The sequence below is a fragment of the Flavobacterium sp. genome (assembly GCF_027484945.1).
Classification (GTDB): domain Bacteria; phylum Bacteroidota; class Bacteroidia; order Flavobacteriales; family Flavobacteriaceae; genus Flavobacterium.
Genome location: NZ_JAIXRZ010000025.1, coordinates 1 through 57,671, shown reverse-complemented (window position 1 = coordinate 57,671; position 57,671 = coordinate 1). Strand labels below are relative to the sequence as shown.

The 57,671-nt window shown below is 34.8% G+C and carries 48 protein-coding genes and 1 pseudogene (1 of these 49 running past the window's edge); 29 read left to right on the top strand and 20 right to left on the bottom strand.

The genetic code is table 11. From position 1 onward, the window contains the following. Window positions 1-550 carry the 5' portion of a DUF3108 domain-containing protein gene (locus Q0039_RS03920; protein WP_297509363.1) on the bottom strand. 212 nt of this gene lie to the left of the window's left edge, so only the first 550 of its 762 coding nucleotides appear in the window; the start codon lies at window positions 548-550; its stop codon lies beyond the left edge, outside the window. 119 nt (window positions 551-669) lie between these two features. On the opposite strand from Q0039_RS03920, the gene Q0039_RS03915 reads away from it, so the two are divergent. Continuing rightward, the gene (locus tag Q0039_RS03915; RefSeq protein WP_297509360.1) at window positions 670-1,056 is read left to right on the top strand and encodes a DUF423 domain-containing protein; all 387 of its coding nucleotides are present in this window, start codon (window positions 670-672) and stop codon (window positions 1,054-1,056) included. A gap of 81 nt (window positions 1,057-1,137) precedes the next feature. Further along, the gene (pckA, locus tag Q0039_RS03910) at window positions 1,138-2,763 is read left to right on the top strand and encodes a phosphoenolpyruvate carboxykinase (ATP) (protein WP_297509358.1); all 1,626 of its coding nucleotides are present in this window, start codon (window positions 1,138-1,140) and stop codon (window positions 2,761-2,763) included. Window positions 2,764-2,905: 142 nt separating this feature from the next. On the opposite strand, the gene Q0039_RS03905 is transcribed toward pckA, so the two are convergent. Next, window positions 2,906-3,664: a uroporphyrinogen-III synthase gene (locus tag Q0039_RS03905; protein WP_297509356.1), complete on the bottom strand. Its 759-nt coding sequence runs from the start codon at window positions 3,662-3,664 to the stop codon at window positions 2,906-2,908. Window positions 3,665-3,672: 8 nt separating this feature from the next. Beyond that, a complete protein-coding gene (locus Q0039_RS03900; RefSeq protein WP_297509383.1) occupies window positions 3,673-4,338 on the bottom strand; it encodes a DUF4271 domain-containing protein in 666 nt (221 codons plus the stop codon). 99 nt (window positions 4,339-4,437) lie between these two features. Here Q0039_RS03900 and Q0039_RS03895 point away from each other — a divergent pair, with 99 nt between their 5' ends. Genes Q0039_RS03895 through Q0039_RS03885 form a run of 3 tightly spaced genes read left to right on the top strand, consistent with a single transcriptional unit; the run spans window position 4,438 to window position 6,892 of the window. Next, window positions 4,438-5,160, top strand: a complete 723-nt coding sequence (locus Q0039_RS03895) for a polyprenol monophosphomannose synthase (RefSeq protein ID WP_297509354.1) — start codon at window positions 4,438-4,440, stop codon at window positions 5,158-5,160. A gap of 1 nt (window position 5,161) precedes the next feature. Further along, window positions 5,162-6,502 carry a dihydroorotase gene (locus tag Q0039_RS03890; RefSeq protein ID WP_297509352.1) on the top strand — a complete coding sequence of 447 codons (1,341 nt, stop codon included), beginning with the start codon at window positions 5,162-5,164 and terminating at the stop codon, window positions 6,500-6,502. A gap of 3 nt (window positions 6,503-6,505) precedes the next feature. Then, window positions 6,506-6,892, top strand: a complete 387-nt coding sequence (locus Q0039_RS03885; protein WP_297509349.1) for a DUF4296 domain-containing protein — start codon at window positions 6,506-6,508, stop codon at window positions 6,890-6,892. Between the two features lies 1 nt (window position 6,893). Here Q0039_RS03885 and Q0039_RS03880 read toward each other — a convergent pair whose 3' ends face one another. From Q0039_RS03880 to Q0039_RS03870, 3 genes are all read right to left on the bottom strand, one after another. Next, window positions 6,894-7,901, bottom strand: a complete 1,008-nt coding sequence (locus tag Q0039_RS03880; RefSeq protein WP_297509348.1) for an NAD-dependent epimerase/dehydratase family protein — start codon at window positions 7,899-7,901, stop codon at window positions 6,894-6,896. A 222-nt stretch (window positions 7,902-8,123) separates the two neighbouring features. After that, window positions 8,124-8,546, bottom strand: coding sequence for a hypothetical protein (locus Q0039_RS03875; RefSeq protein ID WP_297509347.1), 423 nt, complete (start codon window positions 8,544-8,546; stop codon window positions 8,124-8,126). 4 nt (window positions 8,547-8,550) lie between these two features. Further along, window positions 8,551-10,095 (bottom strand): hypothetical protein, encoded by a 1,545-nt coding sequence (locus Q0039_RS03870; RefSeq protein ID WP_297509346.1) that lies wholly within the window; start codon window positions 10,093-10,095, stop codon window positions 8,551-8,553. A 358-nt stretch (window positions 10,096-10,453) separates the two neighbouring features. On the opposite strand from Q0039_RS03870, the gene tyrS reads away from it, so the two are divergent. Beyond that, window positions 10,454-11,749, top strand: a complete 1,296-nt coding sequence (gene tyrS, locus Q0039_RS03865) for a tyrosine--tRNA ligase (protein WP_297509345.1) — start codon at window positions 10,454-10,456, stop codon at window positions 11,747-11,749. A gap of 71 nt (window positions 11,750-11,820) precedes the next feature. Here tyrS and Q0039_RS03860 read toward each other — a convergent pair whose 3' ends face one another. From Q0039_RS03860 to Q0039_RS03850, 3 genes are read right to left on the bottom strand one after another with little or no spacing between them, the layout of a single operon-like run. Continuing rightward, window positions 11,821-13,089 (bottom strand): nucleotide sugar dehydrogenase, encoded by a 1,269-nt coding sequence (locus Q0039_RS03860; protein WP_297509344.1) that lies wholly within the window; start codon window positions 13,087-13,089, stop codon window positions 11,821-11,823. A 5-nt stretch (window positions 13,090-13,094) separates the two neighbouring features. Further along, the gene (locus Q0039_RS03855; RefSeq protein ID WP_297509343.1) at window positions 13,095-14,387 is read right to left on the bottom strand and encodes a glycosyltransferase family 4 protein; all 1,293 of its coding nucleotides are present in this window, start codon (window positions 14,385-14,387) and stop codon (window positions 13,095-13,097) included. 12 nt (window positions 14,388-14,399) lie between these two features. Continuing rightward, window positions 14,400-15,752, bottom strand: a complete 1,353-nt coding sequence (locus Q0039_RS03850) for an OmpA family protein (RefSeq protein ID WP_297509340.1) — start codon at window positions 15,750-15,752, stop codon at window positions 14,400-14,402. A 253-nt stretch (window positions 15,753-16,005) separates the two neighbouring features. On the opposite strand from Q0039_RS03850, the gene Q0039_RS03845 reads away from it, so the two are divergent. From Q0039_RS03845 to Q0039_RS03785, 13 genes are all read left to right on the top strand, one after another. Then, the gene (locus Q0039_RS03845) at window positions 16,006-18,906 is read left to right on the top strand and encodes a TonB-dependent receptor (protein ID WP_297509337.1); all 2,901 of its coding nucleotides are present in this window, start codon (window positions 16,006-16,008) and stop codon (window positions 18,904-18,906) included. Between the two features lie 169 nt (window positions 18,907-19,075). Further along, complete coding sequence (locus Q0039_RS03840; protein ID WP_297509334.1) at window positions 19,076-22,972, top strand: T9SS type A sorting domain-containing protein; 3,897 nt, start codon at window positions 19,076-19,078, stop codon at window positions 22,970-22,972. 110 nt (window positions 22,973-23,082) lie between these two features. After that, the gene (locus tag Q0039_RS03835; protein WP_297509331.1) at window positions 23,083-24,318 is read left to right on the top strand and encodes a hypothetical protein; all 1,236 of its coding nucleotides are present in this window, start codon (window positions 23,083-23,085) and stop codon (window positions 24,316-24,318) included. Beyond that, a complete protein-coding gene (locus Q0039_RS03830) occupies window positions 24,315-25,772 on the top strand; it encodes an MOP flippase family protein (protein ID WP_297509328.1) in 1,458 nt (485 codons plus the stop codon). The genes Q0039_RS03835 and Q0039_RS03830 overlap by 4 nt, the downstream gene beginning before the upstream one ends. Next, complete coding sequence (locus Q0039_RS03825) at window positions 25,759-26,817, top strand: glycosyltransferase (RefSeq protein ID WP_297509326.1); 1,059 nt, start codon at window positions 25,759-25,761, stop codon at window positions 26,815-26,817. The genes Q0039_RS03830 and Q0039_RS03825 overlap by 14 nt, the downstream gene beginning before the upstream one ends. Continuing rightward, on the top strand, window positions 26,808-27,935 hold the full coding sequence (locus Q0039_RS03820) for a glycosyltransferase (protein WP_297509322.1): 1,128 nt from the start codon (window positions 26,808-26,810) through the stop codon (window positions 27,933-27,935). The genes Q0039_RS03825 and Q0039_RS03820 overlap by 10 nt, the downstream gene beginning before the upstream one ends. Before the next feature lie 65 nt (window positions 27,936-28,000). After that, window positions 28,001-28,687, top strand: a complete 687-nt coding sequence (locus Q0039_RS03815) for a class I SAM-dependent methyltransferase (protein WP_297509320.1) — start codon at window positions 28,001-28,003, stop codon at window positions 28,685-28,687. A gap of 3 nt (window positions 28,688-28,690) precedes the next feature. Continuing rightward, a complete protein-coding gene (locus Q0039_RS03810) occupies window positions 28,691-29,794 on the top strand; it encodes an acyltransferase (protein WP_297509318.1) in 1,104 nt (367 codons plus the stop codon). Between the two features lie 6 nt (window positions 29,795-29,800). Then, window positions 29,801-30,991 carry a glycosyltransferase gene (locus Q0039_RS03805; protein WP_297509315.1) on the top strand — a complete coding sequence of 397 codons (1,191 nt, stop codon included), beginning with the start codon at window positions 29,801-29,803 and terminating at the stop codon, window positions 30,989-30,991. After that, window positions 30,988-32,073 (top strand): glycosyltransferase family 4 protein, encoded by a 1,086-nt coding sequence (locus Q0039_RS03800; protein ID WP_297509313.1) that lies wholly within the window; start codon window positions 30,988-30,990, stop codon window positions 32,071-32,073. Before Q0039_RS03805 ends, Q0039_RS03800 begins: the two co-directional genes overlap by 4 nt. Further along, window positions 32,060-33,079 (top strand): acyltransferase, encoded by a 1,020-nt coding sequence (locus tag Q0039_RS03795; RefSeq protein WP_297509309.1) that lies wholly within the window; start codon window positions 32,060-32,062, stop codon window positions 33,077-33,079. The genes Q0039_RS03800 and Q0039_RS03795 overlap by 14 nt, the downstream gene beginning before the upstream one ends. Then, on the top strand, window positions 33,067-34,221 hold the full coding sequence (locus Q0039_RS03790; RefSeq protein ID WP_297509306.1) for a hypothetical protein: 1,155 nt from the start codon (window positions 33,067-33,069) through the stop codon (window positions 34,219-34,221). The genes Q0039_RS03795 and Q0039_RS03790 overlap by 13 nt, the downstream gene beginning before the upstream one ends. Further along, on the top strand, window positions 34,218-36,755 hold the full coding sequence (locus tag Q0039_RS03785; RefSeq protein ID WP_297509303.1) for a T9SS type A sorting domain-containing protein: 2,538 nt from the start codon (window positions 34,218-34,220) through the stop codon (window positions 36,753-36,755). Before Q0039_RS03790 ends, Q0039_RS03785 begins: the two co-directional genes overlap by 4 nt. Before the next feature lie 4 nt (window positions 36,756-36,759). Here Q0039_RS03785 and Q0039_RS03780 read toward each other — a convergent pair whose 3' ends face one another. From Q0039_RS03780 to Q0039_RS03760, 6 genes and pseudogenes are all read right to left on the bottom strand, one after another. Then, the gene (locus Q0039_RS03780) at window positions 36,760-38,844 is read right to left on the bottom strand and encodes a tyrosine-protein kinase family protein (protein WP_297509300.1); all 2,085 of its coding nucleotides are present in this window, start codon (window positions 38,842-38,844) and stop codon (window positions 36,760-36,762) included. A 15-nt stretch (window positions 38,845-38,859) separates the two neighbouring features. After that, a pseudogene (locus Q0039_RS10275) lies at window positions 38,860-39,144 on the bottom strand (Wzz/FepE/Etk N-terminal domain-containing protein); the annotation flags it as partial. Beyond that, the gene (locus tag Q0039_RS03775) at window positions 39,145-39,882 is read right to left on the bottom strand and encodes a polysaccharide biosynthesis/export family protein (protein ID WP_297509297.1); all 738 of its coding nucleotides are present in this window, start codon (window positions 39,880-39,882) and stop codon (window positions 39,145-39,147) included. A gap of 139 nt (window positions 39,883-40,021) precedes the next feature. Then, on the bottom strand, window positions 40,022-40,999 hold the full coding sequence (locus Q0039_RS03770) for an acyl transferase (protein ID WP_297509294.1): 978 nt from the start codon (window positions 40,997-40,999) through the stop codon (window positions 40,022-40,024). 67 nt (window positions 41,000-41,066) lie between these two features. Continuing rightward, window positions 41,067-42,797, bottom strand: a complete 1,731-nt coding sequence (locus Q0039_RS03765) for a T9SS type A sorting domain-containing protein (protein ID WP_297509291.1) — start codon at window positions 42,795-42,797, stop codon at window positions 41,067-41,069. 93 nt (window positions 42,798-42,890) lie between these two features. Then, entirely contained in the window at window positions 42,891-43,223 is a 333-nt protein-coding gene (locus Q0039_RS03760; RefSeq protein ID WP_297509288.1) for a T9SS type A sorting domain-containing protein, read from the bottom strand. Window positions 43,224-43,537: 314 nt separating this feature from the next. On the opposite strand from Q0039_RS03760, the gene Q0039_RS03755 reads away from it, so the two are divergent. After that, the gene (locus tag Q0039_RS03755; RefSeq protein WP_297509285.1) at window positions 43,538-44,221 is read left to right on the top strand and encodes a response regulator transcription factor; all 684 of its coding nucleotides are present in this window, start codon (window positions 43,538-43,540) and stop codon (window positions 44,219-44,221) included. 36 nt (window positions 44,222-44,257) lie between these two features. Further along, window positions 44,258-45,298, top strand: a complete 1,041-nt coding sequence (locus Q0039_RS03750) for an ATP-binding protein (RefSeq protein WP_297509282.1) — start codon at window positions 44,258-44,260, stop codon at window positions 45,296-45,298. Here Q0039_RS03750 and Q0039_RS03745 read toward each other — a convergent pair. Beyond that, window positions 45,272-46,330: a glycosyltransferase gene (locus tag Q0039_RS03745; protein ID WP_297509279.1), complete on the bottom strand. Its 1,059-nt coding sequence runs from the start codon at window positions 46,328-46,330 to the stop codon at window positions 45,272-45,274. The genes Q0039_RS03750 and Q0039_RS03745 overlap by 27 nt on opposite strands. A 68-nt stretch (window positions 46,331-46,398) precedes the next feature. Between Q0039_RS03745 and trmB the strand changes: the two genes are divergently transcribed. From trmB to Q0039_RS03730, 3 genes are read left to right on the top strand one after another with little or no spacing between them, the layout of a single operon-like run. Continuing rightward, entirely contained in the window at window positions 46,399-47,082 is a 684-nt protein-coding gene (gene trmB, locus Q0039_RS03740; protein WP_297509276.1) for a tRNA (guanosine(46)-N7)-methyltransferase TrmB, read from the top strand. A gap of 9 nt (window positions 47,083-47,091) precedes the next feature. Next, a complete protein-coding gene (locus Q0039_RS03735; protein WP_297509272.1) occupies window positions 47,092-47,724 on the top strand; it encodes a LysE family transporter in 633 nt (210 codons plus the stop codon). Beyond that, the gene (locus Q0039_RS03730) at window positions 47,717-48,058 is read left to right on the top strand and encodes an MGMT family protein (RefSeq protein WP_297509269.1); all 342 of its coding nucleotides are present in this window, start codon (window positions 47,717-47,719) and stop codon (window positions 48,056-48,058) included. The genes Q0039_RS03735 and Q0039_RS03730 overlap by 8 nt, the downstream gene beginning before the upstream one ends. Here Q0039_RS03730 and Q0039_RS03725 read toward each other — a convergent pair. After that, window positions 48,045-48,875, bottom strand: a complete 831-nt coding sequence (locus Q0039_RS03725; protein WP_297509266.1) for a UDP-2,3-diacylglucosamine diphosphatase — start codon at window positions 48,873-48,875, stop codon at window positions 48,045-48,047. The genes Q0039_RS03730 and Q0039_RS03725 overlap by 14 nt on opposite strands. Window positions 48,876-49,206: 331 nt before the next feature. Between Q0039_RS03725 and Q0039_RS03720 the strand changes: the two genes are divergently transcribed. From Q0039_RS03720 to Q0039_RS03705, 4 genes are all read left to right on the top strand, one after another. Beyond that, window positions 49,207-50,337 carry an Mrp/NBP35 family ATP-binding protein gene (locus Q0039_RS03720; RefSeq protein ID WP_297509263.1) on the top strand — a complete coding sequence of 377 codons (1,131 nt, stop codon included), beginning with the start codon at window positions 49,207-49,209 and terminating at the stop codon, window positions 50,335-50,337. A 57-nt stretch (window positions 50,338-50,394) separates the two neighbouring features. Next, window positions 50,395-50,634, top strand: coding sequence for a NifU family protein (locus Q0039_RS03715; protein ID WP_297509260.1), 240 nt, complete (start codon window positions 50,395-50,397; stop codon window positions 50,632-50,634). A gap of 210 nt (window positions 50,635-50,844) precedes the next feature. Further along, window positions 50,845-51,897 (top strand): NAD(P)/FAD-dependent oxidoreductase, encoded by a 1,053-nt coding sequence (locus Q0039_RS03710; RefSeq protein ID WP_297509257.1) that lies wholly within the window; start codon window positions 50,845-50,847, stop codon window positions 51,895-51,897. A gap of 3 nt (window positions 51,898-51,900) precedes the next feature. Continuing rightward, window positions 51,901-52,233 carry a 2Fe-2S iron-sulfur cluster-binding protein gene (locus Q0039_RS03705; protein WP_297509254.1) on the top strand — a complete coding sequence of 111 codons (333 nt, stop codon included), beginning with the start codon at window positions 51,901-51,903 and terminating at the stop codon, window positions 52,231-52,233. A 2-nt stretch (window positions 52,234-52,235) separates the two neighbouring features. On the opposite strand, the gene Q0039_RS03700 is transcribed toward Q0039_RS03705, so the two are convergent. Both Q0039_RS03700 and Q0039_RS03695 read right to left on the bottom strand, forming a co-directional pair. Next, window positions 52,236-52,940: an SGNH/GDSL hydrolase family protein gene (locus Q0039_RS03700; protein WP_297509251.1), complete on the bottom strand. Its 705-nt coding sequence runs from the start codon at window positions 52,938-52,940 to the stop codon at window positions 52,236-52,238. Window positions 52,941-53,059: 119 nt separating this feature from the next. Then, entirely contained in the window at window positions 53,060-53,842 is a 783-nt protein-coding gene (locus Q0039_RS03695) for a DUF3050 domain-containing protein (RefSeq protein WP_297509248.1), read from the bottom strand. 236 nt (window positions 53,843-54,078) lie between these two features. Here Q0039_RS03695 and Q0039_RS03690 point away from each other — a divergent pair, with 236 nt between their 5' ends. Further along, complete coding sequence (locus Q0039_RS03690) at window positions 54,079-56,604, top strand: zinc-dependent metalloprotease (protein WP_297509246.1); 2,526 nt, start codon at window positions 54,079-54,081, stop codon at window positions 56,602-56,604. Window positions 56,605-56,675: 71 nt separating this feature from the next. On the opposite strand, the gene Q0039_RS03685 is transcribed toward Q0039_RS03690, so the two are convergent. Continuing rightward, window positions 56,676-57,671: acyl-CoA dehydrogenase family protein (locus Q0039_RS03685; RefSeq protein ID WP_297509243.1), on the bottom strand; the 996-nt coding region annotated here is incomplete at its 5' end.

Below are 57,671 nucleotides of genomic sequence, written 5' to 3'. Positions count from 1 at the left end.
TTAATGAAACCGGAATTTGTTTTTCGTCAAATACAATTGTAAATGCTTTGGTTTGTCCCGTTTTCATTTGTGATAAATCCAACTGCCGTACTTTGTATAAAAGCGTTATGGCATCAACCGTATTTGCCCCAATAGTAAATGTACGCACCGTTTCGGGTTTGTTGCGTTTTTTGGCGGTACTTGTAACCGAAGTGCCTTTGAAAACATACTTTTCTTTTTTAGTATACCCGCCTTCATCAATACTCCTTTTGTATAAATTGGGTTTTAAAGAGCCTGGAGTAACATAGGTTTCATACAAGTCACGGATTTTAAAAAATTTATCCCATTTGCTAAAGGTGGTTAATTCACAACTTAAATGCAAATATTGATTTTTGGAAGTACTAACATTTTCTGTACTCATGGTAACTTGAGCCAAATGGGTCATCAATCCACTCATGTTGTAAGAACCCGCGTATACCAATTTTTCACCAGCTGGGATGGGTTTACTACTACCTCGATTAAAGGAACAAAGAATAAGGACAATGCCTAGAAAAATAAAAATCTTTTTCATGACTAAAATTTGATTGCAAATATAAAAATTTAAAAAACACGATTCCCGAGAAAGAAATATCAAAATGACTTGGGAATTCCAGTTAATAACCGATAAATTTGTGAATTATTGTTGATATTATGGATAAAAAAATACTATCTACTGCTGGTTTTCTTGGTATGACTGCAATTCTATTAGGCGCTTTTGGAGCCCATGCGTTAAAAGAAGTACTCGATACCGAGGCTTTAGCAACCTTTGAAACAGGAGTGAAATACCAAATGTATCATGCGTTGTTGCTTTTGTTTTTAGGAAGTAATACCTCAATTTCTTTCCAATTGAAAATATGGGTTTATCGATTGGTCCTGATTGGTGTGGTTTTGTTTTCGGGTTCGATTTACCTTCTGGCTACCAAGAGTTTAAGTGGTATGGAGGCAAAGTTTGTTGGGCCACTTACTCCTGTAGGCGGGAGTTTGTTAATTGGAGCGTGGGGCATTTTAATGGTTCATTTTTTAAAGAAAAAAGCATAAAATTTGGGCCAACTACAACGATGTAATAATTAATTTTTACCTTTGTATCAAATTTTAATAAACACAACAAACGAATATTCTATGGATAACCATACCCCATTTACGAAAACGATTTCGTTAGAAAAGTACGGAATAACAAATGTAGCGGAAATCGTTTACAATCCTTCTTATGAGCAGTTGTATAATGAAGCGTTGAATTCGGAACTGTCGGGCTATGAAAAAGGACAATTATCGGAGTTGGGTGCCGTCAACGTAATGACTGGTGAATTTACCGGGCGTTCCCCAAAAGATAAATATATTGTAAAAGATAGTGTAACCGAAAACACCATTTGGTGGAATTCTGATAAAGCGGCCAATGATAATAAGCCGATTTCTACGACCACTTGGAATGCGTTGAAAGAAACAACAGTACGTCAATTATCGGGTAAGCGACTTTTTGTAGTTGATGCTTTTTGCGGCGCTAATGAAAATACCCGATTAAAAGTGCGCTTTATTATGGAAGTTGCTTGGCAAGCGCATTTTGTAAAAAACATGTTTATTCGCCCTACGGATGCAGAATTGGAGCAATTCGGAGAACCCGATTTTATTGTTATGAATGGTTCCAAAACATCGTTTAAAGATTATGCAGCCCACGGCTTAAATTCAGAGGTTTATATCGCCTTTAATTTAACCGAGAAAATGCAATTGATTGGCGGTACTTGGTATGGTGGTGAAATGAAAAAGGGAATGTTTGCAATGATGAACTACTATTTGCCTTTACAAGGAATGGCCTCAATGCATTGTTCTGCCAATAAAGGAAAAGATGGTGATGTTGCCGTTTTCTTTGGTTTGTCTGGAACTGGAAAAACTACCTTGTCTACTGATCCTAAACGCGAATTGATTGGTGATGACGAACACGGTTGGGATAACGACGGTGTGTTTAATTTTGAAGGTGGTTGTTATGCAAAAACAATCGATTTGAGTAAAGAAAATGAACCGGATATTTATGCGGCAATCAAGCGTGATGCTTTATTGGAAAATGTAACCTTAGATGCAGCTGGGAAAATTGATTTTTCAGATGGTTCTGTAACCCAAAACACGCGGGTGTCCTATCCGATTTATCATATCCATAATATTGTAAAGCCGGTTTCAAAAGCTGGACATGCAACCAAAGTAATCTTTTTAACTGCTGATGCATTTGGTGTAATGCCTCCAGTATCAAAATTGACACCCGAACAAACCAAATACTATTTCTTATCAGGATTTACCGCAAAATTAGCAGGAACTGAACGCGGTGTAACGCAACCAGAACCAACATTTTCGGCCTGTTTTGGAAAGGCGTTTTTAACGTTACATCCTACCAAATATGGTGAAGAGTTGGTGAAAAAAATGGAAGCACACAACGCAACAGCCTATATGGTGAATACCGGTTGGAACGGTACTGGGAAACGTATTTCTATTAAAGACACACGTGCGATTATTGATGCGATTTTAGACGGTTCGATTGAACATGCCGCTACCAAATCAATCCCAGTGTTTAATTTTACAGTGCCAACGGCATTACCCAATGTAAATCCTGCAATTTTAGATCCACGAGCTACGTACGAAAATGCAGCCGACTGGGAAGCGAAAGCTACAGATTTGGCCGGGCGATTTATTAAAAACTTTGTACAGTATACCGACAATGAAGAGGGGCAACGCCTTGTAAATGCCGGTCCGCAATTATAAAACAAACCAAATTATAATAACTAACCCAATCCAGGAGTCCGACAGCAATGTCGGGCTTTTTTATATGAAAAAGCCCGAACATTAAGTTCAGGCTATACTACTATTAATTTTAGATTGCAAATTGTAAATCACGGTTCACCGCTTATTTTCCTTTATTAGCCTCTGTAACATATTTTTCCAAGGCCATTGTCATGGAAGGTGTTTCGGGTGTAGGCGCTAAAATGTCAATGCGCAACCCGTGTTCCATAGCTTCTTTTTGGGTTGTACTTCCAAAAACAGCAATACGGGTATTGTTTTGCTTGAAATCGGGGAAATTTTTGAACAAGGATTTAATTCCGGTCGGACTGAAAAAAGCCAGAATATCGTAATATACATCGGCTAAATCAGATAAGTCACTCATCACCGTTTTGTAAAACGTTCCGGCTGTCCATTGCAATTTCAAATTGTTTAGCGTTTGCGGGATGTCGGCATTCAATTGATCTGAAGAAGGAAGTAAGAACTTCTCTTCTTTGAATTTTTTGAACAATGAGGCCATATCAGCAAAATCTTTTTGACCTACATAAATTTTTCTTTTGCGGTAAACCACATATTTTTGAAGGTAAAAGGCAATAGCTTCCGATTGACAAAAGTAGCGCAAATCTTCAGGGACTTTATACCGCATTTCTTCCGCCACTCTAAAAAAATGGTCGATTGCATTTTTGCTCGTTAGAATAATTGCAGTAAAGTTGTTAAGATCGATTTTTTGAGCTCTGACATCTTTTGCACTTACTCCTTCCACGTGAATAAAAGGGCGAAAATCAACCTTCAATTTATGCTTATGCATCAAATCGTGATACGGTGAATTTTCTACTTTTGGTTCGGGTTGGGACACCAAAATGGTTCTCACTTTTAAACTAGACATCGTTTACTCTAATTTTTTGTAATCAAATAATAGATGAAATAATAGGGCGTTATTTCGAGTGCGCAAAGATACAAAATAAAATAAAACAACTTGGAAATTACTAAATTTTGATGATTACTCAAGGAAATTAAATAAGTTAGCAAGTTTATCAGCAATAAAATAGAAATAATCACAATAATAAGCAAATTTGTTGCATAATTGCTATAATACATTAGTGCTGAAATAGGGAATAATAGGACTCCAATGTAGGTTCTAAAGTTAACTTTTTGTAAATTAAACTCATCGATAAGTTCTTCAATACCAAAAGTTACCGCGATTATTTTTTCAATTAGAAATTTAGAAAGAATAAATACCATGAGTCCGGTAAAGATTCGCGTAAACAACATCCAATCGTTTTTAGATCCGTGTTGGAAATGAGCTAGTAGCATTTGAATAAAAAATGATAATGCAACAAGGTTTACGAGAAATACTAAAATGTTGAATCCGCTCCATAAATGGGAACTATCGCGGTAAATTTTTGTGTATTTATCAGAAACCAGTAGTCGGATATAATCGTTAAAACGCGTTTCAAAAACCGTGCGTGCAATCACTAGTAAAGTGAGTGCCACAACAAAAATGATGGTGGCCCAATCTTTACTTTCTATGATTCTCGGATTGAATTCAATTAGTAACATCTTCTGCAAAAATACTAATTTTTATTTCCTACTGTATTATGAAATTATTAGGAAGAACGCATTTAATTTTGACTATTTTTGCAAAAATGTATTTTCCTCATGAATTGCGGTATTGTCATCATTCCGACGTATAATGAAATAGAGAATATCGAACCGATTATTCGAGCAGTTTTTTCATTAGAAAAACCTTTTCACTTACTTATTGTAGATGATAACTCACCTGATAAAACCGCAGATAAAGTTCGTGAATTACAGCAGGAATATGCGGGGCGGTTATTTTTAGAAGTTCGCACTAAAAAAGCGGGATTAGGTACGGCTTATGTGCATGGGTTTAAGTGGGCATTACAACAGCATTACGACTATATTTTTGAAATGGATGCCGATTTTTCTCATAATCCCAATGATTTGATCCGTTTGCACGATGCCATTTTAAAAGGTGCCGATTTGACTATTGGTTCTCGTTATGTTACGGGGGTTAATGTGGTCAATTGGCCGTTAAGTCGCGTTTTGCTTTCGTATTTTGCCTCGGTCTATGTTCGCTTGATTACCGGAATGAAAATCATGGACACAACAGCAGGTTATGTGTGTTACCGTCGTTCTGTTTTGGAGGCGATTAACTTAGATGCGCTTAAATTTGTAGGATATGCTTTTCAGATTGAAATGAAATACCGCGCATGGGCTAAACACTTTAAATTGGAGGAGGTCCCTGTTATTTTTACCGACCGGACCAAAGGACAATCAAAAATGAGTGGTTCTATTATTAAAGAAGCGGTTTTTGGAGTACTCTCCCTTCGAATTAAAAAATTATTCAACCGATTATAAAATGAATACGATTCTCATTAAACAGGCCAAAATTGTAAATGAAGGTTTGATTACTGAAGGCGATGTCCTGGTTAAGGATGGATTTATTGCCCAAATAGGAACCAATTTAATCGTTGATGGCGCGCAAATTATCGATGCAAAAGGCAATTATTTGTTGCCTGGAGTTATTGATGATCAGGTGCATTTTCGAGATCCAGGTCTTACTCACAAAGGCGATATAGAATCAGAAAGTAGAGCTGCAGTAGCCGGTGGAGTAACATCGTATATCGATCAGCCCAATACGGTTCCCCATGCGGTTACTCAAGAACTATTAGCTCAAAAATACCAAAATGCGGCAGGTCGTTCGTTTGCCAATTATTCTTTTATGATGGGCGGTACGAATGATAATTTGGAGGAAATTCTAAAAACAAATCCCAGAGATGTAGCAGGGTTGAAATTATTTTTAGGCTCGTCAACCGGAGATATGCTTGTGGATAGTTCGGCAGCTATTGAATCGATTTTCACGCATACTCCCTTATTAATTGCGGTACATTGTGAAGATGAAACTACAGTAAAAAATAATTTGGCCCACTATAAATCTCAATTCGGTGATGACATTCCGGTTGCCTACCATCCGGTTATTCGAAGTGAAGAAGCCTGCTATTTGTCTTCCTCAAAAACGGTAGCTTTAGCCAAAAAAACGGGTGCACGTTTGCATGTCTTTCATATTTCAACGGCAAAGGAGTTGGCTTTATTTGATAATTCGATCCCACTAGCGGAAAAGAAAATTACAGCCGAAGTTTGTATCCACCATTTGTGGTTTACAGATGAAGACTATGCTTCAAAAAGGAACTTTATTAAATGGAATCCAGCGGTAAAGACCGCCGCTGATCGCGAAGCGCTTTGGAAAGCAGTTCTGGATGATACAATCGATGTAATTGCTACCGATCACGCGCCCCACACCTTAGCTGAAAAAGAACAGGTGTATACAAAAGCCCCATCAGGAGGACCATTAGTGCAACATTCTTTAGTGGTCATGTTGGAGGCTGTTCGCGAAGGCAGAATTTCATTAGAAAAGGTAGTCCAAAAAATGGCGCATAACCCAGCGCAATTATTTCAGATTGAGAAACGGGGGTTTATAAGAGAAGGGTATCATGCCGATTTGGTCTTGGTTGATTGCAATTCGACTTGGACTGTTGATGCTTCCAATATTTTATATAAATGCGGATGGTCGCCATTGGAAGGAACAGAATTTCATTCTCAAATCACCCATACCCTTGTCAATGGTATTTTAGTTTATGAAAATGGAAAAGTTCATGAGCTGCGCGCGGGCCAACGGTTATTGTTTAATCGAAACGAATAGCGTATGAAAAGTAGTTTAGTTTTTATTTTAGGGATATTCGTTTTGGTCAGTTGTAAAAACAAGGTCCTTGATGAACCTGCCCATCCTATAGAAAAAGAAACCATGGTCAATATTTTATATGATTTGGCTGTTTTAGAGGCTGCACGAAGTCAGGCTTATGCGTCACAAGTTAATTATCCAACTGCAATAGCATTTGTTAAAGAAAAATATAAAATAGACAGTTTAACATTAGCTGAAAATACAAAGTATTATGCTTCTGACATGAAGGAGTTCAAAAAAATGTATGATGAAGTGAAGGAGCGTCTTGCCAAGGATCGTGAAGCAATGGGCGAATCATTAAATAGCTCGGGATATTCTAATATGCCTACTGAAGAAGGTGTCGTAAAATAGCTTAATAGGTTGCAATGATCGATTGGATATAGGTATCGATCGATTCAAATTCATAAGAAAGCGCATTTTTTATTTTTGTATTGGCTATTTGGTCTTTATTATACAACGATTGTATACCTACCCGTGTAATCTTTCTTTTCGTTCGCAAAAGAATTGAACACAATTGATCCAAACGCCAGTAGGCAAGCAGCATCCATTTCTTCGCATTGAATTGCGGTGGCTTTCTGTGAAACGCATTAGCAATGGTTGAAATAATGTCTTCGAAAGTTCGATTTTCGGCAACTACTATAAACCGTTCCCCGTGAATTGACGACTCCATCAAAGCGCACATTATTTTCACAACATCCCAAACCCCTACATAGCCAGTAATTCCATTGGTGTAAAAAGGCATTCCTCTTTTGATACGATGTACAAAAGCACTACTTCCTTGCTTAGAATTTCGATTTTTTACATAGGGTCCGAGTATGATTCCGGGATTTACAATAACCACTTGTAGTCCCTCTTGCTGTCCGCGCCAAACCTCCATTTCTGCACCATATTTTGACAGGGCATAATCACTATGATGTAAATCGGGGTTCCAACCGCAGGTTTCATCAATTTGGGATTGCCCGGGACTTAATGTTCCTAGAGCTGCAATTGAACTTACATGGCACAATTTTACTACGTTCTTGTCAATGCAAAAGTTGACGATATTGGCAGTTCCTTCAATGTTGGTTTTTCGAAGTAGGTTTTCATCGTTAGGGTCAAATGAAATTTGTCCCGCACAATGGTAGACTTTTGTAATGTCTTGAAAGGCAATTTCTAGGGAAGGGATATCTAAAATATCAGCATTTACCCACGAAATAGCAGCAAACAATTCTATTTTTCCATAACTGGCAAAAAGCGATTTTACCCCTTCTATTTGGGATTCATCTCTATAGATTGCTCGTACAGGCAGGTTGGCATTTTCTGCTAAATGCAATACCAAATGCGAACCAACTAATCCTGTACTACCCGTAACTAAAATCATAATTCAAAGGTACGTCTTATCCTTGAATTTTAATAGAAAAACCAATGTACAAAACGGGATCGTTTTGAATTTGCTTTAGGGGATTTGAAAAAGAAAGTTTAAAAAAATAAAATTGAAGTTCAAAAACGGTGAGTTAAGGTTATTTTAACGCACCGTTATTGATCATTCTCCGATATTAAAATGTGAAATCGAGGAGAGATTAAGGTGATATACCATTAGAATTTAACGTTCTAAACGTATGATTGTACCTCGGTCATCCATAAGCGACATTATAGCGCTGTTGTCTACATTTATTCCGTTAATAAAATAGCATTTTTCAAAACCATCGGCATCCATTTCTTTAAGAAAACGATCCGTCGGGTCGTCGGAAGGTGTACCGCTACAGGTTGTACAAATTTCATAGAAAGAACTGCTAACGAGAGTACCATTACTATAGGTGTTTTTCACTCCATTGTTTAAATATTCATACGTGTCTGCAGGCGATCCTTCAAGATGCCAAGTGCCTAAAATTTCTTGATTGAGATTGGTTGTTTGTGCTGTTGTGCTTTTGGACGCACTAAACAAAGGATTCATTTTCGTATAGGCAAGCGCTAAACTTAATCCAAGTAAGGCTACTAATGGAATTATAATTTTTTTTGATTTCATAGTGTTAACAGTTTAATTTCAGTATTGATAGATTAAAGGTATTCATTCGAATTTGCCGATTATTGGCATTAACAAAGCTATTTACTCGGTTTGTAACCGCATTTACTTCGGCATTTTCAACATCAAGTGTATCGAGGATTTTTGTTTTAAAATACCATAAACCACTTAAAACAGCATGCAATTGGTTAGGATCGGCCAAGTCATTGGGGTGGGTATATGGTACTGTAATGTTGTTGGCCGCTAAATAATTAAGGTAATTGGTGTAGTTGTTTTTGAACGTAAGTTGAAAAATACCCCTTCCGCGGTACAACCAACCATCGCCACTATTTTGGTCACCATTTCCCATTCTACAACAATACACAAAATTAGCAAGCAGTTGTGGATTGTTGATGTAATTATAAGGCGGTGTTAAATTTGGGTTTGAAGTTGAAAACTTAGTAGGCCATGTGCGAACCAGCGAAGCGGCAGTCGTATAATTCAAATTTTCTTGACTATCCAACAGTGCAATTCCTCCAGTTTCGCCCTTTACTTGCGCTAAAAAATGCGCTAATTTTTTTTCAGAATCAATTCCAAATTTTGAGCCGTATTGTTTGAGCTGATTGTAAAACGTTGCAATTGTTTCTGCTGAAGCGTTGGGGAAAATCTCATGTAATTTAGCCGCAGTGAGACAATCGAATGGGTTTTTCTTTGGAGGAAGAATTCCAATAATTCCCGCGGGATTGCAGGGATCATCAGCCATTCTGCAGCTGGGCGAAATCGTATAGGTAATTACAACAGAATAGGTGTATCCTGGATAGGTTCCATTACCACAAAACGAACTGCTGTAATCGTCCCAATTGGGATAGCTTCGGCCACAAGAACATTGGTAACTAATGCTTACTCCAGTATTACAGCCATTATCTCCACCTCCGCCACTAGGATCGCCTGCGGCAGGATAAGTACTTCCGTTGCCATTTCCGGGGTCTGGCAGTTGTATTCCGCCACCCGATTCGGGAGGTGTAGGCTGGTCGCCAATTGTAACGCTAACTTCTTCGCAAGGGGTTTCAATTGTAGACAAGTCCGAAGCGGTAACTTCCCCTTTAAATTCTTGAAAGGGTTTTAAATTGGCGTTAAATTGTGTAGCAAATTCTTCATTCATTTCATATTTCATTAAGGTTACTTCGAGTTCACCTGCTTTGTCGGTGAGAATTAGATTATGAAATGTTTGCGCATTGTCTAAGGGGTGATTAATTACCTTAAACGTATAGTTTTTTACTCCAATGGAATCAATTATAGCAAGAATTGAGCTAAAATCAATTGCTCCGCTACTGGTTCGCGCTGTGGCTTCCGTTATGTCAAAGAGCTGTATTGTTGATCCTTTTCGGTTTAAAGTGCTTAAAAGTTTTTGTGTAATACTTTGGGCCGCGGCTCCGGTTAGGGTTTGGATGCGTTGTTCACCATGGTGATGCGCATCATTTGGATTGTGAAATTCGTTTTCGAGTTGGCAGCTAAATCCAATAGCGGCTAAAAGTAGCAACGCGGTTACTACATACAATTTACTTCGCTTCATTGTGTTTGAATTAGGTTGATAAAAAAATGAGATGGCGTTTAAGAAGGGCTTTTCATGAGGGAAGTGTACTGTTTTTTACTGTTTCATAGGCCTACAATTTAAAGTGTAAAATTATCCATTGTTGTTGGCTTATGGGTATGCAAAAAGTGTATGATTTGTTAAATAATTGTCAACCATTTTTTCTCCGCTTTAAAAACGGGTTAACTAGCCCTGATCGAAGCAAAAATCCTGTCGGCGGGAGGTTGGGTTTTCCGACTGCCGGCAGATTTAGCGTAGAGCAGGAGGATACGTGTTGCAAACCCTAGGGCTGCTGCTCCAAATCAATAATTCGTGTATCTTTGCGCAAAAATTTTATCCTATGAACAATTTAGTTGAAGAATTGCAATGGCGTGGACTGGTACATGATATTATGCCAGGAACTGAAGAGCAACTTTTAAAAGAAGCAACTTCGGTTTATATTGGGTTTGATCCCACCAGCGATTCATTGCATATTGGGAGTTTAGTTCCGATTATATTGTTGGTTCATTTGAAAAATTTTGGCCACCGACCGATTGCATTAGTTGGCGGTGCTACAGGAATGATTGGCGATCCTTCAGGAAAATCGGATGAGCGTAACTTGTTGGATGAAGCTGCTTTGCAAAAAAATGTGGAGGGAATCAAAGGGGTATTGTCGCGTTTTTTGGATTTCAATTCAGAAGGACCTACAGCTCCTGTTTTAGTGAATAATTACGATTGGATGAAAGATTTTTCCTTTATCGCTTTTGCGCGTGATGTAGGAAAACGAATTACTGTAAACTATATGATGGCCAAGGATTCGGTTAAGAAACGGTTGAGTGGAGAGACCGGTTCTGGCATGAGTTTTACGGAGTTTACCTATCAATTGATTCAAGGATATGATTTTTATTATTTGCATAAACACTACCATTGTTTGTTGCAAATGGGAGGTTCTGATCAGTGGGGAAATATTACTACCGGTACCGAGTTAGTTCGCCGAATGAATGACGAGCACGCCAAAGCATTTGCAATGACTTGCCCATTAATTACCAAAGCCGATGGGTCTAAGTTTGGAAAAAGTGAAGGTGGAAATGTATGGTTGACAGCAGATAAAACATCGGTTTATAAGTTTTATCAATTTTGGTTGAACACAACCGATTTGGATGCAGAAAAATATATTAAAATATTTACTTTTTTAGATCAGTCAACCGTTGCTTCACTAATAGCAGAACACCAGCAAGCACCGCATTTACGCCTACTACAAAAGCGATTAGCAGCTGAAGTTACTGTTTTCGTTCACGGGCAAGAAGCGCTAGAAAAAGCGATTTTTGCATCGGCGGCATTTTTTAGTCCGACCATGAATGAATTAAAACAATTGGATGCGCAAACTTTTGTTGAGGTATTTGAAGGGGTTCCAGTTGCGCAAATTTCTGCTGCTGAATTGGAAAAAGGATTGGATATGGTAGGTGCGTTGGCTGCTAAAACAGGATTCTTGAGTTCAAACAGTGAGGCAATGCGCGAACTAAAACAAAATGCGATTGCGTTGAATAAAGTAAAAGTAACTCAAGAATATACGATTACTACGTCAGATTTGATTCACGAAAAATACGTTCTCCTTCAAAAAGGGAAGAAAAATTATTATTTACTAGTGGTAGACTAGTGCGATAGGTTTTGAGGAGGAGTCTTTTTACTTTGACGGATTAAAAAATTAGAAATAAAAGAATTATAACGTTATAATTTTTTATCCACTTCACAAGTCAAATAACTTTTAATATCGTAAACCACCGATTTCTTTTTTAAATAGAGCGTTGGATTAAACGATTTAAACGCATCATGCTTTACTGCGAGAACAGCAGCATGGTATTTTTGAGTTTCGGGTAGATTGGGCAGTAGTTGAATCCCGTATTCATGTTTAACTTCGTTTTTGTCGGCTAATGGGTCATAGACATCAACCTTAAATCCAAAATTAACGAGTGCTTTATATAAATCGACCACTTTTGTATTTCTAATATCATTGCAGTTTTCTTTAAAAGTAATACCTAAGAGTAGTAGTTTTGAATTTTTAATTTTTATTTTTTTGTCAAGCGTAATTTTTACAATTTCAAAAGCAATAAAAGTACTCATACTATCATTCATTCGGCGTCCAGCAAGAATAATTTCCGGATGATATCCTAGTTCTTGCGCTTTGTTGGCTAAATAGTAAGGGTCAACTCCGATACAATGACCACCCACTAATCCCGGTCGGAAATTAATAAAATTCCATTTTGTTGCTGCAGCATCGAGAACCTCATGTGTATCAATATTCATTAAGTTAAATATTTTTGAGAGCTCATTAACAAAAGCAATATTGATATCCCTCTGGGCATTTTCAATAACTTTTGCAGCTTCAGCTATTTTAATGCTAGAAACAGGGAAAGTTCCTGCTTTTATTACCGATTTGTAGAGTTGATCAATTTTTTCAGCGGCTATTGGGTTTGAACCTGAAGTTATTTTGATAATATTTTCAACGGTATGTAATTTATCTCCGGGATTAATTCTTTCTGGTGAATAGCCCGCATAAAAATCAAAATTATACTTTAACTTGCTGTATTTTTCAATAACAGGAATACAAATTTCTTCTGTAGCACCCGGGTAAACGGTAGATTCAAAAACTACAATCGATTCTTTGCCTATCGATTTACCAACCAATTCACTAGCTTTTAACAATGGGGAAAAATCGGGGTTATTAAATTTATCTGTCGGTGTAGGAACAGTAATAATGTAAAATGTAGCGTTTTTGATTAAATCGGTAGAAGTTGTAAACTCAATACCATTGCTAGTATTTGTATTTTGTAATGATTTTAAAGCTTCGGAAGTAACTTCGTTGGTTTTATCAATAAAGGATTCTAACTCTTGAATTCTTTTCTTATTAATATCAAAACCGATTACTTTATATTTTTCAGCCAAAAGCATGCCAAGTGGCAGTCCAACATAGCCAAGACCAATAACGACAATTTTCATTAATTTTATCTATTAAAATACCTCGTGCTTAGCGATTTATATTCATTTACAATAATTTTCCAAAGGTTGGCTTGATCAAATTTTTCAGCGATTACACTTCTGGAATTTTGTTTTAATTTCTGATATAATTCTTGCTCGCTACTAATTTTTTGCATTGCATCTAAAAGCGATTTCTCATTCTTTTGAGGAATAAGAAGGCCGTTTTTTTCAGGAATTATGATTTCATCACATCCATTAATATTTGTTGTAATTACAGGTAATTCCATTGCGCCGGCTTCCATTACAACATTTGGGAATCCTTCGCGGTAGCTAGGAAATACAAATACATCGGAAAGCTTGTAGAATTTCCTTACGTCTGATTGGTATCCTGTGGTGATTATATTCGTATTAGTTTTAATTTGCGTAAGGGTGTCATGGTGAAGCGGATTTAAATCTTCTTCAAATGGCCCAACGAGTAAAAGTTTAAATTGATTGTTAGGGTTTTCTAAATTAGAGAATGCCCTAACTAATTCATTAATTCCCTTGTCGCTTACAACTCTACCAACAAACAAAAACACGAAATCGTTCGCATCAATACCATACTCATTTCTATAGGCAAGTTTAGAATTTAAGAACTCGCTTTTTGGGTCAAACTGTTTTAAATCAATACCATTGGTGCTTCCATTACCTAAAACTTTTATTTTAAAGGAGAATGGAAACAGCGATTTGATAATTTTTAGAATATTAAATGAGTTAGCATATACATGAGTTGCACATGAATAAGTTATCGATTCACAAAGGATAAGTAATTTTTTTTTCAATCCTTTTGCTTCAACTAATGGTAGCCCACTGATGGTGTGCATTCGAACAGGTACGCCGCTTAATTTTGAGGCAATCATTCCCACTAAACCTGCTTTTGGGGTATGAGTATGAACAATTTCAGGTTTTATTTCTTTGAGAAAACGATACATTTTTAAAATAGAGATAAAGTCTTGAATTGGAGTTATTTTTCTTGACATCTCAATATTTTTGACTTTAATTTTTTCCTTTTCTCCAATTTTTTTTAAGTAAGCTTCGTCCGAAGATACAGCGATAACTTCAAAATGATTATTTACATAATTTAATTGACCATTCAGTAATTTATCAAGTGATAATGGAACAGTTGTAATACGAACCACTCGGATTTTATTAGTGTTGTCCGATTGATTTAAATTCACTACTTCTTTTTGTTCAATAGTTTTTATTGGAGCTAAAGGTTGCGTATTTTGTGCAATAAAATGATTCGCTCTCTTTTTAACTATTTTTACAGTAGCATTCATTTGGAGATTGGATTATTTTAATTTAAAAATTACTCTACGAACAAGTTTTCTTGCATCTGTGGCATTAATATCAACGGTTTGATCTGTGCCGCCTGAGATAGCATTCAATCGATTTTCTTCAATCCCGGATTTTACTAAAATATTTTTCACATTAGTGGCTCTTGCTAAGGCTAATTTTTGGTTATATTCTTTATTCCCTTTTGCATCGGCATAGCCAACAATAGTTAGATTTGAGGCAGGATTTTGTTTTAAGTAATTCAGGATGAAATAAATACCATCGTATGAAATGGTGTTAGGTGTAGCGCTATCAATATCAAAAAGTATAGAAATATAGCCTTCGTCAATAGATTTTTTAAAGAAATTAGAAGATTCTTGGCTAGAATTGAAAGCGTTTGCTTGTTCTGCTGAACCGTATTTCTTCTCTAAATACCGCTCCAATTCATCGGGCACGCCATTTTTATTAACATCAACCATTACACCTCTTGAATCTACAGCCACACCAGCAACCGAATTATTCTCAGCATCTAGGTAATCAGCAACACCATCCTTATCGGTGTCGTTCATTTTAGTTTCGATATCCTCAATTCGTGCCTCTAGTTTTTTATTTTTATTTTCTAAATCAACTATTTCTTTATTGTCTGATTTCCATTTTAATAATTTCCCAAAAGAGTAAGAGAATCCTAGAGAAGCATTAATCATGTGACCATACAAATTATTGTTAGGATTAGAATAGGTTCCATCCCAAGTATAATGTTGTCTAAAATTGTGTATTGAGATTAAGTCTAAATGGACAAATCCTTGTTTGGTAATTCGATACATCGGTGTTAGTCCGAATACAACACCGCCATTCAACTCTCTTCTTCCAGCTACAGGGCTGTTGTTGGAGGTTATTTTTTGTAATGTTGATAGTACAATTCCACTATGAAAAAGTAATTTAAAGCGAGAATCTTCAGCGTTAAACTTAATATAATGATTTAAATCCAATACGGTTTCTAAACTAAATCTAAACTGTGCCGTTTCGAATGATTTACTTTTATTTTCTTTTTCTCTAAAACGATCAAATGCAAGCGTGCTTTTGAAACCAACTGCTTTAGTGAAGGAGTAGTTGACACCAACCATGTAAGAATTTATATCAATCACACCAAATTTCTTTTTATTATTTGTTGAAAAAAAGCTATCTGAAAATGGAACGATGCCTTTACTTTCTCCAATGCCCATTTCAAAACGCCATCTGTAGTTGTTTAAATTTGATATAGTTGAATCTTTAATTTTTTCAGTTTCGGGTTGAACACTATCCGCATTTTCTTGAGCAGTAGAAAATTGCGTAATCAATAAAATTAAGAGTAAATTAAGCGTTGATTTCATGTGAGATTCTAATAATTGTTGGGCAAATATAATAGTAAAATATATCCAATTTTTGATGAATAAATTACATAATGATACCGAAACATTTAGGTAACATTAGAAAGAAAGGCAAGTCTGTTTTATTTAAAATAAAATAGTTTAAGTATATGAATATTAGTTATATATAAAAAATAATAAGAATTAAAAAAGGTTAATTTTAAGTTAACTTTTATTGTTGCATATTGTCTTTATTTTGGCTTTTTAAATTTTAACTATGAAAACAAGATTATTGTTACTGTTCACGTTTTTTAGTGCCTATGTATTTGCGCAAAATGGTTCTTTACGTGGTACGGTTGTAGATGCAAAAAATGGAACTACATTAATAGGTGTAAATGTGGTTATTAAGAGTGCTAAAAAAGGGACGATTACCGATGGCGATGGTAAGTTTACTATAGGAGGTATAGAACCAGGCATTTATGAAATTGAGTTTACAATGATTGGTTATCTTCCAAAAAATGTAACAGAAGTTACTATTGTAGCAAATGAAGTAGCTGAATTGAATGTTACTTTAGAGGAACAAAAAAATACATTAGAGGAAGTTGTAATTACAAAAACAAGAGCAAAAGCAGAATCGATAAAATCGCTTTTAACACAGCAAAAAAATAATGCAAGTGTTTCAGATGGTATTTCAGCAGAGTCTATAAAGAAAACACCAGATAGAACTACATCCGATGTTTTGAAACGAATTAGTGGTGCGAGTGTGCAAGACAATAAATTTGTCGTTATTCGCGGTTTAAATGATCGGTATAATGTTGCATTTTTAAATGGTGCGCCGTTACCGAGTTCCGAGTCGGATAGAAAAGCATTTTCATTTGATATTTTTCCTTCCAATCTTTTGGATAATTTGATTATAACCAAAACCGCTACACCCGATTTGCCTGCCGATTTTGCAGGGGGTGTTGTACAAATTAATACCAAGGCGGTACCCGATAAAAACTTTCAAACGATTTCAATAGGTTCTGGTTACAATACGATAACTACCTTTAAAGAGCAACGAACCTATGCGGGAAGTTCAACGGATTGGATAGGTTATGACAATGGTGTTCGTGCCATACCGAGCACATTGCCTTCTACCGCAGTATTTAATACATTACCGTATCAAGACAAAGCGCAATTAGCTAAAACGTTTGAGTATGATTGGAGAATTAACGATCAAAAATTTGCGCCCAACTATAATTTTCAATACAGTTTAGGAAGGAGTATAAAATTTGGAGAGAAAACATTAGGTCTTATTTTTTCATTATCAAATACGAAATCAAACAATTTTGCCAACGTAAAGCGTTTTGATTATGATAACCCCGACCCAACCTCTACATTGTTAATCTCTCGTTTTTCTGATAACAATTATACGGAACAAGTCATGACTGCTGGTTTGGCTAATTTAGCTTTCAAGTTTAGCGAAAACCACAGTTTGTCGTTTAAAAACATTTACAGTATTAATTCAACAGATTTGGTAGTTGAACGAAATGGACAGCGCGATATTAATGACACTCGTTTTATTCAAGCAGATGTGCGTTGGTTTACGAGTAATAAAATTTATTCTGGACAATTTGGTGGAGACCACTCATTTAATAATAAAAAACAAAAATTATCTTGGAATGCATTTTATAGCGATATTGTTCGAAGCATTCCTAATCTTAGAAGAAATATTTATTCAATCGCTGACCCCAACAGTACCGATCCAAATTTAAATTCACCTCGGGCAGAAATCGCTGCCAACAATGGAGGTCCTGATTATGGTGGAGGAATGTTCTTTTCTGAAAATAACGAAAATATAAAAGGAGGAAAACTAGATTTACTTAATAAGTTTAATTTAGGTAAAGAAATCATCAACGAATTTAAAGTAGGTGGATTGATACAAAAAAGGTCTCGTGATTTTTTTGCACGCCAACTACAATATAATGCATTGGCTTTAGGCGGTACTTTTGATTCAAACTTATTGAGTTTACCTAATGATCAAATTTTTAATTTGAACAATATGGGTGTTATTTCACCAGGTGTGAATGGCTTCACTATCGCTGATTTTACAAAATTTACCGACTCGTACACTGCAGGATCTGATTTAGTGGCGGCTTATGCGATGTTAGATAACCGCTACAAATTTTTAAGGTTGGTTTGGGGTGTTCGTTATGAAGAATATACGCAACGAATTAATTCTAGACTTACGGAATTTGATTTCTTGGCTCTTGAAGACAAAATCGACAATATTTTACCATCAGTTAATTTAATTATCTCATTAAATTCAAAACAAAATTTGCGTTTTAGTTATTCTAAAACCTTAAATCGACCTGAGTTTAGGGAGTTAGCCCCTTTTGGTTTCTATGACTTTACCAACCAATTCTTTACACAAGGAAATCCAACATTAAAGACGGGAGAAATTAAAAATTTTGATATCCGCTATGAAATATTTCCAGGTAAAAATCAAATTTTTTCGGTTTCCTATTTTAGAAAAAATTTCAAAAATCCTATTGAAATCCAACAGCAAGTTAACAACAAAACAATTACCTATGTAAATGCAAATTCAGCAACCAATAGTGGAATTGAGTTAGAGTTTAGAGCGGTATTGAGTAGTTTATTAAAATTCCCTAACTTGACAATCTTAGATGATATTACTTTGTTTTCAAATATTGCAGTAGTCAAATCAGAGGTTGATATAACTAATTTAAACACTGCAAATATTGATACAAAAAGACCGCTACAAGGACAGTCACCATATGTGGTTAATGCGGGATTGCAATATTTGAATAACGAAAACGGGTGGTCGATATCGGCTAATCTAAATCGAACTGGGAACCGAATTGCTTTTACAGAAAGTGAAGTAAGACCCGCTATTTGGGAGAAAGGAAGAACGTTCATCGATTTACAGATTTCAAAAACTTTTAATAAAAAAATGGAAGTTAAGTTGAATGTTCAAAACCTCTTGGCTCAAGATCTAATTTTCTATCAAAATAATTATAAGAATTCGGTTCGTTATGGAACTCTAGAAACTTTAGCAAATCAAGTTTTTACCGGAGACTATCATTATCAAGATGGTTTCAATGAAAAAGAGGATGATGTAATCTGGAGAACAAATTTTGGGCAAAGCATTTCGTTGACATTTACCTATAATTTTTAAAGTAGCACTTTACTTATAGTAAAAGACACCTAATATTTAGGTGTCTTTTTTTTAACATTAAATTTAAGTTTCATTAACTAAATAATCACGATATGGTAATGCTATATTTTCGATAAATAAATGCTTTGAAATTAGATTTGTATTCAAAATAACCCTAATATTTTAACTTATGAAAAAAAATTATTTTTTGCCATTTCTTTTGCTATTAGTTAGCTTAGTAAATGCGCAAATTGATCAAACCTCTTATAGAGGTGCATTTGCACCGGCTCCTACGCCGATGTGGACGGATTCTTGGACAAATTATGATCCAAAAAATGAAACTTATCCTGATGGGACTGTTGTAAATATCACAACTGATATTACAGCAAATACCACATGGACTACCGGGAAAACATACTACATTACCGGACTTATTTATGTGCGTAACAATGCAACTTTAACAATTCAGCCTGGAGTAGTTGTTAAAGGTGTATACACCAATTCAGGTACTGCATTGATTGTTACTAAAGGGTCAAAATTGAATGCAATTGGAACTGCTTCAAGTCCGATTGTTTTTACTTCTGCTAAAACTGTAGCTGAAGGAAGACAGCCTGGTGACTGGGGTGGAATTGTATTATTAGGTAAAGCTGGTTTTAACATTAATAATGGTGTAAACAACATCGAAGGTATTACTGCTTCAGTAAATACTGAATACGGTGGGGGTAGTACAGCACCAGTAAACAATGATAGTTCAGGAACCTTAAAATATGTTCGTATTGAGTTTGGTGGTTTCGTTTTCTCACCAAACAACGAGATTAATGGTTTAACAATGGGTGCTGTTGGTAACGGAACAACAATTGACTATGTTCAAGTATCGTATGCTAATGACGATGCATTTGAGTGGTTTGGTGGTTCTGTAAACTGTAAACACTTAGTTGCTTTCCGTAATTTGGATGATGATTTTGATGCTGATAACGGTTACAAAGGAGCTGTTCAGTATGTATTGGGTATTAAAGATCCAGCATTAGCTGATAACCCATCGGTTTCTACTTCTGAAGGTTTTGAGGTAGATAATAACCCTGCTGGTACTACAGTTTCTTCTCCATATGATAATACAGCTCCAATTTTTACCAATGTTACTATGATTGGTCCAGCAGTAAGAGCAACCTTATCGCCAGCAACTTCTTTGGCTTCTGGTCATGAGCGCGCTTTACGTTTACGAAGAGCTTGTCAAATTAAAATTTACAACTCCATTTTCATGGACTTTAAAAACAATTTCGTTTTTATTGATGGATCTGCAACTGTTACTAATGCAAACAGTGGTTTGTTGAAATTTAAAAATAACATTATTGCAGGTACAGCTAATTCTTCTTTCACAGGTGGTATTAACCCAACTTCCTTAAACTCATGGTTTACTACTAATGGGAATTCATTTTTAACAAGTAGTTCAGGTTTATTAGCTACACCATACGGTTCTACGAATACGTATTTAGGGTTGGATTACCGTCCAACAGGTAATGCAGCTTCTGGTGCTGATTTTACTGATAGTTCTATTTCACCTTTAGTAACAATTGTTACAGGTTCTACGCCAGCAGTTACTAATGTTACCTATTGTAAAGGTGCTGTTGCATCTCCATTAACAGCTACTTTAACTACTACTGGAGTTTCTTTAAAATGGTATACTCTTGCTACTGGTGGTACTGCTGCAACTACAGCTCCAACACCTACTACTACTGTTGTAGGTACTAAAACATATTATGTGTCACAAGTTGATGCTAATGGTACTGAAAGTGCTCGTGTTGCCTTAACGGTTACTGTTAATGCATTGCCAACTGAAGTATTAGGTGCAATTACAGGTGTTGGACCAGCGGGTTCAACTTCTGCAACTGCTGTAGGTCCTTATGTTGCTACTACATCACAGTTTACTTATTCAATCCCTTCATTTGTTGATTCAACCTTATCTTATGTTTGGACAGTTCCAAATGGTGTAAACATTATATCTGGTCAGGGTACAAACTCTATCGTTGTTAACTACAACAATGTTCCTCCAGGAGCAGGAAATGTAGGATCTATTCAAGTTCAAGCACAAAATGCTAACGGATGTAGAACATTGGCTAAATCTTTATTGATTACTAAAGCATTACCTGCTGCGCCAACAATTATCAATTTCTACGACAGAGCAAGCGCTACACCTACTACAGCATTGACTTCTTATGCTAAGTATATGGGTTCAACAACTCCAATTACAATCGTTGCAAGCACCGTTGCTACAGCTACAAGTTATGAGTGGGAATTGCCTGCAGGAGTTAATTTATCTTTACCCTCTGGTACACCATCACCAGTAACTACTACTGTTACTTATACTGCTGAGCCTTTCTTTAGTGCTGCATCAACTCCTTCTGCTGTAGGTACAAAATATTGGGTTGTGACTAACACCAAATACACAGTAGATGTAAATGGAGAGTCAACTGAAATTACAGTATCAACTTGTGATCAAAAAATTTGGGGGAATGCTGCCTATGGAGGAATCACTTCACAAAGTTATCCAAGATATGGAACTAAAGTATATTCTAACAAACCATCTATCTTAGTTAATTTCTCTGGTGTTACAAGTTCCTCTACAACAGCTTTGTATTTTGGAGTTAAATCTAGAAATGGTGTAGGTACATCTGTAACTACTAATGCTACTAATGCCGATGTAGTTGCTGGAAATGTAATTCCTGGTTTGTATTATACATCTTATAATGAAGTATATACTCCAGCTGTTGCTCCAAGTACAAATGCTACTTCAGTATTCTCAGTAGCTAGCACAACTGTTACTAAAAACTCAAAATTGAAAAAATTAGTTGCAGCTATTCCTGCTGCTCCAACAACAGTTAAATTATTTAACGATGCAGTAAGTACTACTACAGCTGTAACTATTGTTAGTAAATTTATCGGTACTACTACTCAATTACGTTTAGTAGCAGCTGTTTCTCCAACTGCTTCATCATACACTTGGGAACTGCCTTCTGGTGTTAACCAAATCAGTGGTGGTAACACGAATGAAATTGTTGTAAACTTTGCAAACGTGGCTGCTGGAACAACTTCAATGTATTTGGGTGTAAAAGCAGTTAATGGAATTGGTTCATCTACAACAAATAATGCGGCCTTAAGTCCTGCTACGTCTTCAACAGCTAAGTTGTTGAAAGTTACGGCTACAGTTCCTGCTGCTGTTTCTACGGTTGCTGGTCAAATTACAGGTATTTGTGGTAATACATCATACGACTATACAATTACTGCATCTCCATTAGCTAACAGCTATGTAATTACAGGTCCTACAGGTTCAGTTGTAACTTCTACAAATAATACAACAAACACAACGTCATCATTAACAACTAGTGATTTAAACTTCACAGTTGCTATGCCAGCTGACTTTGCTACTTTAACTTCTAAAACAATTGTTATTTCGGCAGTTAATGGTGTAGGCGCAAGTACTACTAACAAAACGTTAACATTATCTACGGCTTTATCTCCAATAGGAGTTGCTACAGGAGGTACTACTTTCACAAGATGTGCTACTCAAACTTTCTCAGTTCCAGCTGTACCAGGTGCTACTACTTATACTTGGTTGCCTGCTGCTGGAGCAACTATTGTTTCTGGTCAAGGCACTTCTTCAGTTGTAGTAGATTTCTCTGCTGTTCCAACAACTGCAACATCTAATTTATTGAAAGTTACAGCTGCTAATGCTTGTGGAATTTCAAGTGCTACGAAGTCAATTACATTAACTAGCGTTTCTTGTGCACGCGAAACAAACATTGTAGAAACTCCTGCTCAAGAAGTTTCAATTGTACGTTCAGAAGTTTATCCTAACCCAACATTTGGAGAAATTTCGATTACAGTAGAAAATGAATTAAGAGGTTCAGTTGAATTGGCTATTTTCTCAATGGATGGTTATATGGTAAATACACCAAAAACAATCCAATTAGAAGAAGGAGTAAATACAATTACTGAAGACTTAAGTCGTTTAGAGAAAGGAATTTATATTGTAAAATTAATTTCAAATTCGAATAAAGAAGTTATAATTAAAAAAGTAATCAAACAATAAGTTACTTTCAAATTCTATAGGAAAGGCCACCTTTTTAGGTGGCCTTTTTTTTTGAATTATTACATTCGTTATTCGTTGAATTTTCGCTAATTTTATACAAACAAAATCAAATGTCAAAAAATATAGTAGTGCTTGGATTGGGACAAAACAATTTCTTGTCCTACTTGTATTCAGCATTAAAAATTCATCATAACGATTACCAGATTACAGCACCTTACATTAAAGATTTAAATGATGAAAGTAAAGATGAATCTTGGATGTATGATAATCAAAAGGTAGTTTTTAATCCTCATTTAGGCTATTATGTATATTCCTTTTTAAGAATTCTTTATAATAAGTATACGTATATTTTTTTTCACTATTTAATTTTTGTTGAAGGGAATTGGAAAAAAGCATTTCATTTTTTATTTCATTTTTTAAAAGAGCAAGCTTTTTTAAAAGCAAATAATTCCTTTGAAGATTTTCCAATAGCCCATTTTCATTTTATGCAATACAGTTATGTGCGGAATGTTTTTTTGTTACCCAAAGAAAAAAAAATAATTTGTTCATTTTGGGGTTCAGATCTGTTGCGTACATCCGATCATTTTAATCATTTCATTATTCAAAAAGTATTGAATAGAGCTGAAATTATCACCTGTCAAACTCCAGAAATGAAAGAAATAATTTTAGCCAAATACGGTAGGGCTTTAGAAGATAAGATACGCTTAAATTTATTTCCATTGGACCGGTTCACCTATGAAAATATTGATTTATATCGAAATGATGAATTGGAAATACAAGAGTTTAAATCAAAATTTGGATTTCATCCATCAAAAAAAAATATACTTATAGGACATAATGGAAATCAATCCAATCAACAAATTGCAGTTATCCAAACGCTTTCGAAACTAAATAATTCTAAAGACTATCATTTAATAGTTAATTTAAATTATGGTTGCCCTCCTCAAGAACTTGAAGCGTTTAAATCAATTTTAGAAAAACACTTAATAGCTTCAAATACAACATATTATATTAATCAACATTTTTACAATAAAAAAGAACTAGCGCTTTCGCGATTAGCAACGGATATTTTTATTCACGTTCCTATTTCCGACGCATTAAGTGGTAGTGTTTTGGAAATGCTTTATGCAAATACTCAAGTAATAACAGGTTCATGGCTAAATTATAAAACGTTTAAAAACGCCAATCTTGATTATTTGGAGTTACAAACAATCGATGAACTTATTGAATTATTTACCAATCCAGTTATCGCTAAATCGACGGCTTCAAATGTAAATAAAGTCAAAGAGAATTTTAATAATGCAGCAATTATTGCTCGTTGGCACCAAACATTTCAGGAATTATGAGCTTACGAAAGCAAGTAACGAAAAGTTTATTTTGGACATTTTCAGACCAAGTTATTGTACAATTAGCCAATATGCTTTTTGGTTTATATATCGCACGTCTTTTGGGCCCAGCAACTTTTGGAATTACGGGAATAGTTTTGATGTTTACTAATTTTGCGCAATTGTTTATTGATATGGGTTTTGGTTCAGCCATAATTCACAATCAAAAACTTAATGCAACGCACTATTCATCTGTGTTTTGGTTAAATTGTTTTTTTGCAATTGGACTGTACTTTTTGTTTTATTTTGCTTCCAACTGGCTCGCTCTATTTTTTAATCAACCTATTTTAGGTTTAGTTGTAAAAGTGAGTAGTCTTACCCTTATCTTAAACGCATTATGTGTAGTCCAATTTAGTTTATTAATTAAAGAATTAAATTTTAAACGAAAAGCAATAATCAATTGGATTTCATTATTTTTTGGGTATGCCGTTGCAATTACCATGGCGCTAAAAGGGTATGGTGTTTGGGCTGTTGTAGGAATGTATTTAACCAATAGCTTCATAAACGTAATTGTGATTTGGTCTACAGCAAATTGGCGTCCTAATTTACGATTTAATAAACCAGCGCTTCAAACAATATGGGGTTATGGCATCCATGCTTTTGGGGATAATGCCCTAAATTATTGGTCTAGAAATTTTGACAATTTTATTATTGGTAAGTGCTTGGGTACTGTTCAATTAGGAATTTATACACGTGCCTATTCATTAATGTTATTACCAGTGAAAAATTTATCTACGGTAATTGCTAAAGTATTTTTTCCGGCATTTTCCCAACGGCAAAACGATATTCCACTTTTAGCCTTAAATTATTTAAAGTTAATTAAATACATTGCATTAATAACTTTTCCTTTACTTATTGGGTTGGCACTTATTTCTAAAGAATTCGTACTTCTTTTTTTAGGTCAAGAGTGGCGGGAAATGATCCCAGTTTTATCGCTTCTCTGTATTGTAGGGGCTATTCAATCTATTGTGACTTTAAATGGAATAATTTACTATGCTTTAGGAAAAACTAAAATTGCCTTTAGGATTTCAATTATGGTGAATTTTGTACTTATTCTCTCGTTTATTATAGGTGTTAATTTTGGAATACTGGGGGTAGCTTGGAGTTATTTAATTGCAAACATTTTGCTATTTTATCCGGTATATACAACAGCAATTTCTGTACTAGCAATTAAGTTAGTCGATGTTTTTGCAGTGTTAAAGAATATTGTGTTGGCAGTAATAATTATGGTAGTTTGTGTTTGTATCTTAAATCAAACTATTTATTTTGGATTAGTTATAGATTTCGTGCTCAAAATAGCTATTGGATTCCTCGCTTATTTTTCTTCGCTTTATTTTTTCGAACGAAAATTTATAACACAGCTTATTGTTAAGTCGCGAACTTTATTTCAAAAATTTAATTATGAAAATAGTTAGATTAACTACATTACTGGATTTTGGTGGCCAAGAGCGGAAGTATTTATCATTTACAGAGGATAAGTCAAAATTACAACATGAATATATTTTTGCTGCTTTAGGTTATGGAGGATTTACCTCCACAGAGTTAATGAATAGGGGATTTACGGTTGAGCTATTGAATTTAAATTTTAAATTATTTCATTTTCCAACATTATGGAAAGTGTATCGATGGTTTAAAAAAATTAAACCCGATGTAGTTCACACAGCAGCTGTAGAAGCTAATTTTTATGGCGTTCTGGCAGCGAAATTAGCGGGTGTAAAAATTATAATTGCTGAAGAAATAGGAATTCCTAAACACTCCAAAAAAACCCAATTATTAATGCGACTAATTTACCGCTACACCCAAAGTGTCATTTGTGTATCTGCTGCAGTTAAAGAGTATTTGATTAAAATTGGCGAAATCCAGGAAAAGAAAGGAATCGTTATATACAACCCAGTTGCATCTAAGCCGTTTTATAATTCAACATTATCAGGAACTACAATTATTTGCGTAGGACGTTTGGAAACCGTTAAAAATCAGAAAATACTCCTTCTGGCAATAACAAAAACAAAACATAAAAATCTGAAATTAATTCTTGTAGGTGACGGACGTGAGCGAAATAATTTAGAAAACGTAATAAAAAATTTACAGTTAGAGGAACAAGTTACCATAACCGGTTTTGTTCCAAATCCAGAGGCTTATTTAGCACAAGGCGATTTGTTTGTATTGCCTTCTAAATCAGAAGGATTTGGAATTGCTGTTTTGGAAGCAATGCAACAAGGAATTCCTTGTTTATGTACCAATGTTGGAGGAGTTCCTGAGTTTATTGAGGAAGGAGTCAACGGATGGTTATTTAATCCGCTAGATGAAAATGAGTTGGTTGCAAAAATTGATGCCTATTTTGATTTAAATTTAGAAGAGCGCCAAAAAATTGGAGCAGCAGGAAGACTTACGGTTCAAAATGGGTTTACGGAGGCAGAATATGTTTTAAATTTAGAAGAACTATATACTTCATGGAACTAATTCGTATTCTACATATTGTTGAGACTATAGGTTCAGGAGGTGTGGAACGTCGAAGACTTTTGCTTTGTAAAAATTTAGATCCTACAAAGTTTGAACAAAAAATCTTGTGTACGCATGCTTATGGAGATTTTATAAACGAATTTGATGCCCTCGGAATTGAAGTTATTTCGGTAGGAAAAATGAAATCTCCTTTTCATTTGAATAGGCATTTAAAAGTACAACAAATGATCAAAAAATACAAGCCCCATATTGTACATGGCGCTGTATTTGAAGGAGTTACATTGGCTGCGATCAATGGTTTTCTTTGTGGTGTCCCCATTATATTAATTGAAGAAACTTCGGCTCCAATAAAAAGAAGTTGGAAAGCTAATTTATTAATGCGTTGTTTTTCATTTTTATCGGATAAAGTAATTGCTGTATCACCAGCAACCTTACATTATCTTCGAAGTACTTTGAAAGTATCTGAAAAAAAATCCCTATTAATCAATAATGGTGTTGCCAATCCAATATATTTTGATGCCCATCAAAAAGCGGCATTAAAATTAAAATTAAAAATACAACCAACGGATTTCGTGATAGGTAGCGTTGGGAGAATGCATGATGACCATGTTAAACGATTTTCAGATGGTATTCGAATAGCCGCAATTTTAAAAAAGCAAGGACTACCCGTCAAGTTTTTACTAGTTGGAGGTGGCCGACAATTATCGTATTATAAAGAATTAGCCAAAGAACTGGCGGTAGATGATATTGTTTTATTTACAGATTATCAAAATAATGTGCAACCCTATTATGAAATCATGGACTTGTTTATGTTATTATCGTCTACGGAATCATTTGGGTTAGTCTTAGCCGAAGCAATGTTGCATAAATTACCCGTGATTGCTACAGATGTAGGAGGTATTCCTTATATTATTGAAGATGGAAAACAAGGATATATAATTAAAGAATATAATTTGAACGCAATTGCTCATTTAATAATTGAGTTGTATGGGGATAGTGTTTTAAGAAGTGAATTTGGATCGGCAGGGTTTTTAAAAGCTACACAAAAATATTCTGAGAAATCCTATTCTAGTGATGTTGCCAATTTGTATTTAAGTTTAATGAAAAATTTGGGTTAATAAATCATTATCATTATTAAATAATACTGCTGTAGATAAGTTTTCATTTTATTTTTGCAAGAAAAATGAAATCCTATATTTCAAAGGTTTTAGGAAAGTTTTTTAACTACAGAAACGAAGATATCCCCTCTTTTTTGTTGCACTCATTATACCATGATGGTACATATTTACCTTTTACAACCTCAAGTCTAAAATTTCGATCACTAGCCTGTGTTTGTAATGATATTGTCGTAAATAAACGCGAAGAGTATCTAGAATTTGGTTCCGGATTATCAACGATTATTGTCGCTCGATTAATAAAAAAAAATAAATTAAAAACAAAAATTACTTCAATTGAGGAAGATTTAGGTTGGATAAATTTGTTGCAAAAAATAGTAGATGAAGAAGGGCTAAATGATTTTGTAAAATTTATTCATGCACCAACAACTAAGTCTGAATCTATCGAAAATTCTTTTGAATACAATCCTGCAAGTATAAAAGAACAGCTACCACCAGCAAAAAAATTTGATTGTGTAGTCATAGATGGTCCGGCAGCATGGGAACGCCATAAGCTGAATAGTAGGGTTAGCAATGCGGCAATTTTAGAGGGGCGTACTGCATCATCTTGCACAATATTTATTGATAATGCTGACAGAATAGGTGAACGTAAATTAGTTACAATATTGTCGGCGGAACTTTCTTTGAAACCTCTTTTTATTGACCCAACATTTGCAGTTTTAGTGCAAGGAATTCACTACAATTTTATCATCTAGAGGATGGAAAAGGGATTGTATTTCAAAGGATTAAATGGTATTCGAGCGATTGCGGCATTGGCAGTAGTGATAAGTCATATAAATAATCGTTTGGATTATTTTTTCTTACCCAAGTTGCCCTTATTGGATTTAGCCAATTTTGGAGTAACAATATTTTTTACGTTAAGTGGATTTTTAATAACGTATTTGCTTTTAGAAGAAAAGGAGAAAACAGGTACAATTGCATTAAAAAAATTCTATTGGCGAAGAATATTGCGTATTTGGCCGTTGTATTTTTTATACCTCATAATAGTAGTTGTTTTTAATGATCCTTTACAATTAAATTGGAGTATTTTGTTTTTTGTATTTATGATTCCAAATTTTAGGAATTCATTTAAAGATACCATCAATATTTATCCTGGAAATCATAATTTAACCTATATGATTGGACATTATTGGTCATTGGGAGTTGAGGAACAGTTTTATTTGTTTTGGCCTGTTTTAGTTAGAAAATTAAAGTCCATTTTTGTATTTGCACTTTTATTTCCTCTATTTTTTATTTTTTTTAAATTAATACTAAAAATTACGCATGCACCTAATGGAGTGATTACTTTTTTCCACTACACACGTTTGGGTTGTTTAGTAATTGGTGGTTTAGGGGCATTTTTGGTCAAATATAATTATAACAAAATAATTACCTATTTTACGAATCCTTTGGTAGAGGTCTTTTGTTGGATGTTTTTACTATTAATTTTATTCAATCAATTCCACATAGCTTCATTATTGGATCATGAAATTGTTGCTGTGATTACTTTAGGAATAATTATTAATCAAATAAAAAAAAGTAATCCAATTGTCAATTTAGAGAAACAAAGTTTTGATTTTTTAGGGAAAATTTCATTTGGGTTGTATGTATATAATCCTCTTGTCATTTATATCACTTCATTACTTATCAATTCAATTGAAATAGATAATTTAGTAATTAAATATGTATTGATTTACGCTTTATCTTTAGCATTATTAATACTAGTTGCCTATTGTTCGTATCATTTTTTTGAAAAAAGATTTTTAAAGCTAAAGAATCGATATACTGTGATACAAAGTCATGCAAGCAAAATAGCTGTATAATTTATAATGAAACAAATTTTATTTATCAGTTGGGATGGAGCAGAAACCAATTATATGGAGGGGCTCTTTTTACCTATTTTCAATACGATTCAATTAAATAGTGACTACCGTTTCCACGTTATTCAATTTTCTTGGAGTGATCCAAACAAGATAAGTAAAGTTAAAGCAACAGCCACTTCGATGGATATAAAATACCATCATTTAAAAGTCATAAAAAAGCCAACCAATACCATTGGTAGTATTTATTCCTTATTCAAAGGGAGAAAATTTATTGAAAAGTATATTTTAGAGCATTCAATAGCAATAGTAATGCCAAGAAGTATAATGCCTGCTTTATTGGTCAATAAATTACGAATGAATGGCTTTAAATTGATTTTTGATGCTGATGGATTACCGTTAGAGGAGCGAATTGATTTTGCACAACTTAAAATGAATAGTTATCACTATCGCTATTTAAAGAAGCAAGAAGATCTCATGCTCGCAAAAGCTGATTTAGTGATAACTCGTTCAAAGAAATCGATTCATATTCATACTGAAACTATTGGGGGGAAATCATTTGAAAAATTTTCAAGAGTGATTAATGGTAGAGATGTTGATTTTTTTAAGCCCGATAAACAATCGAGAGAAATTATTCGTGAACGGTTAAGTATTGATTCAGATGAAATCGTTTTTGTGTACTGCGGTTCTCTGGGGCCACAGTATTGTTTGGAAGAAATGATCGAAATTTTCAGTCGCTATCGGGAACATCAAAAAAAAGGAAAATTTTTAATTTTGACTACTAACGTAGCTTATGCAGAGCGAATAATTCCTGAAAACAAAAAAGAATTTGTACTAATAAAGAAAGTACTTTTTGATGAAGTACCAATGTATTTATCTGCTGCAGATATTGCTTTTTCTTTGCGAATTCCTCGTTATAGTATGCGAGGTGTTTTTCCGATTAAATTGGCGGAGTATTTATTAATGGGTTTGCCCGTTATTACATCTAAAGGTATAGGCGATACTGAGGATTTATTGAAAGAAGCTCCAGGTTGTTTTGTGTTTAATCATTTTTCAACAAAGTCAATGCACTTAGTCAATGAATTCCTATTTCAAGCTAAGGAGTTTGATCAAAATAAAATTCGTGCATTTGCTGTAAAAAATTTTTCATTAGAGAAATGTGCTAATCAATATATTAAAACTTTTAATAAGTTATCATGAAGGTAATTTATTTTACGAAGTATTCGCGTTTAGGAGCAAGTAGCAGGCTCCGAAGTTATCAATTTGAACAAAAGTACCATTTAAACGCAATAGATGTAACGTACTATCCCTTTTTTGATGATGCTTATTTAGAAAAATTATACCAAAAAAAATCAAACGCATTTTTTAAAATTTTGTATTTGTATGTTCGCAGATTTTTTCAATTAGTAATGGTTTTTAAATATGATAAAGTAATTATTGAAAAAGAGTTATTTCCCTATTTTCCAGCATTTTTTGAACAACTTTTATCGGTTTTGAAAATACGATACATCGTAGATTACGATGATGCCATTTTTCATAATTATGATTGTCATTCTAATACAGTCGTGAAAAAGTTTTTAGGTAATAAGATTGCTAAAGTTATGCGCTATAGCGGTGTTGTTATTGTTGGTAATCAATATTTAAAAAATTATGCACAGCAAGCTGGGGCTCAACAAATAATTATTTTACCTACGGTAATTGATTTAAATCGTTATATAATTCAACCCAAGAATACTTCAGATACAGGACGTAAAATTGTGATTGGTTGGATTGGTAGTCCAACTACCTTTAAATACTTTAAAGTACTTGAAAACTGTATTCGTATTTTAAATCAAAAACATGCTATTGAATGGCATATTGTTGGGGCTGAATGGGCGGATAAACCAAATGATTTAGATGAAATCATTTCTAAAAAATGGTCTGAAAAAAGTGAAATTGATTTTTTAAATCAAATGGATATTGGAATTATGCCTTTATTGAATACACCATGGGAACAAGGGAAATGTGCCTATAAGATTATTCAATACATGGCTTTAGGAATACCCGTAGTCGCCTCTCCTGTTGGAAAAAATTGCGAGGTTATTTTGCATCAAAAAAATGGATATTTAGCCAATGACATGAATGAATGGCAATTTTATTTGGAACAATTAATTACTCAAAAAGAGTTGCGACTAACAATGGGAGCAAATGGTCGAAAAGAAGTAGAAAAGCAATATACTATTGATCATAATTTTAATATTTTGTTGGATATTTTAAAAGTAAATCAATATGGCAACCCATAATCGTCTTCCTGTATTAGAGATTTTTCGGGGCGTTGCAGCAATTTTTGTTGTTATTCATCATGCACTTATTTCGATTGAATATTATCATCATTTTTCCAATTCATATTTAAAATTTATTTGTCATATTGGTAAATACGGTGTTGATTTCTTTTTTGTACTTTCTGGATTTATTATTTCATATTCCTATGCTCAGAATAAATATAACGGTTTTACAGGATTTAAGAGGTTTTTAAAATTGAGGTTAATTCGTATTTATACTCCTTTTTTACCCATCAGTATAGGATTGTTTTTGATGTATTCCCTTTTTTCTAGTTTTTCAAATTCAGATAAGGAAATTGACTTTTTAACTTCAATCACCCTTATTCCATTAGGAAAACCAGCATTGTCGGTAGCTTGGACGCTTAGTCATGAAATGTTGTTTTATTTAATTTTTTCTACAGTATTTATTTTTCCAAAAATTTGGAAAGAAATTATTTTAATATGGACCACGTGTATATTGATTAATTATTTTTTGCAACCCTCCATTGAATCCTCCATTTACCCAATTATTTTATCACCCTACAATCTAGAGTTTGTAATGGGTTGCTTACTTACAAATCTATACTATAGAGGGGTAAAGGTGTCTATAAATTTATTGTTACCTTTAGCAATAGTATTGTTTTTTGGATTTACGTTGATAATTTGGAATGCCTATTATGAAATTTCGTTTTTATCTAATTTCATTTTTACACTTTTCAGTAGCGTATTGATTTGGTTGTGCTTGGATATAAATGTAAAACCCAGAGAGTCATTTTTATTTTTAGGAACAATTTCATACTCGATTTATTTAATTCACAATCCATTACAAATGCTCATTGTTCGATTTTATCCTAAGGTACAAACCGAACTTTCATTTCTATTCTTAGTATTTTTGATTTTATTCTTTGTAATTTTAACTAGTTGGTTTTACTATAATATTTTTGAAAAGAGCGTTTCCAATTATCTTAAACGAATATGGATTTATTAGGTATACTGTTTATTACACTTGCTAGTTATTTTTATTTATTTCGTCTAAAAAAAAGACTGAGTAAGGTAAATTACACGAACCTTCTCTTTATTTATTTTTTTCATTTATTATTTGGATTTTATTATTACTTTTTTGTTTTTGGTGATTCTATTGGGTACTGGAGTCAAGCAGCACTACTTGAACGCGAGACGTTTTATTACTGTTTGACACAGCAAAAAGGAACATTGTTTATTTATGCGATCAATTATTTTCCAGCTAAAATTTTAGGTTTAAGTTACTTTACTGGAACTATGCTCTATACTTTTTTGGGGTTTATAGGTATGAGTAATTTTTACATCACCTGTATTCAATTAATACCTAAAAATCCAAAGTTTAACACAATTCATTTATTTCCATTGTTGTTTTTCCTTCCCAACTTACATTTTTGGAGCTGCGCTGTTGGAAAAGATACATTGTTATTTTTAGCACTTGGCTTGATTGCTCGATCGTTATTAGATTTTAAAGCGAAGTGGTATTTGTTTGCTATTGGACTACTGATTTCTTACTTGGTTAGGCCACACATTAGTTTGTTTATTATTATTTCATTAACAGGTGCAATTTATTTTTCAAAAAAAACGTCTTTTTATCAAAAAGTGGCCTTGTTTAGTATAATGGGAATTTTATTTTTTCTTTTATTTCCCAAAGTCATGGAATTTGTAAAATTAGAAGAGGCTTCTATTGATAGTTTTACTAATTACACATCTATTAAAGCTGCCAAACTAGGTAGTGCTAATAATTCAACAGCGATTGATATTAGTAATTATCCTTTTTTACTAAAAGTATTTACTTTTTTGTTTCGACCGTTACCATTTGATGTAACTAGCTTTCCAACGCTTTTAGCCGCTATAGAAAATGTATTTTTACTCATCTTGTTTCTAGTCGGTTTTCGATTTAACTATTTTTCAAGTATAAAAGCGGCTCCTTTATCAATTAAATTTTCTTTATTATTTTTTTTGGCGGGGTCAATTGTATTATCGCAGTCATTAGGAAATTTAGGGATTATGTTGCGTATGCGAAACATGTTTTTACCTGCGATAATTTTCTTTTTACTATGGCATTATTACTATTTAAATACAAAAAATCGTAACTCTTTACAATCATGAAGACTTATTTAAACCTACTGTTTTTGTTCCTTGGTTTCCCTTTTTATGCGCAAACGATAAATTTTAACGATCAAGTTTTTAAGCAGCGCTTATTACAAGCCAATTCGGGTAATTTTATTGCACAAAATTTAAATGGAGACTATGTTGCTATCGATAGCAATAATAATAGCCAAATTGAAGTTTCGGAGGCACTTGCCATAGGTAATTTAAATATTCAAGAAGCTGGTATTAATAATATTAATGAAATAAGTAATTTCACCAATCTTATAGGTTTAAATTGTAGTAATAACAATTTACAGAATTTGAATATTAGTTCAAATTCCCAATTAACTATTTTGAATTGCTCCAACAATGCTATTCAATTTTTAAACTTATCCAATGCAACTCTTTTAGAAGTTTTAGATTGTTCTTTTAATTCAATTACTACAATTAATCTTAATTCGTGCGCTAGTTTAATCCAATTAAATTGCAGTAATAATAATTTAACTGCCATAAATAATTTAACCGCAGCAGTTCAATTAGTAACCTTCAATTGTAATAATAATCAATTGTCGCAACTTGATTTAATCAATTTGGTTGAACTTAAATTTTTTGATTGTTCTTACAACAACATTAGTGCTATTAATTGTAGTGCAAATGGGCAATTAATTAACTTACGTATAGATCATAATTCACTTAGCTTATTGTCATTAATCAATCTAAATCAATTGGTATTGTTAGATTGTTCTTATAATAATCTAAATCAATTGGTTTTACAAAATTTGAATAATCTCAACGTGCTAAATTTTCAGCATAATGTTTTGACGAATGTTAGTTTTTTTGGACTTAGCGCAATTCAAAATTTAGACTGTTCCAATAACCAGTTAATTGAAATGAATACAAATGATTTTCCTAATTTGTTAAATTTAAATTGCAGTACTAACAACATTCAATCTTTAAATTTATCCAACAACGGATCATTATTTACATTAATAGCCCATCATAATCAAATTACAAGTTTAGATTGTTCTTCAAACGCTTCGATTACTACTATTGAAATTCAAAACAATTTTTTAACACAGTTGAATATTAAAAATGGAAGTATTGAGAATTTGATTAACTTTTCAAATAATGGAACTTTAGCCTACATATGTTGCGACTATTCTGAAAGTAATTTACTTCAATTTTTACTATCATTTTATAATGTTCAAAATTGCATTTTAAATGATTTTTGCCAATCTCCTCAAAATTATAGTACATTAACTATAAATAATCGAGTTGATTCAAATAATAATACCCAATGCGATACAACTGATAGCTCGTTTCCTTACATAAAATTAAGGGTTTCTGATTCAAATTCAGAAACGATTTATTTTAGTAATGATAGTGGTATTTTTATTGAGCAATTACCTCCTAATTATTATTTAGTTGTTCCTGAAATCCAAAATGTGAATGACTTTAATTATAGTCCATCCATTTTAACTGTAGATTTTCCTGCTAACAATCCTTTTGTTAATTCCTTTTGTTTTGGACATCAAACAAACAGTAATGATCTTGAACTTGTTGTTTTCCCGGTAACGAGTACATCAAATTCGCTTACGATTGGTTTAGTTATTAAGAATAATGGAAATACTAATGCAAACGGAATTATTGAATTGACTTTTGCTTCTAATTATCTTTCATTTGTCAATTCTAGTATTGCAGTAAATGGAGCCGCTCCCGGTATTTTGTCATGGAATTTTCAAAATTGTAAGTCAGGAGAATTCAGATACATCCAAGTCACTTTTCAACATAACGGTGGGCTACCATCAAATGGATTGTCTTTTACGGGAACAGTAACACCTTCTGCCGCAACGGATATTTTTCCCAATGATAATACATTTACATTGATTCACAATGGTTCGAATTTGTTGCCCTTAGAGGTGTTAGGTTTGCAAGGTGATACAATCAGCATTGCTAATTTACAAGCATATCACTATTATGCAGTGACGTATACAAATTCTAGTGGACAACCTCTCAATCAATTAACAATTCAAATTCCAATTGCAAATAGTGACTATGAAATCGGGACATTTTGGCCTGTTTATTCCAATTATGCAGTTACAAGTCGTATGAGTAACTCGAGTATAGAATTATTTTTCAGGAACATTAATTTAGCCGTTAATCAGAAAATCACCTTTATTTTTAAGATAAAATCACTTCAAAATTTGCCAATAGGAACACAAATTTCAATGGTAGCTAATGCGTATGTTGCGCCTTCCACGATAGGAGCTACAGCTCAATTTGATTCGATAATACAGGCTTTAAGTGCTTTACCATTTGATGCGCTTCCCATAAGTATTTTTCCTAATCCATGTAAGGATTTTTTATTTATTGAAGGTGCAGAATTTATGCCTACGGATTATGAAATAATAGACCTTAACGGAAAGATAATTCAGTCCAATACGATTGAAAATAAAATGATTCCAACTTCTTCATTACAAAATGGAATCTATTTTATACGTTTTTCAGATGGTAAATTTATAGCGACCAAGAAATTAATTAAGTACAATTAAATTTTTAGTTGTTTTTCTTGTTTCGTAACCAACGGAATAATTGGTGCTTCAGAGATAATTTTCGCGTATAATCTTTTTCATATCCATACCCATATCCATAATTATAGGAATAAGTATAATTGGATGAATAGATTTTATTTTGACCAACATTATTAATTATCAATCCAAATTGTGATGAATTGTTGTTGATATGGTGAAATTCTTCTATATGTTTGATAAGTTTCTTTTCAGTAAAGTTTGCACGAGTCACAAATAGTATTGTCTCTGCTATATTTGAAATCATAGTAGTATCGGTTACTAATAATGTAGGTGCTGTATCTACAATCACATAATCATACTTTTCTTTTAAGGTGTCAATTATTTCTTTAAAGCGCGGGCTAGCAAGTAATTCAGCTGGGTTGGGTGGTATTGTCCCAGAAAAAATAACATCAAAATCCAATTTATAATGCTGATTGTCTTCTTTTGATGTGATAATATCTTCTAGCGTTATAGCTTCATCGAAAATATAATCGGAAATTCCTTTTTTCCCAGCTCTATTGTAATTAAGCATTGTATGAAGTTGGGGATTTCGTAAATCTGCTCCTAATAAAATGACTTTTTTATTGGTGGAAGCTAAAGTAATGGCTAAATTCAAGGATACAAAGGTTTTCCCTTCACCTTTGATTGAAGACGTAACAAATATTACTTGGTCTTTAATTTTTTTATTTGCACTCTGTAAAAACAATAAATTTGTTCGAAGCATTCTAAAAGATTCAGATAACACCGACCGGTCAAATGCCCGTATCAATTTATTTTCAGTTTCTTGTACAAATGGAATTTCTCCGATAATCGGTATTTTTATCCGAGTTTCTACATCGGTTTTAGACTGTATTTTATCATTCGAAACAAAGTAAAAATAGATGATAATAATCGGTAAAATCAAACCGATTAAAAATGCGATGGAGAGGAATAATGTTCGATCAGGAAATATTGGAGTTTTATTATAATTGGGGTATTCAATTAGTTTTATAGTTGGATTAGTTATGGCTAGATTAACGGCTGCTTCCTCTCTTTTTTGAAGTAATAAAATGTATAGCGATTCTTTGATATTTTGTTGACGTTCAATTGCGCGTAATGATTTTTCATTATCGGGAATTCGATTGTAGTTTTTTAAACTTTGTCCATTGATTTTAATCAATTCGTTTTTTTGATAATTTAAAGTGTTTTTATAGCCTACAATCGTGGCTTTTAAATTATTTTTTACTGGATTAATCTGTTGAGTTAGAGTCGCTACTAATGGATTTGATTTTCCACCACCTTCTGAAATAAATTTATTTCTATTAATAATAATATCATTATACTTATTACTCAGAACATTTATTTCATTATTTGTGATGCCTAAATTGACCGGTAGGAGTTCAAATTCTTTATTGGATTGTAAGGCTCCAAACATTAAGTCGGTTAAGGCTAGTTGAGTGTCAATTTTTTCAATTTCATTACCAGAAGTGTAGCTTTTTTGCATCAAAACACCAGCATCTGCTTCAAGAAATGACAGCCCTTGGGATTTTTTGTATTGTGCTTTTTGATTCTCAATAGAATCCAATTCTGAAAATAAAAAATGAAACCTTGAATCAACAAATTCTATAGTTTTCTCAAATACAAGCTGTCTATCATTTACTCCGTCATTATCAAAAGTCGAAATTAAAGCCGCAAGGATCGCATTAATTTTTGCAGTGTTTCCGCCTTTTAATACGAGTTTTAATATATTACTCTGATTTCCTTGTTTAGTAATCGTTAAATTATTCGTAAGTTCATTCAACACTTGATTTTTTGCTTTTAATACCACAATAAAATCTTTTTGTTTTTTTGAACTCGCAACATTTCTAGAAAGTACAGAAAATGGAATGCTGTAATTAAAGTTAGTTGTATTTAAAGGATATACTTTTGAATCATTATTGACGGTATAGCCGTTCTCTTTTAGGCTGATTTCAAAGGTGAAGCTTTTATCTTTTAACTCGTTTTTTTCTACTCCCCAAACAATTTTAAATGGGGCGGTGTCCCATAATTCAATTGACTTTATTTTACCATTTGAATAAATTTCTGTCTGCAATTCAAGACTGTCAATGACTTTATTAAATATTCGAGTTGATTTGAAAAGTTCAATTTCATTTTCTAAATCTTTATCGTTTTCTCCAAAAATATTGAAAGAATTAGAGGGTAATTTGAACGTGTTATTCGATTGGTCTAGTATTTGGATTTTAGCTTGCGTTGAATAAACATCGCTAACATATCTTAAATAAAGGTAGGTAGAGGTGACAAAAAGAATACATGAGAGCAAAATCCATTTCCAAAAATAAAGATATTTGAAAAGTTCTTCTTTAAAATTGAATTGTATTTCACTACCCTCCATTTATCTAGATAATAAGATGATTGCTAAAATTGTAGAAACACTAACTGAGGCTATTGTTAATAAATTGCCTAAGCTTTTTATATATCCGCCCGTTTTTACTTTGGCATCATTGGGAAGTACATAAATAATATCATTTGGTTTGATATAGTAATATTCGCTAGAAAACCAGTCTTTGGTGGTCAAATCTAAATTGTGGTATTTTAATGTTCCTCCGTCATCACGGATTAAATAAACTTTATTCCGAACTCCATTTATAGTTAAATCTCCCGCATAACCTAAGGCCTGTAATAATGATATGTTTTCTTCTTGATAGTTGTATGTGCCCGGTTTATTAACTTCGCCTAAAACGGTGAATTTTGAATTTAATAAACGAACACTAACGATAGGGTTATATAAATGACCTCCATTGATTAATAATTGTGTAATAACCTGTTCTAATTCAGAGCAACTTAAATCAACGGTATTGATTTTTCCTAAAATGGGGATAGTAATAAACCCGTCATTATTAACTAAATAACCATTAGAGATTTGTGATCCATCCAAGTTATATGATTTTGCAATTTCAGCCGAAGTTGAAGTGATTTGTACATTTAGGATATCATTTTTGGCAATCTTAGTGCTAGAGACTTTAGTAACATCCGTTACGTTAGTATTGATATTGTTGAAGTAAATAATGTCTTTTTGCGTTGTACAGGACGAAATAATAAATACAATCAATAATAGACACGCTCTTTTCATTAAATTATTCGATTTAAAGTAAAATTAAATTTTATTATTGAATTGTAAAATAGTTACAAAAATAATCAAATCGAGTTTATATTTTTCCCATATAACAAGAAGTTCTGTTTTCTTAACAATTAGTTAAAGTAGGGGAGAGTTAAATGACCATCAGATTACACCCGCGTATATCCGAGTGATCAAAGCGGCCGAGTACTTCAAAGGAGTTGTTCGCATATTTTCTGCCTAAATCTTGAGTAGCAATGAAGGAACAAGAATTGTAATTGGCAAGATCGATTACATTGATGCCCCCGTTTTTACCATCGGCAAGATAGTGTAATGGATCTTCGGGATCCCGAATCAAGATTTGCATCCAATTGGGACATTCAAAAATACCTTCGCCGAAAGAATAGGCCTGCGAGAGTAATTCGGTCATCCCATATTCAGAGTGGATGGTAGGGACTCCAAAACCAGCACAAAGGGTAGCGTGTAGTTCCTCCCGAATCATTTCTTTTCGTTTTCCTTTCATTCCACCCGTTTCCATGACAATTGTGTTGTTTAAGGGAAATATTTCTTTTTCGATAAGGTCTAAAAGCGCATAGGTTACCCCAAGCAACAAAACATTTTGACCAGAAGCATCCAACATTTTAAGTTTTTGGATTAGTTCATCATAATTATTCAGATAGAAACCGCTATGCTCATTTTGTGACTTTTCGATTAAATCTTCAACCATATAAATAAGTGAAGACCCCTCACGCTCCAAATACGATGGTAGTACAGCAAGCACAGCATAATCTTCAATATTTCCATAAAAATTAGAAAATGCGGCTCGGAAACTTTGGGTGTATAGATTTACATCGGTTACATGGTGCCGACTAGTCATTGCTCCTGTAGTACCACTGCTAGTAAAAGTTATCTGAATGGGGTCCGAAGTAGCAACCACTTTTCTGCTTTTGAAAAATTGAATAGGCAAAAAAGGGATAGCTTTTATCGATTTAACTGCAGTTTTCTCAATGGATAATAAGTCACAAAATTCACGATACACAGCATTGTTTTCGTATTGATACCGGAAGACCTTCAGCGCCATTTTTTCAAATTGCTTGGAGTTGGCTATTGTAAAAACATCGTGCGGTTCCATGGATCAAAAATACAAAATAAAAAAGCCCCGACAAATTGCCGGGGCTTGATCGAAATATGTATTGTAATTATTCAATAATTAATTTTTGAACCGCAGTGTTGCCGTTTTCAGTAATTTGAACTACATACAACCCTTTGTTTAATCCACTTACATTGACAGCATCAGTTTTAGAAGTAGTCAATACTTCTTTGCCAATCATATCGAATATACGAACCGATTTTGTTGTATTTGCTTCTGTATTGATGTAAAACAATCCGTTTTTCACAGGGTTTGGATAAATTGATAATCCATTAATTGTGTTACTTGAATTACTTAAGGTAAAGTTAGGCGTTGTAGTTATTGATAACTCGTCAATTTTCATTGCAGGCGTTGCTGATGGTGAATCTTGACGTAAAATAAAATTAGCTAAACTGGTTAATGCAGTTGCAGGTGAAACCACTACAGCTGGAGCGCCTGTTCCTCCAATAGTTGGGTTTACATACAATCCCAATAGATTGTTTGTGAAATCATATCGTAATACTAAATATTGTGTAGTTCCAACGGAATAAGTTGAACTAGACCAAACAATATCTGTAGTTGTAATTGTTGGGCTCAAACCATATTGGAAAGTAGTTCCGTCTGTTTTGAAATAAATACGTGCAACCGAAAACGTATTACTTGCGTTTGATAATACAGCAAAATAAGTTTGACCTGTAGTTGAAATTCCGGTTAAATCGGTTACACTTACTAAGAAAGATGTAAATAATTCGCCAGAAGTTGTATCGGTGAATGGTAATAAGGTATCACTTCCTGTTCCTGCAAAAGCAACAGAATTTCCTGTAGAATTGATGCCAGGATAGGTTAAATTGCCGGTAACAGCTAAGATTTCATCAGCACCAGTCGAAGTGTTTTTCCATTTTTGTGAAGTATTTAAAGCCGTTCCCTGAGTGTAATTAAAAGGCTCGCTAACCGGTAAAGCATTTGTTTCTATACAAAAGTCAGGACTAGTTCCGGTAATAGGGAAATTACATGCCGTACTTGTAACAGTAATTGAATAACTATTTCCTTCGGTAAAAGTTACCACAATGTTACCTGCAGCAACCGTAGAAGGATTATCACCACTAATAGCTCCAGAAGTAGAAATAGCATACGTTGTTGTGCCACCACCTGTGTAAGGTATTGTTACGGTATAATTGTCAATATTGGAAGTAGATGTTAAACATGCAACAACTGGATTGGATAATGTTAATGGGCAAATACCACCAGAAGCATTAACTAATTTAACATCGTCTAATCGAATCTGACCTGAAGTCGTTGAAGGATTCGTGAAACGAATAGATAATGTTGAAGATGCAGGTATAGATCCAGGAGTAATGGTAACTAAATTCCAACTTGTATTTGTATTATCTGTAAAGGTAATAGGTGTCCAAGTTGTGCCATTTGTACTTACTTCAACTACTAATTGTGGGTTAGCACTACCATTTTTTAAATAGCCAAAACTCAACACTAAATTAGCACTTTGAAAGGCAGATGTATTGATTCCGTCAATTTGAAATACTTGACCAACACTTGCGGTAACTCCCATATATACATGAGAAGAGCCCGAAGCACCTACATAATTAGATAAGGTTCCCGAAGTACGAACAGAACTCGTTCCTGAGAAAACTATTGGCGCAGCATTTTGATACCCTGTGTAAGCTGAAACTGCAGGAAAAGGTGATGCAGTTGGAGCAGTTGTGCCAAAACTTTCAGAAAAAATGGTCTGTCCAAAAGATAAAAAAGATAGTAATCCAATAACTAATAAGTAAATTTTTTTCATTGTTGAAAATTTAAATTAAGCATACAAAGATACGCACTATTTTTAGATTTAATTGAAGAGTACGTTAAAAAAAGATGAAATCAGATGTTTCAACTATCTGACAATAAGTTTTCTAGTGGCACTAGCGTCACCTTCTTCAATTTTGATAAAATAAACACCAGGCTGTAAAGTAGCAATGTTTAATTCACGTGAAGACAATAGCGTTTGAAATACTTTTTTACCTAACACATCGTATATCGTGATGTTTTTATCGTCATTGTTGCGCGTGGTTATGTATAATTTACCACCCGTAACAGGATTAGGGTAAAAACTCAGACCCTCGATGGAGTTGCTCTCCTTCAAGTTCGGCTTAACTTCTTGAGCAGCTACAGAAGCAGTGGCAAGAACTAAGAAAAATAAAACAATATATATGTAGTTTTTTGTCATGAGTCTACAAAGAATTAAGCAAATATAATTTATTTATTTCAAATACAATGCCAATAAATAAAAAAATACTTTCAATCGAATTAATTTACAAGTGCAATGGATTAATTTTTAGAATCTAAGAAATATATTTTCAATATTTTTTCATTTCAACTGATATTCCTCTTTAAATTTTGGTTGACAATCCTGATAATTATTTTCTGGAAAGCATAATTTAAAACTTTAAAGATTAAATTATTGTTAAATCAAATTCGATTTCCAGAAAACATCTTTTTAGTAGTATATTTACATTAAATAAAATTGCGTATCCTTACGTTATGAAGAAAAAAGACATTAAAATCTTGTTAGTTGATGATGAGCAAGATATCCTAGAAATTGTAGGGTATAATTTGGCACAAGAGGGGTATCGAATTGTTACTGCCTCCAACGGTAGAGATGCCATTGTAATGGCCAAGAAAGAACGGCCCCACTTAATTATCATGGATGTCATGATGCCTGAAATGGACGGTATGGAAGCTTGTGAAAATATTCGTAAAATTCCCGAACTATCAAATGTTATCATTGCCTTTTTAACGGCTCGTAATGAAGATTACTCTCAAGTTGCTGGTTTTGATGCCGGAGCCGATGATTATATTGCCAAGCCCATAAAGCCGAAATTACTCGTTAGTAGAGTTAAAGCGTTATTACGACGCTTGAATGAAGATTCTGTAGTGAACGAAAATATTACAGTGGGTGACATCGAGATTAACCGCGAAGAATACAAAATTATTCAGGAAGGTATTGAAATTATTTTACCTCGAAAAGAATTTGAATTGTTTTATTTGTTAGCTTCTAAACCTGGAAAAGTTTTCAAACGGGAAGAAATTCTTGATAAAGTCTGGGGTAATGAAGTTATTGTAGGTGGTCGAACCATCGATGTGCATATTCGCAAACTTCGTGAAAAAATTGGTGAAGATTTGTTTAAAACCATTAAAGGGGTTGGCTACAAGTTTGAGCTTTAATTTTTGTATTTATAACTCCAACAATAGAATTAGTTCATGGGCTTTAAAATTAAAAAGACATACACCTTTGCCGTTGTTTCAGCCCTGTACATTGCCTTGTTCTCAACCGCTCTTTTGTCGATAATACAATTGTTTTTCTCTCATTTTTATTGGGAGCTTACATTTCTTTTTTCATTAGGAATCTTTATCTTTTCTGTATTAGTGATTCAATACCGTTCCGAACGATTTATTTACCAACGGGTAAAAAAAATATATAATGAAATTTCTTTGTTGGACTCTGCTTCACTTAGAAGTAAATCCATTACAACCGATATGGCAACCCTAGAGCGTGAAGTAAAAAAATATGCAGCAATTAAAAAAATTGAGTTAGAAAATTTAAAAGAACGCGAAGAATACCGTCGCGAATTCATGGGAAATGTATCGCATGAATTAAAAACCCCATTATTTACTGTTCAAGGCTATATTGACACCTTAATTGATGGAGTTAAAGTTAGAGAACAAAGACAAACGTACCTGGAAAGAGCACAAAAAGGAGTTGAACGTTTGGTATATATCGTCGAGGATTTGGATATGATTGCCAAATTAGAAATGGGAGAACTTTCATTGGACTATTCCGAATTTAATATTGTGAATTTAACACAGAACGTTTTTGATATGTTGGAGATGCAAGCCGACAAGAAGAATATTATTCTAATGTTTGATCGTAAATACAGTAAAACCATCAAAGTAAAGGCCGACAAAGAAAAAATACGTCAAGTATTGATTAACTTGATTATGAATTCGATAAAGTATGGCAAAGAAAATGGGACCACTGAAGTTACCATAGAAGATTTGATTAATAACAAAATTATTGTTCGTGTTCGCGATAATGGTGAGGGTATTGAGCCCCAGAATATAACAAGAATTTTTGAACGCTTTTATAGAGTAGATAAGAGTGGTGCGCGAAGTGAAGGCGGTTCAGGTCTAGGTTTATCAATTGTAAAACATATTATCGAGCGACACGATGAAAAAATTTACGTCGAGAGTGAATTTGGAATCGGTTCTGAATTTTCATTTACGCTGGAAAAGTGCGAATAAATTTTTAGGAAATTGTTGGGTTATTGAAACAGGTAAACCTTGATAAAAGAAAGCCGATTTTAATTTTTTGATAGATAAATCTTTCTGATTGCACATTAAAACCATTCCTTTTTTATGAAAATACTTTGCTAAGTAGACTTGTTCATATTGGCCAGGTGTAGGAATAAAAACCGCTTTTTTCTCCAAGCGCGCCAAATCCATAATAGTAGTATATCCCGAACGACAAATCACCATTTTACAGCTTGCAATCGCATTTGCAATCGCTTGACTGGTAAGGTAATTGACAATTGTAAATGGAGGTTCATATCGAATGGGTTGGTCTTCAATTACGCCACGGATTAAGAAAATTTTTCCTTCATACGACTGCATTTCTTGACGAATTTTTTCTTCCAGCAAACTTCTTTGCGGCTCGGGACCCGAGAGTAAAACCGTAAAATCGTATTCCTGGGGGATGTCTATTTTTTCTAAACGACTTAAAGGCCCGATATAGCGGGTATTTTTTATTCTCATTTTGGGATGGCCAAGCTCTCCGCTAAGATTTACAACACCTTCCCAATCGGGCACCCAACACTCATCAAATTTTTTGATAAATAAACGATGCAAATAACTCGAGATCCATGTTGTTTTTCCAGAAAAAACGGTTAGTTGATGGGTGATGATAACCGATGGTACTTGTTTACTGTTCGCGCCCAAGCGGTTGTCTGAGATAATTCCCTTCAACTGAAAATCAGTAATCCATTGGTTGATGATTTTTTTTTCTTCTCGGATGGATTTTATTGTTTTCGGACTGTTTTTTATCAACTTCCATTTAAAATTCTTCGGGTTCTTCGCATATTCAATATGGTAGGAGGGGAGTTCCAAGCATTGGAGCTCAGGAAATTCTCTTTTTAACAGTTGCAAAGCTGCCCCGTCACTTGCGATAATAGGTGTAAAACCTTCGTTTTGAAGTTGACGGATAATAGGTATACACCGTGTTGCATGTCCAAGGCCCCAATTTAAAGGAGCTACTAGTATATTTTTTGGGTGTTCCATAATACAAAAGTAAAAGAATTTGTAATGCCGTACTTTTCTTTAATTTTGTCAAAACATTAAGAAATCACGTGGGAAGCAAAAACAAACGGAAACGATTTAACGAAAACGCCAATTTTAACAACGTAATTCAACCAACCCGTGAAGAGGTTGTCGAAGGACGATTTCCTTTTCGAGGAAAATGGCGCCAATTTTTTAACAACGATAATCCGATCATTATTGAGTTGGGTTGTGGTAAAGGTGAGTATACAGTTGGATTAGCCCAACGCAATCCCAATGTGAATTACATCGGGATTGATATCAAAGGGGCGCGTTTTTGGCGCGGTGCGAAAACAGCTGTAGAATCGGGTATGCCCAACGTTGCCTTTGTGCGTACGCAAATTGAATTGATTACGTTCATTTTTGACGAAAACGAAGTGGATGAAATTTGGATTACCTTTCCCGATCCTCAAATCAAATACAAGCGAACCAAACACCGGATGACTAATGTCGAATTTTTAAATCGGTATAAAAAGATTTTGAAAAACGAAGGCTTTGTAAATTTAAAAACCGATAGCGAATTCATGCACGGCTACACCTTAGGATTACTCCACGGATTGGGATATGAAATTGTGTATGCGAATCATAATATTTACCACAATTTAGGCGCTCCAAGTGAAGTAACCGAAATAAAAACGTTTTACGAGCAGCAGTATTTGCAAATTAATAAAGCGATTACGTATATTCGTTTCAAAATCAATTCGTTTTCAAACTAACGTGAATACATGACTTTGATTGTCCCATTTTTTGCGGGATTGGTAGCCGCTCTTGTAGGTGTTTTACCTCCAGGGCTAATCAATATGACCGTCGCCAAAGTGCGTTTAACCGATGGATTGAAGCGCGCTATGGTATTTACGTTGGGAGCCCTTATGGTCATTGCGGTTCAAACCTATGTGTCTCTTTTATTTGCGCGTTATATCAGTTTGCATAATGAAGTAGTGACAACCTTACGTGCCATTGGATTTATCGTGTTTGTGCTACTGACCTTTTATTTTTTCTTTTTTGCAAAAAAGCCCGATTTAAATAACCGTCGAATCGAACTCAAAAGTAAACGCAGTCGCTTCTTTTTGGGTATGTTAATTTCGGGATTAAATGTATTGCCAATTCCCTATTATGTCTTTGTTAGCGTAAACTTGGCTTCCTCGGGTTATTTTGATTTTCAACTTGCTCAAGAAATCAGTTTAGTGTTAGGAGTAATCACCGGGTCGTTTTTGGTCTTTAACGGATATATGATTTTTATCCATCACTTGCAATCGAAAACCGATTTCTTCATTAAAAATATGAACCGAATGATTGGGTCAATTACCGCTCTGGTGGCCTTACTCACTTTTTGGAATATACTAAAACAAGATGGCTAAAGATCCAAATAACAATCATTTTTTTGAGCGTGTTTATGCGCTTGTTCGTCAAATACCTGAAGGAAAAGTTACTTCCTATGGGGCTATTGCAAAAGCGCTTGGCGCTGCACGTTCTGCACGTATGGTCGGCTGGGCGATGAATGCAAGCCATCATCTGGAAGATGTACCTGCTCATCGCGTTGTAAACCGAATGGGATTACTCTCGGGGAAACACCATTTTGAGGGGACTAATCTAATGCAACAGTTGCTCGAGAGTGAAGGAATTCAAGTGGAAAACGATCAAATTATTGATTTCAAAAATCATTTTTGGCAACCTGAAATCAGCTCCGAATAAGGTCCATGAATTGTACGATCAATTGGTTTTCATATTCAAAATGGCTTTCATCTTCCAAATTTTCTTGAGGAACATGTTCGGTTTTGTGGTGGTAAATACGCCAACGTTTGTGGTGGTATTCCAAAGCCGTTAGATTTTCTATCCAATCGCCTGAGTTAAGGTAAAGGGTCGATCCTTTTTTTGTAGTCACGGTTTCTATTTTGGGCTCATGAATATGTCCGCATATCACATAATCGTATTGATTCTCAATGGCAATTTCGGCACAGATAGTTTCAAAATCGGCAATAAATTTTACCGCACTTTTTACACTCGATTTAATTTTTTTGGAAAGCGAATAGGGCTCTTTCCCCATTTTTTTCAGTCCCCAATTAATTAATCGATTGAAGAGGATCATCAAATCATAACCCCAACCACCTAATTTAGCCAACCACTTTGCATGGATTATTGAAGCATCAAATACATCGCCATGAAAAATCCACGCTTTTTTGCCATCTAACGTAAGTGTGAGTTTATTTAATAAAGAAAAATTTCCTAAATGAACATCGGTAAACTTGCGCAATGCTTCATCGTGATTGCCTGTTAAATAATATACACGCGTTCCTTTAGTACTAAGTGAAATAATCTTTTTGAGGACTTTTTGGTGTGCTGTAGGGAAATACGATTTTCGGAATTGCCAAATGTCAATGATATCGCCATTCAAGATTAACGTATTGGGTTTAATAGTGTTTAAGTATTCTAAAACGGCTGTGGCATGACAACCATACGTGCCCAAATGAATATCGGAGAGCACCACTACATCGACTTTGCGCTTTTTCAAACTAGTTTTATTTTTTACAAAATTCAACCAATTATGTTGCGTAACCGTAATTCTAATTTTATTAAAAAGTAAAAGTTTTTGGTGAAGATTACGCGAATGTTAGCCCCGGTCGCAGTGAAAATCCTGACGGTGCGTGGCGACTGATCCGACCGCTGGCAGATTGCAACAAAGAACGGGTGTGTCTTGGATTAACGCAAAGGCATTATGCTCCAAAAATCAACCGCACAATCGTTTGCTATTGCCTGTTTAATGCTAAATATTTTCAATTTTTTAACGGTCGTTTCTCTCTAATTCCTTGTATCTTTGCAATCTAAAATCAGTCTTAATAAAAATGAAATTAGATCGTAAAGAAATCCTCAAAGCACTCGAGTCGATATCGATTGCTGGAGAGGGTAAAAATATGGTAGAAAGTGGTGCCGTGAAAAATGTGATGACCTTTGGTGATGAGGTAGTAATTGACCTGGTTTTAACCACACCTGCAATGCACATTAAAAAACGCGCGGAAGACGACATTCGTAAATTAATTCACGAACAGTTTTCGCCAGACGCTACAGTGAAGGTAAACATTAAAGTAGAAGCTCCTGAAAAGAATGAAATTAAAGGCCAACCGATTCCGGGTATACGCACTATTATTGCTGTAGCATCGGGTAAAGGCGGTGTTGGAAAATCAACTACAACCGCCAATTTAGCGGTAACTTTAGCCAAAATGGGTTTTAAAGTTGGAGTGTTGGATGCCGATATTTATGGTCCTTCCATGCCCATCATGTTTGATGTAGAAACGGAAAAACCTATCTCAGTCGAAGTGGAGGGAAAATCAAAAATGAAGCCCATTGAAAGCTATGAAATCAAACTGTTATCTATTGGATTCTTTACTTCGCCAAGTCAGGCGGTAATCTGGCGTGGTCCGATGGCCGCCAAGGCCTTGAATCAGATGATTTTTGATGCTGCTTGGGGCGAGTTGGATTTTATGCTCATCGATTTGCCTCCTGGAACAGGTGATATTCACCTTTCGATTATGCAATCGCTACCAATTACAGGGGCTGTGGTCGTGAGTACTCCCCAACAAGTCGCATTAGCCGATGCCCGCAAAGGTGTCGCTATGTTTCAATCGGAATCAATCAATGTTCCAGTACTAGGAATTATTGAAAATATGGCCTATTTCACCCCCGAAGAATTGCCAAACAACAAATACTATATCTTCGGAAAAGAGGGCGCTAAAAACTTAGCTTCCGACTTACAAGTGCCGTTCTTGGGAGAAGTTCCGTTGGTGCAAAGTATTCGAGAAGCTGGCGATTTTGGTCGTCCTGCAGCCTTACAAACGGCTTCACCATTGGAAAAAATATACGAAGAAGTTGCACGTAATGTGGTGCGCGAAGTGGTCAATCGCAACGAACATTTACCGCCTACTGAAGCGATCAAAATTACCACAATGGCGGGATGTTCAGCCGTGAAAAAAAACTAAACAATGCGTCGTTGGAGCAGTTGTTGCTGCCCTTCGGTTTATTAATATAATGAGGACATGAGTCAGGATCAATTAATTGAAAATATTGAAAAAGCGCTAGAAGAGATTCGCCCTTTTTTAAATTCAGATGGTGGTGATATCAAACTGGTTGCTATTGAGGAAGACAAACACGTGAAAGTGCGTTTTGAAGGGGCATGCATCGGTTGTAGTGTGAATCAAATGACGCTCAAAGCAGGAGTAGAAACTACAATTAAACGCTATGCTCCACAAATTGAAACGGTTGAAAATATTCAATAAAACATATTTGGGCGCGCCCCACGATGGATTAGATAGGTGTTTATCATTTGCAACCATCGGGGTCGGGCTTTTGGCACTCGCGTCCAAAAGGGCGCGCTCAAACAATGCCGCAATCCCTCGCGCAGTCTTCGCCAGACGTGACAATTATCATCAAATGATTCTGGAAGTTGGACGAATTTTGGGTCCGACTTATAAACACAATAACGAAAAATGATTACAACCGATATTTTAATAATTGGGGCCGGACCCACCGGACTCTTTGCTGTTTTTGAAGCGGGACTTTTGCAATTAAAATGCCACTTAATTGATGCATTGCCGCAACCGGGCGGACAGTTAGCCGAGCTCTATCCTAAAAAACCAATTTTTGATATCCCCGGTTATCCTGAGGTTATGGCGGGTGAATTGGTTCATAATTTGATGGAACAAATCAAACAGTTTCAACCGGGTTTTACTTTAGGCGAAACGGCAGAAACCATTGATAAATTGGAAGACGGAACGTTTATTGTAACCACCAACAAAGGCACAAAACACCAAGCCAAGGCCATTGCAATTGCTGGCGGATTGGGAACTTTCGAGCCTCGCAAACCCTTGATTGAAAACATCGCCGATTACGAAGAAAAAGGAGTAGAGTATTTTGTGAAAGATCCAGAATTGTTCCGCGATAAACGTATTGTGATTGCGGGTGGAGGTGATTCTGCTCTCGATTGGAGTATCTTTCTATCTAACGTAGCTTCTGAGGTGACTTTAGTACACCGTAGAAATGAATTCCGAGGTGCTTTGGATTCTGTAGAAAAAGTACAAGAATTAAAAAAAATGGGCAAAATCAACTTGATTACTCCCGCCGAAATTATAGCAATCGAAGGAAACGGTCATGTCGAACGGTTAACATTAGACATCAATGGTGTACAACAATCCCTTGACACCGATTTTTTTATCCCCTTGTTTGGTCTAACACCGAAGTTGGGCGCTATCGCCAATTGGGGTTTGGAAATCGAAAAAAATGCCATAAAAGTCAATAATGCTTTGGATTACCAAACGAATATTGATGGTATCTATGCGATTGGGGATGTGAATACCTACCCCGGCAAATTAAAATTAATTCTGTGCGGTTTTCACGAAGCCACGTTGATGTGTCAAAGCGTTTACAATCGTTTAAATCCAGGAAAACGCTATGTGCTAAAGTATACCACCGTTTCAGGGGTAGATGGTTTTGACGGAACCCGTAAAGAAGCCGAAAAAGCAGTGGTGAAAGCAATTGATTAAAGTATGGCAACCGATATTACTATTTCCATTACCGATCGCGATGGGATAACCCATGAGGTTCAAGCACCCACCGATATGAACATGAACATCATGGAATTGGTGCGCGCCTATGAATTAGCGCCTGAAGGAACTATTGGTGTTTGCGGCGGAATGGCCATGTGTGCTTCGTGTCAATGTTATGTGCTCAACGATATAGAATTGCCCGAGAAAACTCCCGATGAAGAAGCCATGCTTTGGGAAGCCTATAATGTAAAGGATAATAGCCGTTTGGGTTGTCAGATTCACTTAACGACCGAAATCGACGGTTTGGCTATTGAATTGGCCCCCTTTGCTTAATCCTAATTTGAAATCCCTAATTTTTCTAAGGCTATCGGTAGGATACGCGTTACAAATTGGGTATAGGCCATAGTTGAAGGATGCAAGCCATCATTTGCTAATAAATTCGGTTGCTGTAAGCCCAATTGTGTAATATCGGTGATGTATATATAACTAATTTGTTGTTGTGAACAATAATCAGCGGCAAACTGATTGTAAGTTTGTAATGCTGTACTAATAGCGGGATTGCCATTTCCAAATGGGGTATAGGCATAGTCGGGAATCGACACTACAATTACTTTTGATTTGTCTCCGTTTGCTTTTTGAATGGCCGTTTGTACTAAGTTAGGAAATTCCGTTTGGTATACTGAAAACGGTGTGTTTTGGTATTGATTATTTACTCCGATCAGTAAAGTGACCAAGTCATAATTGTTGCTTAGCGTTCCTTGACTGATTGCGTTTTGTAATTGTGTTGTCGTCCAACCGGTTTGCGCCACTATTTTCAATGAAGTGCGTTGGTTTTTTCGACGTAAATTGATACTATCCTGTAATTGAGTTGGAAAGTTACAGGAGCTACAAACCGATTCCCCTTTGGTATAACTATCGCCCAACGCTAAAATTTTGATTATTCGATTGTCAACAACTGAAGTCATCGCGTTTTGATCAGAAGTACAGCTTCCGCCAAGACACGCAACAATCCATACAATCAAAAGGCGAATAGATTTCATCGATTAATTTTTTAAAGCTTCGGAAATGAGTAGTCCGATTAGCAAATGACTTCAATCAATAAAATACGTGTATTCACGAAATTCTAGCAATTGAAAGTGGGGTGGCCCATCTAAATGGGCTAAACAAGTTCGGCTTTTTGAATGAGTTGCGCTTCAATAGCATTCCATAAACCAATTCGTTTTTCCAAAGCTTGTTGCGAAACTTCCAGAACTTCATTCCATTTACTGGTATCATCTTCGCACAATTCGGTAATCATTTGCATTGCCATTGGTCCGTGTTCATCGCCATCTAAAGCAATATGCCTTTCAAAATAATAGATGAGATTCGATAAATCAGTTTCTGGGAAGTTTTGTTGAAAACGCTTTAAAATTTCCGTAAACATATTGGGAATCAAATCTTCTCTTCCAAAAGTAAAAGCAGCTGCAATTTGATGCGGTTTTCCTTCTTCAATAATACGGAATGTAAAATCTAAAAAAGCGCGCACGTTAGGGTGAACATCTGCGTGGTTAATTGAAACAAAAATATTTTGTGTTTTTTGAATAGCGGTAAGAAATTGTTGAACGGGCAGTACATTTGCGCCACATTGTATCATGGCGTCCAAATACATTTCATAATGACTCATTCGCCGACCATCTAATGCCAAATCGGTTTCTTCTGCTACGACAATCTCATTAATTAAATAGCGGATTTCTGGATTTCCAATAGGCAACCAAGGCGTTGTTGTACAGGTTAATTTTTGTTGCAACGCTTTTAGTAAAGACATAAAGTCCCATACAGCATAAACATGATTTTCTAAGAAGCAGTGCAAGTCATCAATTGTTCTAACTTTCTCATAAAGAGAATGTTGTAACAACTGATCTTTTAAGGGTTGAATCGAGCGGTTGATTTCTCGGATATTCATAGCGTAATTTTTTCACAAAAGTAAAAATGCTACCCAAATAAAGGAAGCATTTTAAATCAATTTTATTTATTGTTTGATTTTTTTAAAGATTTTTTTTAATCAATTAAATGAGCCTTTTCTAAAACACAAATGAATAGCATTTGGTTGTATCAATTCAATAGGATGTTAATTTTTTTAAAAAACACCCTAGTATTAGATCTTAATTGTATTTTTAAAAACCACAAAAAATTAAAATGATGAGTAACAAATCTATCAACGTATTTTTATTGTTTTTACTTTTTTTCAATGTAGAATCTTACGCACAAAAAAAAGACAAACAGAGCCCTCCTGTAGCACAAGAAGCTAAAAAGCCTGAGGCTAAGAAAGAACCAAAGCCCTACAAAAAAGTTATCGACTCTACAGCAATCACACAAAAAGGATTAATAGATGTGCATAAAGTGTCGGATAAATACTTATTTGAAATTTCGAATGCATTAATTGGTAAAGAAATTATGACGACCACACGATATTCCAAAACTCCAGCAGGAGGTGGAATTTTTGGAGGTGAAGAAGTAAATCGACAGGTAGTTCGTTTTGAAAAAGGGTTAAACAATACGATTATTTTGCGTTCAATTACCTATGTGATTATGTCGACTGAAGAAGATAAGCCGATTACAAAATCGGTAAAAAATTCTAATGCCGATCCAATTATTGGGATTTATGACATATTAGCTTATAAAAAAGACGAAGCGGGTAAAGAAAATATAGCAAGTGTTATTGATATGACCTCTACTTTCGAGGCTGATATTCAAACCTTCTCTTTGGATCCTGTCAAAAAGCAGTTGTTAAGTATCCAAGCTTTTCAAAAAGATAAATCGTTTATTCAATTTGTAAAAAGTTTTCCTATCAATACTGAAATTAGAACCACAAAAACATTTAGTACAGTGGCGCCTCAAATTTCAAGATCACCCGCGCCAAAAATAGGTATTGATTTACCGGCAGGTTTAGAGGCGGGCGTGGTAACTATGGAGTTGAATACATCCTTTATTTTGTTGCCCGAAAAGCCTATGCGGAAACGTTCTTTTGATAAAAGAGTAGGATATTTTGCCAATCGCTATGAAGTATTTGAAGAAGATTCACATAAAGCAGATACCGATATTTTTGCTGTGCGATGGCGATTAGAACCCAAAAATGAAGAAGATGCTCAAAAACAAAAAAGAGGGGAGTTAATAGAGCCTTTAAAACCAATTGTATACTATATAGACCCGGCAACACCCGATAAGTGGAAATCATTCATCAAGCAAGGTATTGATGATTGGCAAGTAGCCTTTGAAGGTGCAGGGTGGAAAAACGCAATTCGCGGAGAATATTGGCCCGAAAATGATCCGACCATGAGTTTAGAGGATGCGCGTTTCTCGGTGTTGCGCTATTTTGCTGCCGAAATTCAGAATGCCTATGGTCCTAATGTTCATGACCCTAGAACAGGAGAGATTATGGAAAGTCATATAGGCTGGTATCATAATATTATGAGTCTGCTGCGCGATTGGTATTTGATTCAAACTGCCGCTGTGGATCCCAAAGCAAGAAACAAAAAGTTTGACGATAAATTAATGGGCGAATTAATTCGTTTTGTAGCGGCTCATGAAGTGGGTCATACGTTGGGCTTACGTCATAATATGGGAGCTAGTAATGCTACACCCGTTGAAATGTTGAGAGATCCAGGGTTTCAAAAGAAGAACGGTCATACGTCATCCATTATGGATTATGCCCGATTTAATTATGTAGCGCAACCTGGCGATGGGGTAACCGATTTATTTCCAAGAATTGGCGATTATGATAAATGGGCCATCAAATGGGGGTATTCCTATTTTCATGATGCAAAATCAGAAGACGAAGAAAAAGCATTACTCAATGAAATGACCAAAGAAGCCTACAAAAATCGTAGACTTTGGTTTGGTACTGAAAGTAGTCCCTACGACCCGCGTTATCAAACCGAAGATTTAGGAGATAATGCCATGAAAGCCTCTGAATATGGTATAAAAAATTTAAAAATAATTTTACCAAACCTAATCGAATGGAGTAAAGAAAAAGGCGAAGATTATTCAGAATTAGAAGATATGTATAATGCTTTGGTGGGTCAATTTAGAAGGTATATGGGGCATGTTACGAAAAATGTTGGAGGAATATATGAAACGCCAAAGACCTATGATATGCAAGGAAACGAATACGAAACGGTACCCTCAAGTATTCAAAATGAAGCTGTAGCCTTTTTGAATAAGCAATTATTTAAAACACCTACTTGGTTGTTAGATCAGAATATCTTGGCAAAAATTTATCCCGATAAAGGCGTTGAACTCATTCGAGGAATTCAAGTCGGAACCCTCTCCAGTCTGTTATCCTTTGACCGAATGGCTCGTTTAATGGAAACCGCATCTTTAGGTAAAGAGAATTACTCCGTAGATGAATTGTTGAGTGATTTGCAAAATGGAATTTTCTCCGAATTAAAAGCAAATGCACCTATTGATGTATACAGAAGAAATTTACAAAAAGCTTTTGTTTCAAAATTGATTGATGCCATCAATTTAGATAATAATGCCGTGGCCAATTTTAACGGAAGAAAAATTGTAATGGTAGATACCGATTTGCCCTCGATTGCTCGGGGTCACTTAATTGAGTTAAAAAGTCAATTAAAGGTCGCCAATACCACAACTACGGATCGTTTAAGTAAATTCCATATCACTGATTTAATCGCAAGAATTGATCAAGCGTTAAATCCAAATTAAAAAAGCAGTAGGCCTAAAACTAAAAATGCTTCACCAAGTGTGAAGCATTTTTTTATTGAAGCATTTGTTTGTTATTTGAATGCCGAAAAACCGGTAATGTCCATACCTGTAATCAACAAGTGAATATCGTGGGTTCCTTCATAGGTAATCACCGATTCTAAATTCATACTGTGACGCATAATAGAATACTCTCCCGTAATACCCATACCTCCTAAAATCTGACGTGCTTCGCGTGCAATATTAATAGCCATATCAACATTGTTGCGTTTTGCCATCGAAATTTGCGCCGTTGTTGCTCTCCCTTCGTTACGTAATACTCCCAAACGCCAAGTTAATAACTGTGCTTTGGTAATTTCGGTAATCATTTCAGCTAATTTTTTTTGTTGCAATTGGGTAGCACCAATTGGTTTATCGAATTGCACACGTTCTTTTGCATACCGTAATGCAGTATCATAACAATCCATAGCTGCACCAATAGCACCCCAAGCAATTCCATAGCGCGCGGAGTCCAAACAACCCAGCGGCGCACCCAATCCCGATTTGTTGGGTAATAGGTTTTCTTTTGGAACTTTTACATTGTCAAAAATTAATTCGCCTGTTGCCGAAGCGCGCAACGACCATTTGTTGTGCGTTTCTGGAGTGGAAAATCCTTCCATACCACGCTCTACAATTAAACCGTGAATACGACCTTCTTCATTTTTTGCCCAAACGACAGCAATATCTGCAAAAGGAGCATTGGATATCCACATTTTGGCACCATTCAACAAATAATGATCGCCCATATCTTTGAAGTTGGTTACCATTCCGCCAGGATTTGATCCAAAGTCAGGCTCTGTCAATCCAAAACAACCCATCATTTCACCAGTGGCTAATTTCGGAAGGTATTTCATTCGCTGTTCTTCATTGCCATATTTCCAAATCGGGTACATTACTAATGAAGATTGTACCGATGAGGTCGATCGAACACCCGAGTCTCCACGTTCAATTTCTTGCATGATTAAACCGTAGGAAATTTGATCCAAACCAGCCCCGCCATATTCTACGGGGATATAAGGCCCAAATCCGCC

Bases quoted from the DNA above. Each gene is read 5' to 3' on its own strand.
- Q0039_RS03870 (WP_297509346.1), bottom strand. From the start codon at position 10,095: ATGAAGCGAAGTAAATTGTATGTAGTAACCGCGTTGCTACTTTTAGCC.
- tyrS (WP_297509345.1), top strand. From the start codon at position 10,454: ATGAACAATTTAGTTGAAGAATTGCAATGGCGTGGACTGGTACATGAT.
- Q0039_RS03805 (WP_297509315.1), top strand. From the start codon at position 29,801: ATGAAACAAATTTTATTTATCAGTTGGGATGGAGCAGAAACCAATTAT.
- Q0039_RS03875 (WP_297509347.1), bottom strand. From the start codon at position 8,546: ATGAAATCAAAAAAAATTATAATTCCATTAGTAGCCTTACTTGGATTA.
- Q0039_RS03845 (WP_297509337.1), top strand. From the start codon at position 16,006: ATGAAAACAAGATTATTGTTACTGTTCACGTTTTTTAGTGCCTATGTA.
- pckA (WP_297509358.1), top strand. From the start codon at position 1,138: ATGGATAACCATACCCCATTTACGAAAACGATTTCGTTAGAAAAGTAC.
- Q0039_RS03705 (WP_297509254.1), top strand. From the start codon at position 51,901: ATGGCAACCGATATTACTATTTCCATTACCGATCGCGATGGGATAACC.
- Q0039_RS03800 (WP_297509313.1), top strand. From the start codon at position 30,988: ATGAAGGTAATTTATTTTACGAAGTATTCGCGTTTAGGAGCAAGTAGC.
- Q0039_RS03770 (WP_297509294.1), bottom strand. From the start codon at position 40,999: ATGGAACCGCACGATGTTTTTACAATAGCCAACTCCAAGCAATTTGAA.
- Q0039_RS03790 (WP_297509306.1), top strand. From the start codon at position 33,067: ATGGATTTATTAGGTATACTGTTTATTACACTTGCTAGTTATTTTTAT.
- Q0039_RS03775 (WP_297509297.1), bottom strand. From the start codon at position 39,882: ATGAAAAGAGCGTGTCTATTATTGATTGTATTTATTATTTCGTCCTGT.
- Q0039_RS03745 (WP_297509279.1), bottom strand. From the start codon at position 46,330: ATGGAACACCCAAAAAATATACTAGTAGCTCCTTTAAATTGGGGCCTT.
- Q0039_RS03915 (WP_297509360.1), top strand. From the start codon at position 670: ATGGATAAAAAAATACTATCTACTGCTGGTTTTCTTGGTATGACTGCA.
- Q0039_RS03695 (WP_297509248.1), bottom strand. From the start codon at position 53,842: ATGAATATCCGAGAAATCAACCGCTCGATTCAACCCTTAAAAGATCAG.
- Q0039_RS03750 (WP_297509282.1), top strand. From the start codon at position 44,258: ATGGGCTTTAAAATTAAAAAGACATACACCTTTGCCGTTGTTTCAGCC.
- Q0039_RS03820 (WP_297509322.1), top strand. From the start codon at position 26,808: ATGGAACTAATTCGTATTCTACATATTGTTGAGACTATAGGTTCAGGA.
- Q0039_RS03900 (WP_297509383.1), bottom strand. From the start codon at position 4,338: ATGTTACTAATTGAATTCAATCCGAGAATCATAGAAAGTAAAGATTGG.
- Q0039_RS03765 (WP_297509291.1), bottom strand. From the start codon at position 42,797: ATGAAAAAAATTTACTTATTAGTTATTGGATTACTATCTTTTTTATCT.
- Q0039_RS03905 (WP_297509356.1), bottom strand. From the start codon at position 3,664: ATGTCTAGTTTAAAAGTGAGAACCATTTTGGTGTCCCAACCCGAACCA.
- Q0039_RS03795 (WP_297509309.1), top strand. From the start codon at position 32,060: ATGGCAACCCATAATCGTCTTCCTGTATTAGAGATTTTTCGGGGCGTT.
- Q0039_RS03825 (WP_297509326.1), top strand. From the start codon at position 25,759: ATGAAAATAGTTAGATTAACTACATTACTGGATTTTGGTGGCCAAGAG.
- Q0039_RS03760 (WP_297509288.1), bottom strand. From the start codon at position 43,223: ATGACAAAAAACTACATATATATTGTTTTATTTTTCTTAGTTCTTGCC.
- Q0039_RS03840 (WP_297509334.1), top strand. From the start codon at position 19,076: ATGAAAAAAAATTATTTTTTGCCATTTCTTTTGCTATTAGTTAGCTTA.
- Q0039_RS03890 (WP_297509352.1), top strand. From the start codon at position 5,162: ATGAATACGATTCTCATTAAACAGGCCAAAATTGTAAATGAAGGTTTG.
- Q0039_RS03850 (WP_297509340.1), bottom strand. From the start codon at position 15,752: ATGAAATCAACGCTTAATTTACTCTTAATTTTATTGATTACGCAATTT.
- Q0039_RS03715 (WP_297509260.1), top strand. From the start codon at position 50,395: ATGAGTCAGGATCAATTAATTGAAAATATTGAAAAAGCGCTAGAAGAG.
- Q0039_RS03860 (WP_297509344.1), bottom strand. From the start codon at position 13,089: ATGAAAATTGTCGTTATTGGTCTTGGCTATGTTGGACTGCCACTTGGC.
- Q0039_RS03895 (WP_297509354.1), top strand. From the start codon at position 4,438: ATGAATTGCGGTATTGTCATCATTCCGACGTATAATGAAATAGAGAAT.
- Q0039_RS03880 (WP_297509348.1), bottom strand. From the start codon at position 7,901: ATGATTTTAGTTACGGGTAGTACAGGATTAGTTGGTTCGCATTTGGTA.
- Q0039_RS03735 (WP_297509272.1), top strand. From the start codon at position 47,092: ATGACTTTGATTGTCCCATTTTTTGCGGGATTGGTAGCCGCTCTTGTA.
- Q0039_RS03785 (WP_297509303.1), top strand. From the start codon at position 34,218: ATGAAGACTTATTTAAACCTACTGTTTTTGTTCCTTGGTTTCCCTTTT.
- Q0039_RS03755 (WP_297509285.1), top strand. From the start codon at position 43,538: ATGAAGAAAAAAGACATTAAAATCTTGTTAGTTGATGATGAGCAAGAT.
- Q0039_RS03855 (WP_297509343.1), bottom strand. From the start codon at position 14,387: ATGAATGCTACTGTAAAAATAGTTAAAAAGAGAGCGAATCATTTTATT.
- Q0039_RS03815 (WP_297509320.1), top strand. From the start codon at position 28,001: ATGAAATCCTATATTTCAAAGGTTTTAGGAAAGTTTTTTAACTACAGA.
- Q0039_RS03700 (WP_297509251.1), bottom strand. From the start codon at position 52,940: ATGAAATCTATTCGCCTTTTGATTGTATGGATTGTTGCGTGTCTTGGC.
- Q0039_RS03690 (WP_297509246.1), top strand. From the start codon at position 54,079: ATGAGTAACAAATCTATCAACGTATTTTTATTGTTTTTACTTTTTTTC.
- Q0039_RS03730 (WP_297509269.1), top strand. From the start codon at position 47,717: ATGGCTAAAGATCCAAATAACAATCATTTTTTTGAGCGTGTTTATGCG.
- Q0039_RS03885 (WP_297509349.1), top strand. From the start codon at position 6,506: ATGAAAAGTAGTTTAGTTTTTATTTTAGGGATATTCGTTTTGGTCAGT.
- Q0039_RS03830 (WP_297509328.1), top strand. From the start codon at position 24,315: ATGAGCTTACGAAAGCAAGTAACGAAAAGTTTATTTTGGACATTTTCA.
- Q0039_RS03720 (WP_297509263.1), top strand. From the start codon at position 49,207: ATGAAATTAGATCGTAAAGAAATCCTCAAAGCACTCGAGTCGATATCG.
- Q0039_RS03810 (WP_297509318.1), top strand. From the start codon at position 28,691: ATGGAAAAGGGATTGTATTTCAAAGGATTAAATGGTATTCGAGCGATT.
- Q0039_RS03710 (WP_297509257.1), top strand. From the start codon at position 50,845: ATGATTACAACCGATATTTTAATAATTGGGGCCGGACCCACCGGACTC.
- Q0039_RS03835 (WP_297509331.1), top strand. From the start codon at position 23,083: ATGTCAAAAAATATAGTAGTGCTTGGATTGGGACAAAACAATTTCTTG.